The organism is Paraburkholderia caffeinilytica, from assembly GCF_051027425.1.
Lineage (GTDB): Bacteria > Pseudomonadota > Gammaproteobacteria > Burkholderiales > Burkholderiaceae > Paraburkholderia > Paraburkholderia caffeinilytica_A.
The window spans coordinates 2,347,957-2,405,627 of the sequence record NZ_CP186552.1; the positions used below are offsets into that span (position 1 = coordinate 2,347,957).

The following is a 57,671-nucleotide window of genomic DNA, read 5'->3' on the forward strand; positions in this document are numbered from 1 at the left end:
AAGACTGCGAGGGATATCAGCCGGTGAGGAGACCGTTGTGCCGATTTCCGACCAAATCGTTTGCTGCATCTTGAAGATGACACCTGAACTACCCTGATGAGACGTAAGGTAATAAGGATCGGTCACCTTCGTGTTCGCATAGTAATAATCGATGTGATAGTCCGACGGATGGGCAGACGTCGTGAAGTCGGTGTGGTAACCGGCCCCGCCAACCATGAACGCGCCCTGACCACCATCAGTCGAAAAGATATCCCAGCCATTTGCCTTTATCTGATCGGTATAGTTGCGAAGCTGTTGAACCCCGCCCTCGAACCAGATTTGTGGCGTTACGTTATATTTAACTCGCCCCCCCAACGTCCCAAGGCTCGCGTCCGGAACGCCGCTATCCCATTTGACCAGCGAATCGGTGCACTCGAAATCCAGCCCGCAATTTGGAGCGAAAAAGTACCGCAGCAGATTGGTTTTCCCGAATTCGAAATTAAGGCGATCGTTGAAAACCGTCTGTTCGTAGGTAAGCAATGAGAGCCAGGGTGCTCCGGTCGAATGCGACGGAAATTGATCCGATCCCAAATAGCTGCTGGAAAACGTACCAAAGTTGACCATGTTCTTCGTTGGGTACGTGAAGGGGAAAATCACACCCTCGATGTGGATTTTCGCCTCCTTCACGCTTGCAATCTTGTCGAGATCCAGATCCACTCCATTGATGAAGATCCCTTGGGCGCCGAAGTGGCCAGGCGCCACGCCAGTACTCAGGTTATTAAATGTAGCAGCCAGGAAAATCCCCTGGTAATTGATTCCATGCTCAGCCAGGGAGTCTCCAAGGGTTGCAAAGGGACCGCTCGGGGCAGACGCCGGCCTCGGTCCCTTTACGGTCGGGACACCCTCACTGTTGTATGGCGCCGGGTTGTTGACGCCGCCATCTTCGGACAGAACCAAGGGTGTTTCACGGCTTCCGGCTGTTGAGGATGCAACCACCAGACGGGCAGTAGTGGCCTCTCTGTTGGCGTCCGTATCTCGACCGTGCGTTCCAGATACCGATGTACCGGTCCTGTTGCGTGCCAGCTTCTCTTTCGTTGAATCCCGGGCGACCCGGCCTGACTTGCGCACGCCATTGTCAGGCACGCCTTTCTCGGCCCCGTCTTTAGGCCCAGCGACCTCGACCGTGCTCGCCGAATCCGTAGCGGTCTGCGCGACGGCTGCGCTGCTCGCCAGCATGGTCACCAATGCGATGGCCGAAATGTGCCACGAAACCGGTGTCCCGCTGGGCCAAATTCCAAACCTGTTCGATCTCATTTTCATCTCCTTGATTTTTTTATGGCAGCACGCGGCCACCCACGCCGTTGAAGGCGCGGTCTGGCTCTTAAAATGGAAAGCTTTGCGGGGGAGCGCTACCAGGCCGTAGCGCCACCGTCGACAGAAAAGTCAGCGGCTGTTATCCAGCTCGCTTCGTCCGATGCGAGGAACACCGCGCACCATGCGATGTCTTCCGGTTGACCAATCCGCCCGGTCATCGACTTGGCAAGTGCACGCTCAAGAAATTCCGGCTGACGCAGCATGTGCGCGCGAGTTGCGGCGGTCTCTACCAGCCCGGGCGAGATGCTGTTGACACGAATACCGTGTGGACCGCCCTCCATCGCGAGCTGGCGGGTCATTGCGAGCACGCCGCCTTTACCCGCGCAATGCGCAAGCGCAGGCGATCCCGCAAGAGCGACAGTCGCGTTGGCCGAAGCGAAGTTAATGACCGCCCCGCCGCCGCGCGCAATCAGCGCTGGCCATGCCGCCTTGCACAGCAGGAATACGATGTCGAGTTCGCCGGTGAGCGTTCTGCGCCATTGCGTCTCGTAGTCCATGTCCTGCAGCCACGCGAACGCGCCAAACGCTGCCGCGTTGACGACCACGTCGAAACCATCGTGCCGCGCCAGCGCAAACTCGACCAGGTGCGCTGCCCCGATCGGATCGGTCAGATCGCAGGGATGCAGGCTGTCGAGCGAAAGGCCACGCGCAGCGGCTTCCTTGACCGTTTGTTCTGCCGCAGATACATCGATATCGCAGCCGACGACGTGTGCGCCCTGTGCAGCGAACAGCAACGCGCACGTTTTGCCGATGCCGCTGCCGATACCGGTGACGAGTGCTACCTTGCCGAGCAGGCGCTCGCCGTCCTGCACAGGGCGTGCATGTTTGAAAACAGATTTCATGCGGAGCCTCGAGACGGATCAGTTGAGCTTCAACCGGTGTGTGCTGAGCGCCCCGGCGAATGCGAGGGCAGCGATGAGAAGGAGCCCGATGCCGCCGCCTTCGACGACCTCGAAGCGCGAGCCCCAGTGCCCAACCAGCGGCATCACGATCAGTGGACTGCAGAAGTAGCCAATGAACTGGCCCGCGGTGAACGCACCCGTGCCAAATCCGCGGCGCTCAAAGGGCAGCGAACGCAGCCCCCAACTGACCAGTGCGGGGAGGACCACACCGCAGCCAATGCCGTTGATCGCGCCGCCAAGCGTCAGCAATGTAAAGTCGTGCGCCACGCCCAGGATCAGGAAGCCAAGACCACAGACTAGCGTGCCAATCGCGAACTGTTGCGGTACCGCGAACCGGCTCGCGAGGAACCATCCGAACGCCAGCGTGCCGGCGATGATGCCCACGCTGTTCAGTGCGTAGGCGAAACCGATCTCACCGGTCGAACGAATCCCGAGGTCGACCAGCATGAACGACAGGTGCACCGGCACCACCATGAAGACAAGGCCGACTGCAAACGCGATCGCGCAGATCAGCGCAAGCAGCCACGGATTGAATATCGGTTCGCCGGAAGTAACGTGACCGCCCGCTGTCAGCGTGCCTGCCGTGCTGCGTGTATCCCAGATGAAGACCTGTACTAGAGGCGCGAGCAGCAGCGGCAACGCATATGCCGCGAACGGCACGCGCCAGCCATATGCGCCGAGTGCGCCGCCCATCAGGTTGAAGATGAACGCCGATGTCGAAGCGACCGTAATCTGCAGCGACGCGTAGCGATCGCGCTGCGTCCCGCTGAAATAGTCGCCGATGAATGAGGTGCTGATGGTCATCACCGCCGCCTCGGCGAGTCCGACGAGTGCGCGGCTCACGAGAATCGTATAGATCGAATCGAGGTAAAGCGGCGCGGTGCCTGCTGCTGCGTACAGAACGAGCGCGCTGACCAGGACCCGCTTACGGCCCACCCGGTCGCTGACCGCGCCGATCGCCATCGCCAGCGCGCCGAGTATGAGCATTGGCATCGTGACGACTACTGGCACCAGCGTTTCGATTCCCGGTACGCTCGCGAAATGCCGCTGCATCGCGGGAAGGACGGGCCCGATCACAGTCGGCGCGAGTGTTCCGCAGATGACGGTGCTCAGCAGAATGAATGCATGAAAGAAGCTTGCTTCGCGCGCCACCGGCGCCGCGCCGCGCCGATCGATATGAACATGCATGACTGTCTCCATTGGTGGGGTTTCCTTGTACGGGGAAGCCCTATAGGACTTCGACACCGTTCAGACGACAAGGCTCTCCGCTTTGTGTGAGACGAATCATTCCGTCAGACAGCGTACGACACAATCAGATTGTGTTGACAACACCGTTTGATGCGATCGGATCGACCTGTGCGTAACATCGGTTACGCCTATCCGACGATCAGTACCGTATGCGACGGGCGGTATTGCGCAAATTCGGTTTCCCGAGGGCGGGGTATTCGCACTTCTCGCGCAATTTCTGGCGGTTGCTTCGCGAAATTTCATTTTATCAAAGGCTTGCAGAATAATGGGGTGCCGACCCGTGCTGTGCCCTCGATTCCGCGGCTTCGAACCTCTACTCAGGAGCCGACTGCTGCATTGTGGGCAGTCGTGCCGAGCCTCGTAGTCCGCCATAGCCACGACGGCTGGCAGTCTGTGCGTCATCCTTCCCCATTGCACTTGGTTGCGCGAAAAAGAATCAACGTCCTGGTGGCGCCGAGATTCCCAACAGGTCGCCTAGGGAGACGATCAACGTCAAACCTACGACGACCCCGCGATGAGGCACGCTTGCCGAAACAGGATTATTAAAGGTATCAGGATGGATGACGTATTGTACGAATGGCTCTACCGCAGTGCCCTTCGCCACCGCGAAATGGCCGTCGATTTCAAGCCGAAACTGGTTCGGCGATGTGTAGGCGTCCGGCCCCCCAGCCAATAGCCTCCCCTCGTGCTGAAAATCGAGCTCATCGCGGCCGACGCGGACATAGCTTACCTTGGCACTGATGCGGTCATACGGACGATTTTTGAACGGGGAAAATAGAGTCGTCCCCAATTCAGCGTATGCGCGATAGGGTTGCATCGGATCTGGTGTGCCAGACAATGTACCAAATAATGCGATGCTTCGCGGCGCCGGGTCGGGGCTCGCCTCGCCGTCCGCACGCCAGACAAATTTCTGCCACCGCAGCATAGCTCCGCCGGTACCGCGGCGAGTAGACGTCGTTACAAGTGCCGGCTTTGATTGCACCGCCGTGTTGTAAAAACCAATGAATTCGTAAGTCAGGGGAAGCCGCTGCTGCGCGAAGCTGCTCTTACTTCCATATTCGCCCATGAGCAATGTGCCGGTCGCATTGTTCAGCTTCCAGTCAAAGCCGTTCGTCGTTGTCGCGCTAAAGTTATTTTCAAACACGCCTAACTGCGCGAACTGTGTATCGGTAACTGCGTAACGTACGCGCCCCCCCCAGGTCGCGAACGCCGGGGGGTTGATGTGAGCGGTGAACTGTGCGATCGGATCCATACATGTCGCAGCATTCTCACAGTTTTGCAACGCAAAATATCTAGATGGATTCATGCGTCCGCCCTCGATCTGAAGGCGCCCGTCAATGAACCGTTGCTCGTAGCTCAACAATGATAGGTAGTTTGACGGAAGATTGTTCGGCAACTGCGCACCCATATAGCTGCCGACGTCGCCATTGAAAGAGCTCGTAGTACCCACGTTGTGCTTGAATATAAAGAACGACTCCTCGACGTGTAATAGCCCACCATGCAATCCGGCGAGCTTGCCCAGATCAAAGTCGGCGCCCAGTATCAGCATACCGCTATTGCCAGATCGCCCCGTGTTCACCCCGGTTGTCGGATTTGCCATAAAAAAGTCGAGAAACAGAGCATGCGTGTCGATGCCTAATCCATGCAAGGATGCGGCAAATGGTAAAAGATCACGGTCCGTAGGTCGGGCGGCGATCTCCGGAGCTGACGGTTCCCCGCTTTGCTGGCCAAACCCTTGCACTCCCGTTGCGCCCTTGGCCAGTCGCGAGGATGTAGTATCTGCCACGGTGGCCTGCTGAGCGTGAGCAAGCGATGACGTGAGCGCCAGCGACCATAACAAAACCAAGGTTGATATAGCGTTTTTCATACGTCTCCTCCTTTAACCTTCACTTTTATATATATTCGTTGTACGAATTATTATTTTGATTTCAGTGACGAATCACTCAATGCCTCATAGTTCGATAGGCTCCATCCTGAACGTCGCTAAGCGGCAGGTATCGAATGCGATGCGTCAACGATGATCCTGCTACCGTTGATTCGTTAGCGACAAGGGATAAAAATATCACTGAGAAAGTTGTCAAGCGCCGGTCTATTGCCCTATTAACCGTATATCGATTTAATGCGCATAAAGCAGAGAGTGCTGACACGGCGGTCAGTAGCCAACCGTAAACCGTTGTCGTACGTGCTTCGGTCTTTCGAGTTCGTCAATTAACGCGATCGCGTAGTCTTCCATCGAGATAGCGCTTCGACCTGTCTCGCTGATCAACAGATTGTCCTTACCTAGGCGGAACTTCCCGGTTCTTTCTCCTGGCTCGAAGAACCGGGATGGACATAGGAAACTCCAGTCAAGCTCGCTTCGGCGAAGTTGCTCGAGGAAACGGCAGCCAGCCTCCGCTTCTGGCGTCACGGACGTCGGAAAGCGCGGGTCGTCCATCTCTCGTAGACCTGGGGACGTTTCAAGTGAGCCCGCACCCCCGACGACGATATAACGCATCACGTCGGCTGCCGTGATCCCGTCAATGAGGTTGCGCGGATTGGTCTGTGTGAAGGTTGTCGCGCTTATCACCGCATCCTGGCCACGCACTGCCTCACTGACGGCCAACACGTCGTTTGCGTTTAGTTGGCGCACCAACGCCCCGTAACATGCGTCAACCTTTGACGGAGTTCGTGCGAGCGCCAGCACGCAATGCTCACGTCGGATTAACTCCTTTAATATGCGCGATCCTGCGGTGCCGCCTGCCCCGATCAATGCTACTTTCATTCTGCCCACTCCAAAACCGTAATCAACATTTCCCCTTCGACATATGCCTTGAGGGATTGAGAGCGCAAACCTACACGAGAAGACCCTAGCAACGTTGTAGAAAGTAGCCGCTCACCTCACTTCTGGAAACTTCATCGATACTCCACGCCGCACAAATGCTGCGACCGCAGTCGCTTCGCGCGCAAGTGCGGCCCGCGTCGTCGAACGTTCGGCAAAACGTTCAGTGTGCGCGGCTAGCGCAGGAAAGGACGCACCGTCAAATCCTCCAGCCACGGCTTCCGTCCATAGCCAGAAGAGATATGCATCGGCTACAGATCGGTCACCTAGAACCCACTCCTGCCGGCCGAGCCGGGTCGCGGCTATCTGAAAATAGCCGGCAAGCACAGGTGCCGCGTGCGCGGCGATTTTCCCATAGGCAGCCGGGTCGTCAATGATCGCCGGCGCTGCTCGGAAGCGCGTAAAGACAGGATGTACGGTTGATGCAAACCAATAAATCATTGAAAGATCATGCGCTCTCTTCATTGGCTCGCGGCTCTTCGGAAGGAGACCGGCCGGGGGGCAGATATCATCGAGCCAGTGTACGATCGCAAGCGTTTCTGTAAGTGGATAGCCATCAACGACCAGGGTCGGCACCTTGCCTGATGGATTGAGGGCAACATATTCCAGAGTCCTATGCTCACCGACCACTAAGGCAAGTGCGTGAGGGACGAATTCCACGCCTGTCTCTTCCAGCGCGATATGTGACACCAACGAACAGGCACCCGGCGCATAATAGAAATCTACTGAACTCATAAAACCTCCTTACATAAGACCTTGCTTTCGAGCGGCGACGAACCCTACTCAATCGCGTACCTGTCACCCTCTGCACGCTCACAAGGGTTCGAAAGTCGCGAAATCAGCTGGAATATTTAGCCGAATTTCGTATCAAATACCCTTTCCGATATAAAATAGCACTACTTAGTAATCAGAATATTTTGATGGCTATCGTTCTATTCTCTGCATCTAAATTTACGGTTACGTTTTCTTAGTGTCGTTTGTTATGCATTTTATTCGCATGAAAATCTTTTATCAGATCTCGGACGCGCCTCCGTCGACGGCCAATTCCACACCGTTGATAAAACTCGAGTCATCAGAGGCGAGAAAAAGTGTAGCCTTGGCGATTTCGTCGGCGCGACCAAGTCGTCCGAGCGGAATGGTGTTCGCGAGACGCACCTTGATCTCGCGAGCATGATCTTCGTCCATCGCCAACGCGGTAAGACCTGGAGTATCGGTTGGCCCCGGACTCACAACGTTTACGCGAATACCCCGGGTCTTCAGGTCGAGCATCCAGCTGCGTGCGAAAGCCCGCACCGCTGCTTTGCTTGCACCGTAAACGCTAAAGGCCGGTGTGCCCTTCGATCCGGTGATTGACGAAATGAGCACTATCGAACCGCCGTCCCGTAGCAAGGGTAGAGCCTTCTGGATCGTGAACAGGACGCCCTTCACGTTCAGGTCGAAGGTAGTATCGACGTGTTCCTCGGTAATCCGGCCCAGAGGCACGAACCGCCCGCTACCGGCGTTTGCGACCACGATGTCCAAACACCCGGCTTCTGCGCCAATGCGCGCATAAACACGATCGAGATCTTCGGGGTCCGCCGCATTACCTTCGATGCCAGTTACCCTATCACCACATTCGGCTACCGCGGAAGCAAGCGCACCGGGATTTCTTCCCATAACGAATACATGTGCGCCTTCCATCGCAAACAGTTTTGCGATGGAAAGCCCGATTCCCTTCGTGCCCCCGGTCACCAGCGCTACCCTTCCTTCCAACTTGTTCGACATCACAACATCTCCTTGAAATTTGCGCCACTTGACAGAGAACGACCGTGAATCTCTTGTGCGCCAGCTGTAGTCGACGCGATAGGACCGTCGCGGTCCGCGCCGTTTCTGGGCAGCAGCATCGCGACGAAGAAACCCATGACAGAAGCCGTACCGACGATCGCCAGCGATAACCAGTAATTACCGGATGTTTTCAGCGCGAAAGAGCCGACCACCACGCCAAACGCACCCGCAAAGAATGAAATGGACATCCACAGGCCACAAACCCGACCGACCAGATCGACGGCGAGCGTTTTTGCAGCAATGCTCATTAGCGTCACGTTGACGAATGGAATTGCCAGACCTCCAAGCAGGAGCGTTGCTGCCAACACGCCTTTTTGGTTGTGGATTGCAGGGGAGAGAATCGCCGTGTAGGCTGCTGCGCTGAGTAGGAAGCCAAGAAGAATGACCACCCGATTCTGGCGCCGGAAGACCTTGTCCATGAGGAACCCCGCGAGCGGGGCGCCAGCGACGCTGCTAAGCGCGACAAGGGACATCAGCCCTCCCGCTTGCTGGGGCCCGTAGCCCACTCCGACCGGTGGCTTGACCGACAGAAAACCCGGCGTCAGATCGGAGAAGGACATGTTGGCCCAACATGCCAGTGCCGCCACCGCGAGGCCGGACCAGAAGATCGGGAAGCGTGCAAAATTCACTGCCCGCGTCGGTTTCTCACCGGGACGCACAAGGACTGAAGAATCGAGCCTTCCCGTCAATCTGGCAGCAAACGCAGCGATCGTCAGTGCCACTGCAGCGACAGCGGCGAGCATTACCGATCCGAGTTGCCAACTCCCGAAGTTCTGGATAAACAGCGGTGCGGCATTGAGTCCGACGATCATGCCGATTCCCGCGCCAATCGAAGGGAGCGCCATGGCACGACCGATCTTGTCCTGTGGAAACCAACGGGCAATCGCTGGCGTGATTGAAACCATCAGGCCTGCGCTGCAAAGACCTTGCACCAAACGGATAATCAACATCGCCACGTAATCGTGGCCGAAAACCGGGACAACGGCGTTCGAGACGATGAGCGCCACGAGACTACCGACGACGATACAGATCACTCCAAGCCGATCAATAACGAAGCCGAAAATAGCCATGCCCAACGCCATGGCGAACGTCGGAGCGCCGATGAACGCGAACGAAGCACTGCCAAGATCGACTCTCTGCTCCTGGGCAACGACGCCAATGATGGGAGAAAACGAGACGGTACTCATCACGGCGCATACCGCCGACGCGGCGGCCATTAGCAGGATCAAACAACGTGCTGCGTATTCACGCCGTTCTTGTGTCAAGTCCTTAAGTCCACTGGTTGGTTTATTAGCCATTGGGACACCCCGCCGGATCATAGTCTTCAAAGCTGTCGTAGGGCTCGGGTGGTGCCGGCACCATGTCACGCACGCCGTCGCTCCTGTAAAGGTTCACGTATGGCATCGGCCGGGACGGTGGATATTTGGCACGATGCTTTGCCAATTCCGGCGACGGATCTTCCGGCCCCTCGGTCCAGTCGCGGCCATAGCGGGTGCGGAAGGTCGGGTAATACCACAGGTGCCAGATTTTCCACTCGCCATCTTCCTTGACGAAGTCGACCGCATAACGGCCCCATACCCAGTGACCGCCTGGCAAAAGGCCGGGTACCGTTTCGTGTCCCGGAGACATCCAGACGGCCTTCGCCGTTTGACCATCCTCGGCAACTTCGATCAAGGGGGTAGTCAACTGATGTTCGAGCATCACCCCTTCGATCGGAATCGAGGAGGACTTGGTCCAAAACGCCTTGATCCGATCGAGCCCTTCCTCGACGCCTCCAGAAATGGCCACCGACACACCCGGCGTCTTCTGGGCGAATAGATCGAAACTCCTCGCCATCGTTTTCGGTTGGTGGAAATATTGATAGCGGCTCGCGAGATTCTGAATCGCTATGTAGTCTTTCGCCCGAGAAACGTCGATCTGCAGGCGTCGATTGCTTTCCTCGAGCATTGAGATTCGCTGTTCCAGATCAGGATTCGACATCTTTGCCTCCCTGTTCCGGTGCGTGAACACCATCGCTTGCCGACTGTTCTGGCGGCACGAGACCCTCCTCCATCGACATCACAAGGCTCGGGCCGAATCGCGTGCCCATGACAAGCAAAACGCCGTCTTCCTCTATGACCGGAACGCCACCCACCGTCAGTGGATAGGTTGGATGACCTCCGCGCGTTTCAGGGGCAATCCACCGGTCGCCGATCTTCTTATACGGGGAAAAAGAATGGCACCAGCTGGTGAATGTCCCGAATATCTCTCGGGTCTGGAAGATCGTGGAATTGTCCTGCGCATCATTGATCAACCATTGACCTTCGACCCACATGCCGTCGCGCCAGGAGCGCATGGTGTGATCCGGGCGGTAATAGATCACCTCGATGACCTTGCCGGCGTCATCCTTGAACATCATCGTGTTACCGAAATACCCCTCCATTCCCTCGTCAGTTTTGTCACCAAGCGCGGCTAGTCTCGATCTAACGCGAGTTTGTCCGGATGGCGGAACGTCCAGCGCTTGTACCACCCCGTCTTCGAGTGACATTACCTGCCCCGGCCCGAAACCCACACCCTCGACGACCGTTTTTCCCTCCGCGTCCACCACCGGAACCCCGCCTATACTCAGGGGGTAGGTCGGATGTCCACCAGCAGTTTCCGGAGAAATCCAACGATCTCCCACAGTCTTATAGGGCGCAAATGAATGGCACCAGCTTGCCAGCCGGCCATCGATCTCCAGAGTGTGGCAAATGGTCGAATTGTCCTGGCCCGCGTTCAACAGCCAACGACCATTCACCCATTCGCCGTCCTCCCAGACGCTAAGGCTATGATCGGCCCGGTAACAGATGAGCTTTAGGATGCCGCCATCCGCACCACGGTGAACCATCGTATTGCCCCAGTATCCTGCGATCGCTGCATGGGTATGCTCTCCCAGTCGGTCCAGATGGTCCACGCGCTCTTGCGCCATGGCCGCGAGGCGACCCAATTCTGACCAGTCTCCGGCAACGTCTTGTCGCTTCACCTTCGTCTCCTTTATCAACGTTTCAAATATCGTTCAGACGCTCGTTCGCAGCGCCCCGTGTAATATCCGAATCGCGCGCTGCGTCTTGGTGAGAGAAGTATGACGAGCGCTTCCGAAAGCGCAATAAGTCACAAATTTGTGACCGTGCGTTTGAGGGGCATTGCAGGGAAAGTACTGATGCGGTCAGCCTGAGCGCAGGCGAATCGCCTCCGATAGAGGCGCGGACTTACCGGAGGTGAGATACCTAAGAGATGAGAGGAGCGAAGTTCAGATCCATCTCAATGCGACGCGGATTGAAAGTTCAGATAAAGTGTTGCCGGCTTTCAGAAGTGCAATCATAGTGGGCGCGGGCAGCCCGCATTGCCGGAATCTGCAAGCGAGACCACGCAATCAACTCCTTGATCCGAGCGGCGAATTCCATGCCCATCGGAGTCAACGAATACTCCACCGCTGGCCGTGCACCACCGAGGTCGGTGCGATTGACGAAACCATCTCGCTCAAGACAATGGAGCTTCGCAGACAGGACCTGTTTTGAAATGTCTTCGTTTAGGATGCTAATCACGAGCCTGCGCAGTACGGTAAAGCGAATCGGTGCAGGCTCCAGAAGCTGCACGAGCAGTGGTGACCAACGATCGCCGAGCCGGATCAGGATCGTTCGCACTGGGTCAGCCCTATCTGCCCCGTCTTCGTGCATTTCGCGCACGACACGCTCGGCAGCACGCGCACGCGGATGAGATTCGATCTCTTCCGGGGTGAACCCGAGCACCGCAGCAATTGCCGATAGAACCGCGGCCAAATCTCGATCAGGCACCATATTTCCTCGGTCATGCAGCGTCAACGGTTTCAACCCACGTAATAGCTTCGATGTCATGAAATCAACAAGCATAGAACGATTGTCGCGCCCGGCTCATCGGCAAAAACCCCAACGAAAACACAACACTTTTAACGTCTGAAGTCGCAAAGGTTATTGCCAAATCGACTCCCGAAAGCGTAGTTGGGTAGGCGTAAGGACACGTGCGAAAATGCGTATCATCGCCTGCCGATCCTTGCCAGACTTGGAACCGACGGCACGCTCCGCTCGACGCTCAATGGCGGATGACGCCGGCTGGCGCGTCGCCGATCACGGATGCAATGCCTTCATTGTCGGTCATGTTCAATGCCTCTGCGAGAGCAGCACTGTCGGTAGGAAACGCATCGTCCCATACGGTTGACTTGCCGAGCTCGTCGACAATTTCGAGCAGCCAGCCGCCTTCTCCATCGTCGTAGATTTCGACCTCGACGGCCGTTCCATCACTTGTCAGCCGCTGCCTCTTGCACTTATGCCCTCCCGGCGCGAACGACGCGGCGAGTGGATCGCGGTCAAAGCAGGCACAGACATCGACCTAAGTCTGCAGGACCTCGAGTGGGTGCCGGAGAAATCGTGGAAGCTGATCAGCGGCAAAAGCCACCGGGCACGTCGCACTGGACCGTAACTGGGACCGGCATTTCAGTCCGCTTAGCGGACACGACAGCAAAATCCGTGAGCAGGCACGACGCAAGATTCTGAAGATGTTCGCGTACGGCACAGGCCTCGGGTCGACCCAGACAGCGCGCAACATCGCGGACATCAGCGCGCGCCGGATTTCCGTTCGTTGACCAACGCGAGGTCAGTACGGAGAAACTCGAGCCGTCGCTCTGCGACATCATCAACGCCTACAACCGGTTCCAGTTACCACGATACCGGGGCGATCCGATGCACCCGGCAGCCGACAGCACACAATGGAATCTCTACGAAAATAACCTGCTGTCAGAGAACGGCACATCCGCTACGGCGGTTACAGTGGCATCGCCTATTACCACGTGAGCGATGTCTACATTGCGTTGTTTTCGCATTTCATTTCATGCGGGGTATGGGACGCAATCCATATTCTCGACGGCCTGACAACAAACAACTCCGACATTCGACCTGATATCCTGCATGAAGACACGCAGGCGCAGAACGCTCCGGTTTATGGGCTGGCCTTTCTGCATGGCACCAAACTGACGCCATGCATCCGCAAGTGGAAAGATCTGAAGTGGTTTCGCCCCATGCCCGGTGGAGCGTATCAGCACATCGACGGCCTGTTCACGAGAGAGGCAGTTAACTGGGATCTGACTTTGCATTCCGGGAACCGGGTCGGGTGGTGCGGACGATATTTCTGCTCGAATACATCAGCGACGAAGATCTGTGTCATGTCACTCTGGCGGCCCAGTACAAATGCGAACGCTTCAATAAGTTTGCGCAGTGGGCGTATTTCGGCTCCGACATCATCGCGGATAAACGTGCGCGACGATCAACTGAAGATCATCAAGTACTACCATCTGATCGCCAATCTCGTGATCTGCCACAATTGCCATACGATCACGCTTGCATTGAAGGCACTGGAAAGCGAGGAGATGCAGTTAAAGCCAGAAGTTCTGGTGGCATTCAGTCCATGCCGGAGTCACCATCTCAATCACGTTGGTCTGTTCGAGCTGAAGGATCGTGAACCCGCGCCGGTAGATTACGGAATCAGGTTTTGAACCCGCTCCTGCAAAGGCACACCGGACCAACTGGTCTGCAACCTGGACATTAGCGAATCAGCTGGGCTCGCTTTCGTTACCGTTAGCCCTATCAGTGACCGACCTGACGAGATGGCAGGCAAAGTGGAGACTATTCCCTGGAGTTCGGATGCTGCTTGAGCGGAAGCGGAGAATGGGTGCGCCGCGCCCCCGCACGATCGGAGCACGGCCCGGCTCGTGCTCCGCACGAATGCCCTGACCATTGCGAAGCCGCCCTGGCAGAAGACTGGGATCGCATGCCGACCCGACCGAATCGGCATGGAGAAGTTAGAACTGGCCTCGCGTCGCCTCGGCGACGGTGTATGCCTGCGCCTGCTCCTGTAGTACCTGGCGCAACCACGCATGCGCCGGATCGCCGTTGTTGATCGCATGCCACTGCATCACCTCGATGAGCGGCGGAAGATCCATCGGTAGCGGCAACAGCCGTAACGGAAGGTAATGCGCATAGATGCGCGCAAGGCGCGTGTGCACCGTCGCGATCCGCGTCGTACCGATGACAAGTTGCGGCAAGGTATTGAAATTCGTCGTGGTGACCTCGATTGAACGCGACAGACCCAGATTGCTCATCATCAGGCTTTCAAAGCTCACGCTGCGGCTGTCGCCGAAAGTGGCCGCCACGTGGCCAAGTGCCAGATATTGGTCAAAACTGAGCGTGTCGCCGACAAGACCGTTTCCGGCCCATACCACGCAGCTGAAACTGTCTTCGAATAACGCCTGCGACGGATGCGCAGGGTTGACCGATGCGCTGGGATAGATGACGAAGTCCACTTCGCCGCGGTCCAGTTGCTCCGGGACGTCGTCTGTCATGTTGGCGATGTGGAGCGTGATGCGTGGCGCTTCCCGCTGCAGGCGCTGGACCACGTCGATCAGCAATACCGTTGTCAGATAGTCGGATGCGCGGATGACAAAGTTGCGCTTAGCCTGGGCGGGGTCGAACTGCGGACGCGACACCACCGTCGACTGCACGTTCAACAGAATCTCGCGCACCGGTTGCGCGAGGCTGCGGCCAAGCGGCGTCAGCTCCATCCTCCGGCCGACCTGCATCAGCAACTCGTCGCCAAAGTATTCGCGCAAGCGTCCGAGCGCGCTGCTCGTTGCCGACGCGCCGATATGCAGGCGTTCGCTCGCACGCGTGACGCTGCGCGTGTCGAGCAGCGCGTCGAGAGCGACGAGCAGATTCATGTCGAAGTGACCCAGTCTCATGGCCGCGACTATCTCGCAATCATCCGATGCGATCAATGCGTGTTTCCACTAGGAATTGATGTTCTCGACAAATAAACCGCATTACAGTACGGCCATGCAAACGAGAGTCCGCCTGGCATCGCGCCGGACGCGAGCAATATGGAGACACGAACCATGACAACAGCGCCCATGACGCTGCCTGAGAGAGCGCCAACCCACGACAGTGGATACACCCCCGCACCGGATCAAACGCAGGCCGACGCGCCGCTGTTGCCCGTTCTGCGCCCCCACCATTTCGGCATCAGCGTGCCCGACCTTGACGCCGCGATCGACTGGTACGGGCGCATGCTCGGCTTCGCACTCGAATCGCGGATGACGATCGACAAGATTCCCGCGCGGATCGCTTTTGTGCGCCGGGACAGCTATCGGATCGAGATCTTCGAGGTGCCGGGCGCGGCCCCGTTGCCAGAAACGCGCCGGGTGCCGAATCTGGATCTGCGCACGCACGGCAACAAGCACATGTGCTTCGAAGTGCCGGATGTGCCGCAAGCGGTCGCCGCGTTGCGCGCACAGGGTGCAGATATCGCGTTCGAGCTGGTGGTCGACGGCAATCCGACCGCGTTCATTCGCGACGTATGCGGCAACCTGATCGAACTGCTCGAACCCTTTGCCGCTGACTGCGGCGTTTCATAGTGGGCCTGGCCCCGATCACACAGCATGCCGCAGCGCACCCAACGTATCGCGCTGCGCCGCAACCGGACCCACTCATCACGCGCCATTCTTCAATGACTTCATCATCCAATCCCTTGAGCGGCTGGCAGGTGAACCGCGACTCGATCCGCATGGTCGGCCACGATCTGTTGCGCCCCGAATGCATTCTCGCCGAACCCGACGGTACGCTGTGGACCGCGGATGCACGCGGCGGCGTCATGCGTATCGATGCCGACGGTACGCAGACACTGATCGCCCAGCAGAGCGATTCCGCTGGCGCACCTGCAGCGAACAACGCCGAACAACTCGTGAATGGCAAGACTTTGCCCAACGGACTCGCATTAGACCGCGAAGGCAACATCGTGATCGCCAACTTCGGCACCAACGCGATCGAACTGATGACGCGCGACGGCGCATCGCGCACGCTGTATGACAGCATCGACGGCGTGCCGCTCGGCAAGACCAACTTCGTTCTGACCGACTCCAGGGGACGCATCTGGTTCACGGTCACCACCCGCCAGGTGCCATGGACCCGCTCTATTAACGAAAAAACCGCTGACGGCTACGTCGGCTTGATCGACGCAAACGGCATTCGCATCGTCGCGGATGGCTTTGTCGGCACCAACGAAATCCGGCTCGACGCGAACGAGGAATGGCTCTATGTGGTGGAGACGAACGCACGCCGCATCTCGCGGCTGCGCGTCTGCGAGAATGGCTCGCTCACTGCGCGCGAAATCTACGGCCCGCGCGATCTCGGCGGCTTTCCCGACGGTTTCGCTTTCGATGCGCACGGCAATCTCTGGATCACGCTGATCCTCAACGAAAAGCTGATCGCGCTCACACCTGAAGGTGAAGTGCTGACTCTGCTCGACGACGGCAATCCGGAAGCGTTCGCCCATTACGAAATGCACTACTCACAAGGCACGACGACGCCCGAACTGATGGGCGCATGCCGCGGCACGCTCGCGCCGATGATGGCGAGCATCACGTTCGGCGGCCCCGATCTGAGCACCGTCTATCTCGGCAGCCTCGCCGGCACGACGCTCGCCAGCTTCCGCTCGCCGGTGGCCGGTCTGCCGCTTTCGCACTGGAAGACCGCATGATTCTCGAACTCGCCCATTTCCGCATCGCGCCCGGAGGCAACGCCGGATTCGAAGCCGCGTTCGCGACTGCGCAATCCATTCTCTCCAGCATGCCCGGCTACATCTACCATCAGTTGTATCGTTGCATCGAGGACGGCTACGAGTACCGTCTGCTGGTCCACTGGAACACCGTTGAAGATCACATGCGGGGCTTTCGCGAATCGCCGCGCTTCGGTGAATGGCGCGCGCTGCTACAACCGTTTTTTGCCGTACCGCCCAGCGCCGAGCACTGCCGGCTCGTGCTCGCGAACGGCACGTCACGCTAAATCTCGCGGCAAACACCGCTGCCCCTTCTACCTCCTAACCAATCGGTAAATCGACATGATCGAGTACATCAAGGCCGGCCAGAGCGCCCAGGTGAAAGCAGACAATCAGGCGCAAGTACGCGCAACCGTCGAAAAGATCATCGCTGACATCGAACAGCGCGGCGAAGCCGCCGTGCGCGAATACTCGGAACGCTTCGACAAATGGAATCCGCCGTCGCTGCGCCTGACCGACGCGGAAATCCGGGCCTGCATCGATTCGCTCAGCCCGCAGGCGATCGAAGACATCAAGTTTGCGCAGGCGCAGATCCGCCGCTTCGCGCAGATCCAGCTGCTGTCGTTGCGCGACGTCGAAGTGGAAACGCTGCCAGGCGTCGTGCTGGGTCACAAGAACATTCCGGTCAATTCGGTCGGTTGCTACATTCCCGGCGGCAAGTATCCACTGCTCGCATCGGCGCACATGAGCGTGCTGACCGCGAAGGTCGCGGGCGTGAAGCGCGTGATCGCCTGCGCGCCGCCGTTCGACGGCAAGCCTTCGCCGGAAATCATCGCCGCGATGGCGCTCGCGGGCGCCGATGAAATCTATGTGATGGGCGGTGTTCAGGGCGTCGCGGCGATGGCCATCGGCACGGAAAACATCGCACCGGTCGACATGATCGTCGGCCCGGGCAACGCGTTTGTCGCGGAGGCCAAGCGCCAGTTGTACGGCCGCGTCGGCATCGATCTGTTCGCCGGCCCGACGGAAACACTCGTGATCTGCGACGATTCGGTCGACGCGGAACTGGTCGCCGTCGATCTGCTCGGGCAGGCCGAACACGGTCCGACCTCCCCGGCCTACTGCATCACCACCAGCGGGAAGATCGCCGCGGAACTGCCCGCTGCGATCGAAACCGTGCTCGCCCGCCTCGACACGGCGCCGGTTGCCAGCGTCGCATGGCGCGACTATGGCGAAATCATCCTGTGCGAGACGGACGAAGAAATGCTGCAGGAAGCCGAACGCCTGTGCTCCGAGCACGTGCAGGTGATGACACGCGACCCCGACTGGTTCCTGCACCGCATGACCAACTACGGCGCCCTGTTCCTCGGCCACCGCACGAACGTCTCGTACGGCGACAAGGTGATCGGCACGAACCATACGTTGCCGACGATGGGCGCGGGCCGCTACACGGGCGGCCTGTGGGTCGGCAAGTTCATCAAGACGCACAGCTACCAGCGCATCCTGACCGATGCAGCCTCGGTGAAGATCGGCGAAGTCTGCTCGCGGCTCTGCGCGCTCGAGCACTTCTCCGGCCACAAGGAGCAGGCCGACATCCGCGTACGACGTCTCGGCAAAGAGGCCTGACATGATCTCAACGGCCACGAGCCAGGAGAGTCGCCCGGTCGCCGTCGTCACCGGCGCGACTGGCGGCCTCGGCGCGCAGATCTGCCACACGCTTGCACAGGCGGGCTTTCTCGTCGCCGCCGGTTATCGCGGCTCGGCCGGCGCGGCCCACGCGCTCGCCGGACAACTGGTCGGAACCGGGCACTGCGCGCTGGCCGCGTCCGTCACCGACAGCGCGGCGCTCGCCCGGCTCGCCGACGACATCGAATCGCGCTACGGACGCTGCGACGTGCTGGTCAACTGCGCCGGCACCACCCGCTTCGTCGCGCACGACGACCTCGACGGTCTCGACGACGCGCTGATCGATGACGTGCTCACCACCAACGTGCGCGGCCCGTTCGCAATGGTGCGCGCGTTGGCGCGTCTGCTCAAACGCAGCGACCTGCCTGGCGGCGGCGTGGTGGTCAACATCTCGTCGATCGCCGCGCAAACCGCGATGGGCAGCAATGTGATGTATTGCGCCTCGAAAGCCGCGCTCGACAATCTGACGAAGTCGCTAGCACGTGCGCTCTCGCCTGCGATACGCGTATTGTCGGTCTCGCCGGGTCTCGTCGATACCGAATTCGTCAAGTCGATGGATGTCGCCTGGCGCGACGAACAGGCGAGCCGCACACCACTCGGCCGGCTCGCGCAACCCGAAGAAATCGCGCTCGCAGTGCTCACCGCCGTGCGTGACCTGCGCTTTACCACCGGATGCGTGCTGCCCGTCGACGGCGGCCGCCCACTCAGATAACACACGAGACCGTAGTAAGCGCTAAAGCGCTAACTCCAGTCGACAAAGGAGACAGGCACAATGAAACTCGCGTCGCTCAGAAGCAGACATCCTGACGGAACGCTGATCGTCGTGTCACGCGACCTTCACCACGCGGTCAGCGCGAGCGGCATCGCGCCGACTCTGCGTGTCGCTCTGGACGACTGGCCGCACGCCCAGCCTGCGTTGCAAGCGCTGTATGACGCGCTGAACGCCGGACACGCGCGTGAAACATTCAGCTTCGATCCTCACGCATGTACGGCCCCGCTGCCCCGCACCCATCAGTTCGTCGATGCTTCAGCGTTCCTGAACCACGGCCGGATCATGACCCAGGCCTACCACCCCGAGAAAAAGTCCGACGCATCGATACCGATCCTGATCCAGCGCCAGGGCGACGACTTCACCGGGCCGCACGACGATTACCCGTTCCCTGACGAAGCCGACAACTGCGACTTCGAAGGCGAAGTCGGTGTCGTGCTAGGCGACACGCCGATCGGCACTCGCTCCGAAGAGGCTCTCGCGCACGTGCGGCTGCTCGTGCTCTTCAACGACGTCAGCATGCGCAAGCACCTGTTCCGCGAACTCGGGATGGGTTTCGGTTTCATTCTCGCGAAACCGGCCACCGCCTTCGCGCCCGTTGCAGTCACCCCGGACGAACTCGGGGATGCGTGGCAGGACGGCCGCGTGCATCTCGACATGAACGTCCATCGCAACGGCGAACCCTTCGGTCATCCGAATGGCCGCGAAATGAGTTTTGGCTTTCACGAACTGATCGAATACATGACTTACAACCGTAACCTGCGCGCGGGCACGATCCTTGGCTCGGGGACCTTTTCGAATGTCGACTACCGGAACACTGGATCCGCGTGCCTTGCCGAACAGCGCGCGATCGAAGCGATCGAAACAGGTTCGTCTTCCACCCCGTGGCTGCGCTTCGGCGAGCGTCTGCGTTTCGAGATGCTAGACCGTGACGGACGGTCCGTGTTCGGCGCGGTCGATCATCGTTTCGTCCAGGCAGGAGCACTCGCATGAGCCAGACCTATGACATCGTGGCGATGGGCGCGGGCCACAACGGTCTCGTCGCCGCAGCCTATCTCGCGAAGGCGGGTAAGAAAGTGCTAGTGCTCGAACGTAAGCCCTGGGCCGGCGGAGGCGTCAGCACGCGTGAACTGAACACGCCGGGCTACTGGCATGACGAGCACTCAAGCGTACACATCATGATTCAGGGCAATCCGATGTTGCGTCAGGACGAGCTGGGACTGCTCTCGAAGCACGGCCTGAACTACCACTACTCGCCCGTGCCGCACGCGACGATCTTCCCCGACCAGTCGGTGCTGTTCACATACAAGGACATCGACAAGACCTGCGAATCCTTCGCAACGGTCTCGCCCAAGGATGCGCAGACCTACCGCAACTTTGTGAAGATGAGCCAGCAGATCCTGCAGGTCTTCATGCCGGGGCTGTACGCGCCCCCGCCGCCGCTTGGCGAACTTGTCGCAATGCTCGACCGCAGCGACGAAGGGCGGCTGATGCTGGACTACATGAACCGGGACTGCCTGGACCTCGTCAACCAGCTGTATGAGAACGACAAGATCAAGATCCACCTGCTACGGCTCGTGAGCGAGAACCTGCAGGCACCCAATGAGCTCGGCACCGGCATGGGCGTGCTGCTAATGCCAGGCATCATCCACACCTATGGAGTGTCGCAGCCTGTCGGGGGCAGCGGCAAGCTGACCGAGTCGCTCGTGCGCTGCATCGAATCGTATGGTGGCGAAGTGCGCTGCAATGCCGAAGTCGCGAAGATCCTGACCAGTGCGGGCCGCGCCACAGGTGTGCAATTGGCAAGCGGCGAGCAGATCATCGCAAAAGACGCGGTGATCGGCGCGATCCACCCGCACGTGATCCGCAAGTTCGTAGAAGGTGTGCCCGAACCTGTTTTGCAGCGGGCCGAACGCGCGACGCTGGCGCCCTTCTCGATCATGGTCAGCCACTACGACCTCAAGGAAAACGCGCGCTACTACGCGGGCGACGAAGTAGGTTACGCGACGATGCTCGAATTCATGGCTACCGACAGCCTCGACGAAATGCTCGCCGACTTCGACGATCTGAAACGCGGCCTGATCACCGAACGGCGCCTGTGCGCCGGCGGCGACGAAAGCATTGGTGACAAGACCCGCGTGCCGACGGGTGCCGGGATGTTTCATGGCATCACTTTCGCGCCGTACCACGTCAAAGACAAACGCTGGACAGGTCAGCACTGGGACGAATTCAAGGAAGAAATCGGCGATCTGTCGCTCGCGCACTATCGCAAGTTCGTGTCGAACCTGACGAGCGAGAACATCGTCGCCCGCAGCATCGTCAGTCCGGTGGATCTCGAACGTTCAAGCCCGAACAGCATGATGCGCGGCGATCTGCATGGCGTAGCACCGTATTTTTATCAGAGCGCGGGACACCGTCCGACGCCCGATCTAGGCCAGTTCACCGTGCCCAGCGTCGAACGGCTGTACCTCGCCGGCCCGTTCCAGCATCCGGGCGGCGGGGTCTACGGCGCGGGCCGTGCAACGGCGATCCGAATGTTCGAACAGCTCGGCATGGACTTCAGCAGCGTTGCGGCAGGCGCACGGCAAGACACGGGCGTGCCCGCTACGGCAGCGGCCGCGAAGAAGACCGGCATGGTACTGCGCGGCCCCGCCGATGAAGAGCTGATGCACGTGGAATCGCTTGAACGGGTCGGCGACGAACTCGTGATCAAGGGCAAGAGCTTCGGCACGATGCCGATGGAAGCACGCCTCGATGCCTCTTCGGCGCGCGCGGGACTGAAGATGCTCGGCGCTTCGCGGCTCGCGTTCCTCGCCACGCTGCCGTTCCGCAAAGGAGGTGCGCGATGATACATGTCGTCGTGACCGGGGCAGAGGGCTTCGTCGGCCGGGCGCTCGTCAAGCGCCTGCTGGCCGGCGGCCTCGGCGGCCAGCGTGTCTCGAAGCTGACGCTGATGGACGTCGCCTTCGACGCCCCGCCCGCCGATTCACGCGTCATACAGCTGGCGGGCAGCATCGCCGACGACGCCGTTCGCGCGTGTGCCTACGCATCCCCTGTCGATGCCGTGTTCCACCTTGCGAGCATTCCCGGTGGTGCCGCGGAGAAGAACTATGCACTTGGTCGCTCAATCAACCTCAATGCGACGCTCGGCTTGCTGGAAGATCTACGCGGCCAACCGCGAGCGCCCCGTTTTGTTTTCGCCAGCACGGTCGCCGTGTATGGCGAACAGCTACCCGCGACGATCGACGAACGGACCTTGCCCGCGCCCGCGTTGAGCTACGGCGCGCACAAGCTGATGGGCGAGGCGCTCGTCACGGATGCGTCGCGCCTTGGCTGGGTGCAGGGCTGTTCGCTGCGGCTGCCAGGAGTCGTCGCGCGGCCGGGCGACGGCGCCGGCATGATGTCCGCGTTCATGAGCCTGCTGTTCTGGAGACTGGCCACGGGTGTTCCGCTCACCGTGCCGGTTTCGCCTGAAGGCGTCGCGTGGTGGATTTCGGTGGCTACCTGCGTCGACAACCTGCTGCACGCCGCCACCGTCGATGCCGATCGGTTCAACGCGCGCCGCAGTTACCAGATGCCGGTGCTGCGCCTGACGGTCGGCGAAGTCGTCGATGCACTCGCCGTGCGCTTCGGCACCGATCGCAAGGCACTCGTGACCTATGTGCCCGACCCATTCATCGAGCGGCTCTTCGCGACCTATCCGCCCCTGCTGACACCCGAAGCGGAACGCTTCGGATTGCGCCACGACGGCAGCGTCGACCAACTCATCACGCGAGCGATGGCCGACTGACTTGTCTGCCTGACGCTGACATATCGCAAGGAATCACAAGGAACCCACTCATGAACATCGTAGGACTCGAATTTCTCGTCTTCGGCATCGACGACATGGTCGGCGCGCGCCAGTATCTGCTCGACTACGGCCTCGACGAAGTCGACTACGATCCGGTACGGGGTGGCATTTTCACCGCGCTCGACGGCACCGGTCTCATCATGCGCCCAGCCTGCGACCCGAGCCTGCCGCCACTGCCGCCGGGAGCCGCCACGCCCAGCCTGCGCGAGACCGTGTACGGCGTGGACAACACCGCCACACTCGCATCGATCAAGGCGAATCTCGAACGCGACCGCGAAGTCAGCGTCGACACCGACGGCACACTGCACTGCATCGACGACGCAGGCTTCGGCATCGCCTTCATGGTCACGCGCCGCCGGCAGTACGAGGCGCGCTATCTCGGCTTCAACGTTCCGGGCCAGCCGCCGGGCCGCGCGCCCAATGACTGCGCTGTCGATCCCGGCGCCGTGATCAGGCCGCGCACGCTGTCGCACGTGGTCTATTTCGTCGAAGACGCGCAGAAGGCCGAAGCGTTCTACCGCCGCCTCGGCTTCGTCGTCACCGACCGCTTCAATCGTCTGGGCCCGTTCATGCGTCCGGCCGGCACGCAGGACCACCATACGCTCTTCATGATCGAGAGCCAGAACGATCACATGATCGGCTGCAACCACTTCACTTTTCACCTCGGCTCGGCAAGCGAAGTGCTGCAACACGGCTGGAACTTCGTGAGAAAGGGTTACAAGAGCTTCTGGGGACCTGGCCGTCACATTCTCGGCAGCAACTACTTCTGGTACTTCAACAGCCCGTTCGGCGCGACGATCGAGTTCGATGCCGACATGGACCTGCACGACGACAGCTGGACCCCGCGTGCCTGCGACCCTGGCTCCGACAACTCGCAAATCTTCCTGTTCGACGCCCGCGGCAAATGGGCGCCGGGCGAGTGACGCGAGATGACGATGCCCGCTGAACGCATGCTGTGCGAACTCTCAGACCTGCCGGACGGCGGCTCACGCGGCTTGCTGCGGCGCGGGCTCGACGACCAGTTGTGCGTCGTGCGGCAAGGCGACGAAGTCTTCGTCTGGCTCAACGACTGTCCGCACGAGCACCGGCCAATGGAGTACCGGCAGGACCGGTTCCTCTCCTGCGACGGCGACCACATCGTCTGCTACGCGCATTCGGCGCATTTCGACATCCGTACGGGCCACTGCTTCACCGGTCCGTGCGCCGGCCGGCATCTGACGAAGGTGCCGGCACGCATTGAGAACGGCAAGGTCTGGATTCCCACCGAGCTGCCTTCGATCTTCGACTGATACCTGACACGACTACACCATGTTCCAGTACTTCCCTACCAACTACGTCTGGAGCCTCTCGACGATGATCGCCCTCACACACGGCGGCAACATCGGAGAGGTGGATGCAATGTGCGCGCCGATACTCGAGACAGCCCGCGCCGGCGACGACCCCGGCACACTGGCCTTCTACGAAGCATGGAAAGGTGGCGCGGAGAAACTGGTCGCGCTGGCAGACGATGATCTGGCCCGCGGCCGCACCCTGTCTGCTGGCGAAAAGCTTGGGCGCGCCGGCTTGTATTACGGCATTGCCGAGCGCATGCAGGCACATGGTTTCGAAGCCCGCCTCGCGATCTACAAACGCTCGCTGGCGCTTTTCGAGCAGGGCCGCAAACTGGGTCGCGAAAACTGCGTGCGCGTGGAAGTTCCTTATCGGGACACGCACCTGTCTGCGCTATACGTACGCGCCGAAGGTCTCCAGCCTGGACAACGCGCGCCGATCGTCGTCGTGATGAACGGGCTGGATTCGACCAAGGAGATGCTGCAGAAGAGCGTGATGGGCACGATGTTCGCGCGCCGCGGGCTGTCGGCGCTCTTCGTCGACCAGCCCGGCACCGGCGAGGCACTGCGCCTTGCCAACCTGCCCGCTGTGCACAACACCGAAGTCTGGGCTGGCCCAATCGTCGACTGGCTGGAACGGCACGCCGAAGTCGACCCGACGCGTATCGGCGCGCTGGGCGTGTCGCTGGGTGGCTACTACTGCCCGCGCGCGGTGGCGTTCGAGCCGCGCTTCGCGTGCGGTGCCGTCTGGGGCGCGAACCACGACTGGCGCGAAGTGCAGCAGGCGCGCCTGAAGCGTGAAGGCGAAAACCCGGTACCGCACTACTGGAAACATGTGCAGTGGGTATTCGGCGCCAGGGACATGGACGACTTCTTCGAGAAGGCGGCGCACATGCACCTGAACGGCGTGCTTGACCGCATTCGCGTGCCGTTTCTCGTCACCCACGGCGAGAACGACCGTCAGATTCCGTTGAAGTACGCCCATCAGACCTATGAACAGCTCATCAACTGTCCGAACAGGGATCTGTTCATTTTCACGGCCCGCGAAGGCGGCGTCGAACACAGTTCACTCGACAACCCATTGAACGCAGGCAACCAGATTGCCGACTGGCTTGCCGAGCAGCTCGGCGGTTCGCTCGCCTGACCGGACGATTCCACTTCGCATACAGAGAAATACTATGGCATTGGTCAAGAAAGTCCTGATCGTCGGCGGCGGCATCGGCGGCATGTGTGCCGCGATCATGCTGCGCAGGCAAGGCATCACCGTCGATTTCGTCGAAGTCAATCCGCAATGGGCGCCAGACGGTGCCGGTATCACGATCAGCGGCCCCTCCCTGCGTAGCCTGCGCGAGGTCGGCGTGGTCGATGAGGTGCTGCGCCGGGGTGGCTCCTGGAAAGCCGTCGATATCTGCGACGCGCGCGGTCAGCTGAACGTCACCGTACCCATCGCGCCAGCGGTCGGCGCGGAAGACCTGCCGGGCGCCGCAGGCATCATGCGCACGGTGCTCGCCGACATCCTCGGCAACGCCACCCGCGATGCCGGTGCGAACGTTCGCCTCGGCCAGAGCTTCGAAACCATCACACAGGATGAAGACGGCGTCGATGTCCTCTTCACTGACGGCAACTACGGCCGCTACGATCTGGTGATCGGCGCCGACGGCGTCAACTCGACCGTGCGCAAGCTCGTGGTCCCGGACTTCCCGGGCCCGAAGTTCACTGGACAGGGATCGTGGCGCGCGGTGGTGCCGCGCCTGCGGGAGAACTCGACCATTTACATGGGCAAGACCACCAAGGCGGGAATGAACCCCATCAGCGCGACGGAGTGTTATCTATTCGTACTCGACAAGCGCGAGGGAATTGACTTCGTCGCACCGGAACAATGGCCGCGCATGCTCGCCGAGTTGCTTGAGGAATTCGGTGGACCGATCGGCGAATTCCGCGCGGGCTTACTCGACGGTTCGCTGAGAAATCACGGGCTGCTGTACCGGCCGCTCGCCGGTCACATGATCACAGCCCCGTGGCATAAAGGCCGTATCGTGTTGCTGGGCGACGCGGTGCACGCGACCACGCCACATCTGGCGTCGGGCGCGGGCATCGCCGTCGAAGGTGCGATCGTACTGGCCGAAGAACTCCAGCGCCGCCATTCACTGGAAGGAGCGTTGATCGCCTACGCTGGCCGCCACTACGACCGCGCGCGGCTAGTGGTTACCGCTTCGGGCCGTATGGGCCAGATCGAGCAGGAAGGTGGCTCGCGTGAAGAACACACGCGTGTGATGGTCGAGGCTCAGCAGGCTTTACGTGCACCGCTTTGACAAGCAACACTTTCAGATATGACAAGAGACACACTGACATGACTACTCCCATCAACTCCAACGGCCGCGTGGCCATTGTCACTGGCGCCGCCGGTGGACTGGGCGAGAGGTTCGCGCTGCGCCTCGCGGCAAGCGGCCACGAACTGGTTCTGACCGACCGTGAACCGTGCGACGCGCTGGCCGCGCAGATCAGCGCCGTCGGAGGGCGCGCTACGACGCTCGCCTGCGATCTCGCCGATCCAGCCCGCGTCGAGCGCTTCGCGGCGCAGGTGCTCGAAAAGGTCGGCAAGGTCGATGTGCTCGTCAATAACGCTGCCTTCATGCCGATGGCACAACTGGCGTCGATCACCGCCGCCCTGTGGCGACAGATCATGACCGTCAACGTCGACGCACCGTTCCTGCTCGCACAGGCGTTCTCCATCGGCATGGCTGAGCGGCGCTGGGGGCGCATTGTCAATCTGGCGTCCAGCACCGTCTGGGGGCCGCCGCCCGGGATGTCTGCCTATGTCAGCAGCAAGATGGCGGTGATTGGACTGACGCGTGCGCTTGCGGCCGAACTCGGTGCGCATGGCATCACAGTCAATGCGATCTCCCCTGGGCTGACACGCCACGCGGGCAGCGCGACGAATCTACCGGCTGAGGCCTTCGATACCGTGCGCGCACGGCAGTTTATTCCACGCACCGAGCTGCCTGACGACCTGACCGGCGCGCTGGCGTTCCTCGCATCGGACGATGCACGGTTTGTCACCGGGCAAGTGCTGAACATCGACGGCGGCGGGTTCGGTTTCTAACGCTTGATCTCCGGATCACTGCGCGGGATACCATCGCATCCGCATCGCGGTCCATCGCGTGACGGGTGTTGGCAATGACCTCTTGTCCGTTCATCAGCAGATGAGATGACCAACCAGCTCTCTGGGTGAACCCAGTCCCCTAGCGCCCTTCCGTAGTCGTTGAGGGTTGTTCGATAACCGGTGGTCGGCTGCAAGTCTGTGAGCATACTGCGTCGTGCGGAACTTAACCAACTTCTGCCGCAGCCGGTGCAGCAACGGCGGCTCCATCAGACCGCCGCGTCCGGCAACCCGAGCAGATCAAGGAAGGCTCGCGCGATCGGTGCGACCGGTTCGCTGGCGCTGCCTTTGAAGACTGCCGCAAGCTCCCAGCAAGGTTCCTCCGTTTCGCGAAATGTTGCCGTCGCGATCGGCGTGCCCCGCGTGTCGCGAACGCGTTCTGCGGCGACAGATTCTGGCACCATCGCGATCGCCAGGCCCTCCGCTACCAGTTCGAGCAACATCGGTATATCGTTGACCTCGAAGGCGATTGAGCGCTGCAGCCCCGCCGCCGCAAAACTGCGATCGACAAGCCGCCGCACGCTCCAGTCCGGACGCAGATCGGCGAACGTTTCTTCGCCGAGATCAGACAGCGTGAGTTCACTCGCGCCTGCAAGTCGATGACGCGTCGCGCAAGCGACGACCATCCCTTCGCACGCGAACATCCGCAAGGCGAGATCGTCGGACAGCGCATCTGGCGGCTGCGTGAACGCGAGATCGAGGCGCCCTTCGCGTACCTGATCAAGCAGCGCGCGCGAGCCGTCGAGCGTCAGTTGGATATCGATCCCGCTGAATGCGGCCCGGAATAGCGCCAATGAAGCCGGCAGATCGACGAACGGCGCGAGACTGTGGATCGCACCGATGCTGAGCCGGCCCCGCGCAAGCCCATGAACCTGCGTCACGGCATGGCGCGCGTCGCGCGCGGCTGCGAGCACACGTCGCGCTTCGCCGAACAGCACTTCGCCGGCCGGAGTCAGGTCGACACGCCGCGTGCTGCGAATGAACAACGGCCCGCCAAGGTCCTCCTCCAGCGAACGAATCGACGCCGACAGCCCCGACTGAACGAGATTGAGGCGTCGCGACGCGCGCGTGAAATGCCGTTCTTCGGCGACCGCCACGAAATGCTCAAGTTGTTTCAGGTCCACTTGTCCCTCGTTAAAGACACCATTATATTCATCACTAGTTACGCATAATTTAATCACATATTTCTGTTGGAACGATAAGTGAAACTACTTTATTGTCGAGGGCATTGATGCATTTGTTGCAAAAACCCACATGGCACGACCCACCCCGGTGGATCCGGCCTGGTGCCGTCCAAACGCTCAAGATACTGTCCCCATAACTGGAGGGTTTCACCTTGGAATATCGTCAACTCGGCCGCTCCGGCCTCAAAGTATCGACCATCACGCTGGGCACCATGACAATGGGCGGTAAGGGGAAATTCGCGAAGGTCGGCGAGGTCGGCCTTGACGAGGCACGTCGGCAGATCGACATGTGCATCGACGCGGGCGTCAATCTGATCGATACAGCGGACGTCTATTCGGACGGCGCGTCCGAAGAAATCGTCGGCGAGGCACTTGGCGGCAAACGCAAGGGCGGTGTGCTGATCGCAACGAAGGCCCGCTTCCCTATGGGCAACGGTCCGAACGATCGCGGCCTGTCGCGGCACCATTTGATCCAGGCCTGCGAGGCGAGCCTGCGGCGGCTCAAAACCGACGTAATTGATCTATATCAGGTCCATCAGTGGGACGGGCTGACGCCGCTCGAGGAAACGCTCGAAGCACTCGACCTGCTCGTGCGGCACGGAAAAATCCGGTATGTCGGCTGTTCGAACTACTCGGGCTGGCACTTGATGAAGGCGCTGCATGTAAGCGAACGTGACCGTCTGCCGCGTTTCATCAGCCAGCAGATCCACTACACGCTCGAAGCGCGCGAAGCCGAATACGAACTCGCGCCAATCGCGCTCGACCAGGGGCTCGGCATTCTGGTCTGGAGTCCGCTTGCAGGCGGCCTGCTGTCCGGCAAGCATCGCCGCAATGCCTCACCGGAAGGCACGCGCCAGTTAGCCGGCTGGACTGAGCCGCCGATTCGCGACGAAGGACGTCTGTGGTCGATCGTCGACACGCTTGTTGAGATTGCCGAGGAGCACAAGGTGTCCGCTGCACAGGTCACGCTGGCGTGGACACTGGCGCGACCCGCCGTCACCTCGATCATCATCGGCGGACGCAACGAGGCGCAGTTGCAGGACAACCTCGGCGCGGCGAACCTCACCCTGAGCGCAGATCAGCGCGCAAGGCTGGACACGGTCAGCGCACCTCCTCTGCTTTACCCATACTGGCATCAGTTGCAGACCGCGAGCGACCGCCTCGGCGGTGCCGACCTGTCGCTGCTTGGGCCACATCTGACGGCATGAGCTGGTCCGGTGGGCGCCGTTCCGTTTGGCGCGCGTCCGCCAGATTCGCACTGGTTCCCCGGCAACCGCGCATGGCGGAGACATCATGACGTTATCGGTTTGTGCCGCCGTTAATTTGCATTCGTCGTCACGCGATCTTACTTTCTCGACCGAACACCATCAGGCCATCGGGAATCCACAAGACTCGTATTGCGCAAGTAATCGAGAATGCCCGATACGCATTCGTCCACGGTCGATGTCCCAGTGTCCACTCGCAGATCGGGATTTCGCGGCGATTCATAGGGTGCCGACACGCCCGTAAACGAAGCAATTTCCCCGGAACGCGCCTTGGCATACAGACCTTTTGGATCGCGACGCTCGCACGTGTCGACGGATGCACAAACATAGGTCTCGACAAATTTGTCCTGCTCAATGATCTTGCGCGCCGCTTCTCGATCTTCGCGCAAGGGCGAAATCAACGCCGCAATGACGATCAGGCCGGCGTCGTTCATCAATTGGGCTACGTGTGCGACCCTGCGGATATTCTCGCGCCGGTCAACGTGGCCGAAGCCGAGATCACATGTCAATCCATGGCGGATGTTGTCACCGTCGAGGACATAGCACGCGTGGCCTGACGACACCAGTTGCCGTTCGAGTTCGAAAGCGATGGTCGATTTTCCCGCCCCGGATAAACCTGTCAACCAGATTGTGACTGGTTTTTGACGAAACATTATCGCCCTGTCACGACTCGTGATTGTCCCGCTGAATCGCTGCAGGAAGTCCTGGGAATGTCCCATTACGAAAAATCCTTGATTGTCAGGAACGATGCCCAAATTGTTACCAGCTTCCGCGGCCTCGCGTTATGCGTGGACCCGCAATCGCAATATGAAAATCAATTCTGTATGTGTTCGGGAATGGTGCGCGGATGCCGACACGTTCAGAGGGCGTCGACATCCGGCCGGTCTGTAGCTATGCTGAAATCAATGCCGCAATCTGTTCCGCACTGAGCGCGTTACGGTAGATGCGGAACTCGTCGATCAATCCGTTGAAGTGCGGATCGCCTGAGAACTGCGATCGGCCAATCCAGTTCTGACTCGTGCTTTCCAGACGGAACGGCGCAAACGACATCGCCGTGTTCGAGCCGATCTCCCCGCCATTCAGGTACAGCGTACCGACGCTGCCCGACAACGTCACCGCGAAGTGCACCCACTGCCCGGTCGGCAGGGCGACAGTGCCGTTGATGTCCTGCTCGCCCGCGCCACCGTTGAGCGTGATGGCAAAGCGTGCGACCCCGCTATTGGCGCGCGGGGTCAGCATCATGTAGCGACCGGTGCCGGAACCGAAGTCAAATACACGCTCCCAGGTCTTCGCCGCGTTCCAATACACCCACACCGCGATCGTAAAGTCCGACACGTCGGCCACGATGTTGTCCGGCAGGCTGACATAACCCGTGCTGCCGTCGAGCGACACGGCATTGCCCTTCTTGCCAACCGCCCTGCTCGCACCGCCAACCAGCGTGCCGGAATGTCCGTTTCCGCTCGAATCCGCCGCACTGGTGCCACTGCTTTCGTCGAATGTCAGGTAAGTCTGCAGTTGCACCGTAGTGGTCACAACGGCCTCGTTTGACGCAGCCGTTTCACCGGACGGTGTCACCGCGGTCACGACGTAGTAATAGGTCCCGGCCGCAAGACCGCTGTCCGTATAGCTGAGCAGATCGGTAACACCATTCGCGATGACCGTGTAGGGTCCGCCAGACGCCGCGCCGCGCTTGACGTTATAGCTCGTCGCGTACGCCGTGCCCCACCACGACAGGATGACCTGCCCCGCGCTCGCAATCGCGCCGAGCGCGCTCGGCGCCACACCGCTTCCGATCGCGTCCAGCGTGCAGGTCAACGTCCCGTAGCCCAGTTGGTCGTAGCCGCCGCTGTTCGGTCCATAGTTGCCTCCACCACCTTCGGGCTGAACCAGTGTCGCGAACTTCTGCGTATAAGGTGCGGCCAATCCCTTACGGTTGACGTAGTGGTTGTAAACCAGCGCCCAGCAAGGGCGCGCCGTACCTTGAGCCGAAGTCGAAAACACGGTCTGGTTCACGTTGTCTACATTGTTGTAGCGAATGTAGGGCACGGTGTAAAAGGTCGTACCCGACTCGATCAGGTTGCTTTTCGCAACGTATTCCGCCCCCATGAGGAACCGGTTGTTATCGTAACCGTACAGATCGACACCCTGATTCCAGGCCATTTCGCAGATCGCTCCCCCCAGTGCAATGCCGAGTGTGGCATGTCCCTGGTCACGTCCCGACTCCTGCCATTGACCCAGATAGCCCGGATGGACATAGTAGACGGCCTGCAGGATCGCGCCGTTGCCCGCGCCGCTCCTGAAGTATGTGACAGCCTCGTCGAACAGCGACTGGTCGTCGCACAACACACCGATAGCCATGATCGATGCCACGTTGCACAGATCCCAGTTGGCCCAATAGTGAGTCACTTCGGTGTTGTTGTGCCGATTGATGAAATCGTGGTTGATCGGATAGAAGTAGCTAAGCATCATGTTCTGGAAGCTGGCGAAGTCGGCGGCTGCCCAACCTGAATAGGTGCGCATGATTTCACCGGCATTAGCGAATTCATAGCCGTAGATGCCTGCCGCGAGATCGACGTTCGAATCGCCGCCCAACCCGGTCAACCTGGACGACCAGGCGTTCATGATCTGCACCGCTTTGTCGGCATAAGCTGTGTTGCCCGTGACTTTCCAGCGCAATGCGCACGCGTAAGCCGCAGCGATGTCATTGAACAGCGAGCCGTAGTTCTGCGTATGAACCCCGTCATCACCCCGATAGACAACCGCCTGCGGGTTAGGTGTCCACGACAGGCTTGCGTGACTGTTCAAGATCAGGATGTTCCAGCTATCGATCCAGGGAGACGCCTGCGCCGCAACCTTCTGGCTCATCCGATCGAAGTCGGCCTGGGTATGCAGCAAACCTGGATGCACAAACGCGCTTGACGACGAACTGCTCTGCACCGCAGCGCGCGATGTGGCCACCGATTGCGATGACTGGGACGCCTGAGCCGACGATGTTCCTCCTCCTCCGCCGCCGCAGGCGGATAGGGCCAATGCGCCGAGGCTGTATAGAAATGTGCGACGCGAAATGCCTTCAGCAATTTGCGCCTGCATCGCAAACGCGTCGGATTGTCCAGACTGTATTTCAGGAGCGCCCGAATTCACGTGTTCTCGTCGTGCATCGATCTTGTCTGATTTCGATCCCGTCATGCGCTTCTTCACTCCTGATGAGACGGTCCCGGCAGTTGATTCATGAAACCATTCCGGGTGCCGTCGATAGTTGGCAAACGTTTGCCTTCGCGGGCGCGATGTACGCCATCGATACCCACCGGCAAACAACATCATCGCGGCCTCTTTCCCCGCTGCACCTCAATGGATGCAATTGAAGACTTAACGCGCGTCGTGGCAGCCTGATTAATTTCGACCAACGATGACTAAAAATGCGGAACGAAATTTGTATCGGCGATACCACACATTCCTATGTCACCAATTACGCTGCATGACAACCCAGATGCCGTGGGGATCACGGTGCGCCTGTGCCACGCGTTTGGTTCAGCCGCGATCGTGAAACATGCTGATGGTCCCTGCTTCCTCAAGGTATACGGCCACTTTCGGGCAGGCTGAAGGGCAAAAAGTAGTTATTTTATTAGATGAAGATAATTTATTAAAAGAGATTAACATTCAAAATTATTCTTCAATAAAAATAAGGAAATCCCTATATGAAAATAAGGATTTAATTATAGTAAAACTGAAAATCTCATAGTGTGGGCATCGTTATGCGCGGCGACGCGTGCCAGGGCTGTTGTCAGGTCGGCTTGTCAGCAGCGTAAGGCGCCTGTTGAAGAGATCGAGATTGCTCCATTGCACCTGTCGGGCTCCGACAGCCGTCGTTAGTCACCCGACGGGCTGACATTGGCATTTCCGGCTGAGCGTATTGTTGTACTCGATAGGGTGACTGAGGGACGTCAAGAGATTCTGAATAGCGTCATGCTGTTTTTGACGCTATGAGCGGGCCGTCCGTCAAACATCGAACAACAATTCAGCGCGTTGTATTGACACAATCCGTATTAGACCGCGGCATGACGCTCACGAACCCAGCACAGTGGCTTCCCTGACAGCGGCCTTGCGCCGCGTCATGTGAATCGTACCAGCGGCCGCTGCGGCCCCGAGCATCGGCAGCGCGCCCATTGCGAAAAAACTTGCAGTAGACCAATCCATGCCAAGCGCGATGCCACCGATGGTGGGTCCCAGAATGGCGCCGATTCTCCCAACCCCAATCGCCCAGCCGAGTCCCGTCACCCGAATCCCCGTCGGATAGCAGGTCGCCACCAGCGCATCGCATGCCCCCGTACCGCCGATCACGCAAAAGCCGGCGGCGAAAACGAGTACACCGAGCAGCAAACTATTTCCGCTAACAAGTCCGACGAAAAAAATGCTCAGGAATGCGATCACATACGTCATGATCAGTACCAGAAACGGCGGAAAGCGATCGACAAAGCGGCCCAGCGTCAGCGTCCCGACGGTTCCTCCCACCTGGTATCCGATTGTGATCAACGCGGCCATCTCGATATGCAGCCCGCCATCCCGCAACATCGTCGGCAACCAGCTCGACAGCAAATTCAGATCGAGCAGATTCATGAACGTGATGGCCCACAACAGCAATGTAATCCTCTTCCGGCCGCCAGCGAATAACTCGCGTACAACCGATCCCTTCACGATTTTCTCGGCCACAACGTAGATAGCATCGCCGCGTGTCGAATCGGCATCCGGGGCAATACGGTTCACGTGCTTCGCGAGGCGTTTCGGATGCTTGCCGGTCACCGCCAGGTAGCGCAGTGATTCGGGCAGAAAAAATGTCAGCACGACTGCGAACGCCAGTGGAAGGATGCCGCCAATCAGGAAAACCACTTGCCAACCATGCACCGCTATCAACTTGGCCACGACTAGTCCACCCAGCGCGGCTCCTATCGAGAAACCGCAAAACATGACCATCGTCGCCGTGATACGGATCCGCGACGGCACATATTCGCTCGTGAGCGCCAACGCGTTTGGCATCGCACCTCCCAACCCTAGACCGGTCAGAAACCGGACAGCGACCAGTTCCGGGACGGACGATACAGACATTGTCAGTAACGAGAGCACACCGAACGTAACGCTGCAGAGAATCATGACTGGACGACGTCCAATCCGGTCCGCCAGCGGGCCGACGACCAGCGAGCCAATCATCAGGCCAATCTGGCCAGCTGCGAAAGCGGGCGTCATGGCCGCGCGGTTGATGCCCCATGCCTTGATGAGTGCCGGCGCGACATAACCGATCGCCATCGTATCGAAGCCGTCCACCAGGAGCGCACACGCACACAAGACAGCCACAAAAATCTGGAACGGACTGAGCTTGTGCTGGTCGATCAACTGTTCGACATCGACCGAATACTCTCCGGGCATTTGAATTGTCTCCTGTCTGTTTTTTGCAATTACGAATGGCGCATTGCCGGGGACGGTCACCGGGCTTTTCACACCCGGCCAACCTGCATGGCGCCGCCGTCTCGTCCACGCAGGTCGCACAGACGTCCCCCTAGTCGGTGTCGGGCAAGCCGAAGAGGTGCCGCGCGTTTCCGTAGAAGATCTTCTGCTGGTCTTCGCTGGACAGCCCCACTTGCTCGAATAACTCCAAAGCCGTCGCCGGACTCCAACACGGGTAGTCGCTGCCATACATCACATGGTCGGCGCCATAAAATTCAACCGCAAAACGCATGCCCAATTCGTGCGGCGAGACTGTATCGGTGTACATGCGCTTGATGTAGGTACTTGGCGGCAGCGGCAAGCCGGCAGCCTTGGCATTTTTATCCATGCGACCGGCCTGATAAGGCAATGCGCCTCCCGTATGCGACATGATGATCTTCAGACCGGGATGACGTTCCATGATCCCGGAGAGCACGAGTCTGCAAGCCGACACGGAGATATCAACTACACGCCCCAGACTCAGATACAGCGCTCCGTTGTATCCGTCGAGAATGTCAGGAAAGATCGAGTCGGTCGGATGCAGGAAAATCGGGACGCCAAGCTTTTCGACATGGGCATAGAACGGTTCGAGCCGCTCGGCGTCGATCCGGTCGAGCGAGCCGACAGTGCCCGGCAGATTAACGCCAATCAGACCAAGCGTGCCGATCGCATGATCGACCACTTCGATGGCAACATCGGTATCGCGCAAGGGTACTGCCGCACTGGCCCAAAGCCGTCCGGGATAGCGGCGCTGGGCGGCCGCCATTTCCTCGTTCCACGACATTGCTGCAGCACGCCCCTCGTCGACGGGCAGATCCGAAAAATGCAGCGAGAATGGTCCAATGGAGCAGATCACGTCGACGTCGTGTTCCAGGGTGTCCATGTACGCCAACTGCTTGTCCAGATCGAACCACTCGGCGCCGAGATTGAAGCGGGCCGCGCCTCCCTCCTGGCGCCAGTAGGTATAGCCGCCTTTGCCGTTACTTTCGGCTCTCGGATAGCCTTTCCGCTTGCAGAGCTCATCGAAGGTCGACCGCGGCCACCAGTGAAAATGGGAATCGAGAATGCGCATGATCAGTCTCCTTTATGTTTGTTCGTGTCGCGGGCTGCTTCAGAGCGGATGAATTTGCCACTAAACACAGCGCGTCTGTTTGCCCTCGCCCCGTGGCTACGCTTCGTGTATGTCGCCATGATCAGGATGTGTGAGGGCGCGAGGATTGGCGTTCAAGTCGACCATTTGAAATTTCCTGTATCCAGCCCGGCGTGCGCAATTGCACTGCTGGTGGTGGCAACGAAACGGTCTGGAACAACGCGGGTCAGCGCAATGTAGCGTGTCCTTTCGCGCCCCGACAATTGGCCAAGGCGCTATGGGTTCATAGCTGTTGCGCTATGTGTGGTGTTCGTATTCCGACGGTCGATGTGTTGGTCATAGCGTCGTGCCTATTACCCCATAGGTTCTGCGCCCATGGCTACAGTGCTCCGCCCAGAATACGATCGACGTCGACAAAGTCCGATCAATCGAAACGACAACTCATGGAGATGACAATGACAACCACGTGGACGACACTCAAAGAATGGCCGGAGCTTAAGCTTGAACGGATGCACGATGCCGGGGTAGCCCGAATTGTGCTGAATCGGCCGGAAAAGCGAAATTGCCTGAACCCCACTCTTGTTGATGCATTTTTTGAATCGCTCGAAATTATCAGGGCGGATCGCGATCTCAAGATTGTCATTACCAAAGGCGCCGGCTCTTCCTTCAGTTCGGGGCTGGACCTGCACTACCTCCGCGGTGTGGCGAATGGCCGGGTTGCCGACTGGGATCGCCCGGGACCCACGATCGCACTCACCAAGGCACTGCGCGACTTTCCTCGCATCATGATTGCGCAGGTGCACGGCTACTGTCTGGGCGGGGCATTCGCGCTCATGAACGTGCACGACCTCGTGATTGCTGCCGATACCGCACAAATCGGCATGCCCGAACTGGTTCGCGGCAGCTTCGGCCAGATCGCCACCAGCACGTTGTTGCACGCCCAGATCCCGGTCAAGAAAGCCGTGTTCATCCAGTTGCTGGGGCGCAACCTCTCAGGAACGGAAGCCGATACGTTGGGTCTCGTCTCGTTGTCGGTCGCTGAGTCTTCATTGGAAACAACGACCAACGACATTGCCGCCGAACTCTCATCGCGACACTCAGCCCCGCTGGAGAACGCGAAACTTGCCGTCCAATTGGGCCGCGAGTTGCCGCTCTCCCAGGCGCTCGATGTCGACCGCCTCATCGGCTGGCGTCAGCGTCTGTCCGTTGATCCGACCGCCAATCTGGAGGAGTATCTAAGCTCTCAGAAAGGAGGTACAAACACGAATTACCAAAGACCAGACGTCATCCAGGACGCCTAGTTCAAGAAGGGGTCGCATCCTGTGCAGGTCGAAACGTCCCCTTGCACGACACGTCGAGACATCCGATCGATGATTTTCGCCAGACCGGCCGCCTGAGGCGGCCGCGTCTCGAATCCCCTTGTGACACACCCAACACATTGAAGAGCAATTGGCATGACTAATTCCGCAGGTCCTCTCAAAGGGATCAAAGTCATCGAAATCGCCCGCTTCGTTACCGGACCATTTTGTGGACAATTGCTTGGCGATCTCGGGGCTGACGTTATCAAGATCGAGGATACCAACGGAGGCGATCCGTTTCGGGGCTGGAGCGTCGAATCGGATGGCTACGGTGCCCCGTTCGTTGCGTTCAACCGCAATAAACGCAGCCTGACGCTCGATCTGCGTGCGCCAGAAAGCCGGGACATCCTGTTCAGTCTCATCGACGGCGCGGACGTGCTGATAGAGAATTTCCGCCCTGGCGGCGCCGCCAAACTCGGCATCGACTACGACATGCTCAAGTCCCGCAATCCAAAACTGGTCTACTGTGCCATCACCGGCGTCGGCACCACAGGACGCTACGCGGGGCGAGCATGCTATGACGCCGTTGGCCAGGGATTAAGCGGACTTCTAAGCCTGCTCGTCGATCGCGAGGATCCGCAACCCGTCGGCCCCACGTTCTCCGATACGCTGACTGGCCTGTTCGCCGCCTATGGGGTTCTCGCGGCACTCAACGCACGCGCTACCACGCATCTCGGCCAACGCATCGATACCAGTTTACTGCAGGCGACGATGGGGTTCATGCACGAAGCTTATGCGGTGTTCTTCAAAACGGGGCACGTCCCCAATGCCTATTCACGACCGCAGGCGTCGCAGGTCTATGCCTTTGTTTGCCGCGACGGGTTACCGCTCGTGGTTCATCTGTCCTCCCCCGATAAGTTCTGGCAAGGTTTCGTGACGGCACTCGATCGGACCGATCTCGCCGCAGACGCGCGCTACAAGACGCATGGCGCGCGGCGTCAGCACTGGAAGACAATCCACGCTGAGCTCAAGCCGTTGCTCGCCGCGCAGGACCGTGCCTACTGGCTGGAACGATTCGCCGCCGCGGATGTGCCGGCTGCGCCGATCCATCAGGTTAACGAAGCGCTTGACGACCCTCAGGTACGGGAAGCCGGCATGCAGATCTTTGCGGACCACCCCAAACATGGGCGCATCGACATGGTCGGCTATCCCGTGACCTTGAGCGACACGCCGTCACCTCAGGTCATCGCGCCTCCCGTGCTCGGCGAACACACGGATACCATTCTCGCCGAACTCGGGTACGACGCCGAAAGCGTTCGCCGGTTTCACGAGCGCGGCATCGTTTAAGCTGGCGAGATCGATTGCGACACCCCCTCGCGTACAGCTTGTGAGAGTCGGCAGGCGGTGATTCAGCGACGCTCACCCCGTATTCAGACTACCCGATCGGTCGACGGCTTTTCCGGCAGTATGATGCCGCCTTCGGTTGCGTAGCGATCGATCTCCGCCAGCTCTTCCTTCGAGAACGCGAGATTCTTCAATGCACCGACGTTCTCACGCACCTGTTCCGCGCGGCTTGCGCCGATCAGCACCGACGTGACGCGCGGATCGCGCAGCGCCCAGGCGAGCGCCATCTGCGCGAGGCTTTGTCCGCGGCGTTGCGCGATTTCGCTGAGCTTGCGCACGTGCTCGATGTTTTGCGGGCTCAGATGCTCCTGCTTCAACGAACCGCCACCCGGCTTGTTGACGCGCGCGTCTTCCGGCACGCCGTTCAGATACTTGCCGGTGAGCAGGCCCTGCGCGAGCGGCGTGAACGCAATGGTGCCCGCGCCGACTTTCTCGAGCGTGTCCAGCAGTTCGTGTTCGATCCAGCGGTCGAGCATGTTGTACGCCGGCTGATGAATCAGCAGCGGCACCTTGTACTCGGCAAGCAGCCCGGCCATTTCGAGCGTCTTGGTTGGCGAGTATGACGAAATACCAATGTACAGCGCCTTGCCCTGCTGCACGGCGGTTGCCAATGCACCGGCGGTTTCCTCAAGCGGCGTATCGGCATCGAAGCGATGCGAATAGAAAATGTCGACGTAGTCGAGACCCATACGCTGCAGGCTCTGATCGAGACTCGCCAGCACGTACTTACGCGAACCGCCGCCCTGCCCGTACGGACCCGGCCACATGTCCCAACCCGCTTTCGACGAGATCAGCAGCTCGTCGCGATACGGCTTGAAATCGTCTTTGAAGAGCCGGCCGAAATTGGTTTCAGCGCTGCCGTACGGGGGGCCGTAGTTGTTGGCAAGGTCGAAGTGCGTGATGCCCAGGTCGAAGGCCGTGCGCAGGATATCGCGCTGCGTGGAAATCGGCGTGGTATCGCCGAAGTTGTGCCACAAGCCTAGCGACAGCGCCGGCAGTTTGAGACCCGACTTGCCGCAGACGCGGTATTGCATGTCCGAATAGCGTTCTGAAGCTGCTTCGTAAGTCATTGCTAGTTTCCTTGTATCGCGTGCCGCGAGGCGGCGTTAGATTCTATGTTTGATCGAAGGGGGTCATAACGAAAGCGATTTCAATGTGCTGGTTTCTACCGTCTTCCACGCGCAGACATCGCCGGTTTCAAGCTTCAGTTGTCCGAGCACGAAAGTCGCATTGGCCGGCGCAGGCGCCTGCACCTGCTCCGGACCGAAGTTGAATGCGAAGGTCAGATCGCCGCGCCGACGAATGCGCAAACCGTCAGCGAGCCGTTGCGTCTCGATGCCCGCATCCTTCGCCGCCTGCAGCAAAACCTCGCGATGCAATCCGTGCGACAACCAGGCCGCCACATAACGAACGCTTCCGTGAGTGAGAACCGCCGGCCATGAATCGTCGAATTGCGCATCGACTTTCGTCTCGCCATTCGCACGGACGTGCTCGCGCCAATGCATCGCAATACCTTGCGTGTCATTGACAGAAACGGCGGGTGCGAGCGTCGGACGCAGCGTTTCGACTTCGAGCACCTGCATCGGCAGAACGCGTTGCAATGCGCCGGGTGGCAGGCTCGAAGGAATGGCAAAGGTCGTGGTCTTCGAACCGCTCCGCGGACCGAAGACCCATTGCGCCGAACTCCTTTCGATCTGATCGACCAATGCGTCATCGATCACCGCAATGCTCGGCACCACAACCAGCCTATAAGCCGACAAATCCGCCTTACTCGACACGATGTCGACGTCAAGACCGAGTTCGCGCAACGCCTCGTAGTAGTCGAACACCAGCGTCTGATAATCGAAGGTCTTGCCATGGCGCTGAATCTCGAACATCCATTGCGTCTCGTAGTCGAATACGATCGCTACGGCCGCGCGCGACGGCGCACCAAGTCCTGACAACGCTCTCGACGAAGCAATCTCGCGCGCCGCCTGCTGCACTTCGAGGCCGCCTGGCGACAACTCGTTGTTCGGCAGATTCAGGCCGGAATGCATCTGCTCCTGCGCATACGGACATTGACGCCAGCGGAAGTACGACACCAGTTCCGCGCCATGCGCGAATGCCTCATAAGCCCACAGCCTCACCATGCCTTTCGCCGGCACCGGATTCCACGACGCCCAGTTCACCGGTCCCGCCTGTTGCTCCATCACCCAGAAACGTCCGCCGCCGATCGCGCGATAGCGGTCGTGATCGAACGCGGAGACGTCGGGATGCGCGGTGCGTGCGTAACGCGCCTTCTGCTCTTCCGGCAGCGCGATCGATTCAGTGCGCGCGATCGGGTAGCTGTCCCACGCCGCCACGTCGAGCGCATTGTCTTCGGCAAAGCGGTAGTGATCGAAGGTCGTGAAAAAGCCCATGAAGTTATGCAGCAAATCCGCCTTGGGCGCATGCTCACGCAGCACGTCGATCTGCTCACGATGGAAGCTCGCCACCTCGTCCGACATGAAGCGGCGGAAGTCGAGCAGATGGATCGGATTGGCGTCCGTGGGCGTCAGGTTCGGCAGGCCGATCGCCTCGAACGCGGGATACTCCATGCTCCAGAACACGTTGCCCCACGCCTCGTTCAACGCATCGACGCTCTCGTAGCGATACTGCAACCACGCCTGAAAACGCGTCAGCGCGGCGCTCGAATAGCTGGGCACGGTATCGTGACAACCGAGTTCGTTATCGGTCTGCCACGCGACGATAGACGGATGCGGCCCATAGCGCTCGGCCATTGCGGTGACGATACGCACGCACTCACGTCGATATATCTCGCTGGAAATATCGTAGTGGCGACGCGAGCCGAAATTCCAGCGCGTGCCATCTGCACGCACCGGCAACACATCTGGATACGCATCGATCAGCCATTTCGGCGGCGACGCGGTCGGTGTGCCCAGCACGAGTTTCAGTCCCGCAGCGGCTAGCGTCTCGACGGCTTCGTCGAGCCAGCCCCACTCGAATTCACCGGCGCGCGGCTCCATCCGGCTCCACGCAAATTCCGCGATCCGCACATGCGTAATGCCGAGCTCGGCCATACGCTTTGCATCGTCGGCCCACATTGCACGCGGCCATTGTTCGGGGTAGTAGCAAACACCAAGTTGCATGAGAAGTTCTCTTTAGTAAATGGCGGCAAGCAGGCGATCAACCCTTGCTTGCACCGAAAGTCAGGCCGGCGACGAAATGCTTCTGCATCAGGAAGAACATCAGCACGGAGGGCAAGGCGGCAAGCACCGAACCGGCGGCGACGAGATTCCACGCTGTCGTCCATTGGCCTTTAAGCGCGGCGACGCCCACGGTGATCGGCGCGGCATCATCGCCTTGCGTAAGACACAGCGCCCAGAAGTAGTCGTTCCAGACAAACGTGAATACGAGAATGCCGAGCGCGGCGAGCGCGGGCCGGATCAGCGGCAGCACGATGCGTAAGTAGATCGTCCATTCGCTCGCGCCTTCCACGCGTGCCGCCTCGATCATCTCGAACGGCAACTGCTTGATGAAATTGCGCAGAAACAGCGTGCAAAAGCCGGTCTGAAACGACACATGAAAAATCACCAGCGCCCATACGCTATTGAAGAGACCCACTTTCAGCGCCATGTCGCGCACCGGGATCATCAGAATCTGGATCGGTACGAAGTTGCCGGCTACAAACGCAAACAGCACAGCGGTATTGCCCGGGAACCGGTAGGTTGCCAACGCAAAGCCCGCCATCGACGCGAGCACGATCGCGCCGATCACGGATGGCACCGTAATCAGCACGCTATTGGCGAAGTAATGAAGCATCGGCGTTTGCGTGAGCGCCGTGCCATAGTTTTCGATTAACGCGAAATGCCTGGGCCAGCCCCAGTAATCGCCTCGCGACAATTCATCCGACGAGCGGATCGACGTGACGAGCACGGCCAGCATCGGCAGCAGCCAGATCAGCAGCGCGAGCGGCAAAGACGCCTTGTACAGCGCACGATTGAACGGTTTCCAGCGTTCGACGGGAAGCGGATACATGAGCGTGACTCCTGGAAATCAGCGTTCTTCGCGCAGCATGCGGCGCAGATGGAACACGATGTAGACGAGCATGATGGCAAACAGCACGACGGCGATCGCCGCGGAATAGCCTTCGCGGTAATACTTGATCGCCTGGTCGTACATGTAATAGGCCAGCACGGTGGAACTATCGAAGGGACCGCCGCCGCTCATCACCGCGATCAGGTCGAAGCTGCGCAACGCGCCGATCACGGTGAGCACCACGGCCATGAACGTGGCGGGCCGCAGTTGCGGAAGAATCACGTGCCAGAGCAGACGCACGCCCTTTGCGCCTTCCATGCGCGCCGCCTCGACTACTTCCGGATTGATGCCCGTCAGGCCGGTGAGATACAGCACCATGCAGAACGGTGTCTGTGGCCACAGCGCGGCGAAAATAATGCCGAAGGTGGCGGTCTGCGGATCGCCGAGCACGGGAATGCCGTGGCCGACTATCAGCCGCAACAAGCCGAAGCCAGGATCGTAAAACCAGCTGAACACGAGGCCGACCACCACGCCCGACAGCACGAACGGCGCGAAAAACAGCGACTTCACGACCCGCATGCCACGGATATGCTGGTTCAGATACAACGCGAACAGCAGCCCGAGCGGCGGCGCCAGCAGGAACAGCGCGAGCCAGATCAGGTTGTTCTTGAGCGCCGTATAGAAGGTGTCCGCATGAAACAGTTCGATGTAGTTATCGAAGCCCGCGAACGTCTTCGGTGTCATGCCGTCCCAGTTGTAAAAGCTGAGCGAAATGCTGCTGATGATCGGATAGATCACGCACAGGCAAAACAACGCACAACCCGGCAACAGGAAGAAAAGCGCCGCGCGATGCTGATGGCGGCGCGTCGTAGAGACGTGCCGGGACTTGGCCGCCGGGAGGCGGCGCGCTGCGGAATAAGACATGGTGGGCCTCTTCAGGGATCGAAGGCAAGCGTCGGTCGTCGAAATAAACATCGCCGACGCTCGCGGCTTACTTCTTATAGATGCGTTGGCGTGTCGCTTCGAGGCGCGCGAGCACCGCATCGACCTGCGATGGATCGTTATAAAATTGCTGCATCGCCTTCATCCCTTCGTCGGCCATTTCCTTCGTCATGTCGCGATCGTAGAACTGCGCGATACCGCCTTTGGTGTTCGCAAGCGTCTGGAATCCGATCTTCGCAATCGAATCATCAGGTTCGGCCGACTGGCTGTTGGAGGACAACTGGCCCCAGCCCTTCGCAAGATCCGCGTTGATCTGCGGCTGCTCCATAAACGCCAGCAGCCTGTGCGCGTCGCCTTTGTTCTTCGCTTTCGCCGGAATCAACAGCACATTCACCGGACCGTCTTCCGCCATCGGCACGTTGGCATCGATCACCGGGAAACGGAAGTAGCCAGTTTCAGGCCTGATGGAGGCCGGAATGATCGCCGAAAAGAATGTGCCCATCAGCATCATCGACGCCTTGCCATTCACAAGAATCGGTGTGATCGCATCAAGATCGTAGGACAGCGCGTTATCGATGAAATAATGATTGTCAATCAGCGTTTTCCACGCGGTGTAGACTTTTTTAACGCGTGCATCGGTGTAGGGAACTTCGCCAGACATCAACTGCTGGTGGAACGCGTAGCCGTTGATACGCAGGTCGAGATAGTCGAACCACGCGGCAAGCGTCCAGCTATCGCGTGCGCCGACGGCGATCGGCGCGACCCCACTTGCCTTCAGCTTCTTGCAGGCGTCGAGGAATTCATCCCACGTTTTCGGTTCGCCCTTGATGCCGGCCTTCTCGAACAGGTCCTTGCGATAGAAGAAGCCGTACGCGTCGTAACCGAGCGGCGCGGCGTACTGCTTACCCTTATACGTCGAGGCTTCTTTCACCGACGCATACTGCTGCGACCAGCCGTTCTTGCTCCAGTCGGACGACAGGTCTTCGAGCAGTCCGCGTTGCGCGTAATACGCCATGCGCTCGCCGGCGTTCCAGGAAACGACATCGGGCGGATCGGTGGCAAGCCAACCGCCGATCTGCACCTTATAAGCATCATCGGCGATGTAGGTCACCTTGAGGTCAACGTCAGGGTTGGCTTTCTTGAACTTGTCGAAAGCGTCCTGCCAGGTCGCACGCTGATTTCCGCGTGACGATACATTGACCGTGAGCGTGGCGGCATCGGCCGCAGCGCATGAAAGTGCGGCGGCAACCAAAACAGCGACGGTTGACATGTGGGTCAGACGGCGAAGGCGATAAGCAATCATCTTTTGTCTCCTTGACTACCTTGTTGGCTGACAGCGGGTTGCTGTCAGGCGATGAAAACCGCTCTATGGCGGAGTTTGAATTTTCTCAAGCGGCGATTCGCTCAGGCTCGGACATGTTGCGCCGCAGCGCGATACCGTCGGCATCGAACAGATGACACGCCGAGGGCGGAACGTGAATGCAGATGCGCTCGCCCGACCCGATCGGCGTATCGCCCGCGGCCTTGGCGATCAACGTGCCGGCCTCGTGATCCGCGTGGATGTAGCTGTGCTCGCCGAGCCGTTCCGATAGCACCGTGACGCACTGAATGAACTGGTCGTCTCCCGTGAGCCGCAGATGTTCCGGGCGCACGCCGAGCGTCACAGGCTGACCGCGTTGAAGACGCTGGCCGTCGACATTCGCCGTCAACCGCTCGCCGCTCCTGGTCAGCGTGACGACCACCTTGCCCACCTCAATCGAATCGACCACCGCGTCGATGAAATTCATGCGCGGCGAACCGATGAAACCCGCCACGAAGCGCGACTTCGGATGGTGATACAACTCCAGCGGCGCACCGGTCTGCGCGATGCTGCCGAAGCGCTCCGCGTCGGCGCCTGCGTGCAGCAGCACGATTCTGTCGGCAAGCGTCATCGCTTCGACCTGATCGTGGGTCACATAGACCACGCTAGCGTTCGCGAAGCGTTGATGCAGGCGGGCGATTTCGACGCGCGTCTGGCCGCGCAGCGCGGCGTCGAGATTCGACAGCGGTTCATCGAACAGGAACACACCGGGTTCGCGCACGATCGCACGGCCGATCGCCACGCGCTGCCGCTGCCCGCCCGAGAGCGCTTTCGGATAACGATCGAGGAAGGCGTCCAGTTGCAGAATGCGCGCGGCTTCGCGCACCTTCCGCTCGATGACGTCCCTAGGTTGCTTCGCGAGTTTCAGGCCGAACGCCATGTTGTCGAACACGGTCATGTGCGGGAATAGCGCGTAGCTCTGGAACACCATCGCCACGCCGCGCCCGGCGGCGGGCACATCGTTCACGAGACGGCCGCCGATATGCAGTTCGCCCTCACTCAGGTCCTCGAGACCGGCGATCATTCTCAGCAGGGTCGACTTGCCACAACCCGAAGGCCCCAGAAAAACGCAGAACTCGTGCTGCGCAATCTCGAGATTCACACGCCGGATCACCGGCGGATGATCACCGTACGACTTCTGTACATCCGTAAGACGAATCGTTGCCATGCTGCCGCCTCCTGGATTTAACCGCTTAAATTTCTATGAAAAATAAACGGCCAGCTCTTGTGCAGCAGGCATTTAATCGCTTAAATTCGAACTCGAAGGAAAAAGTCATGGTGGGTGTCTCCTGTGTGTTTTCCAGAAACTTATCAACGTCGCCGGTTGCTTGCAACATTTGAATTGCACTCCCTGAATATGGGATAAACACAAAATGGTCACCCTGTCCGAAGTAGCAAAGCGCGCGCACGTCACTGCCGCCACCGTTTCCAACGTCCTGCGCAACCGCGAGAAGGTCCGCCCGGAAACGGCCGAACGCGTGCTCAAGGCGATCGCCGATCTCGGCTACCGCCCCAATCTGAACGCCCGCGCGTTGGCGGAGGGCCGCTCGTCGACCTTGGCCCTGATGTTGTCGAACATCTCGAACCCGTTCTACCCCGAGTTCGTGCTGGCCGCCGAGCGGGCGGCACGCAAAGCGGGATACTTCCTGATGGTTTGCAATACTGACGACGATGCGGAGGTCGGCCGTGCGTATCTGAACCAGATCGCCGGCACACTCGCGGACGGTGTCCTCGTGATGAACACGGACACCAAGTTCAACGAATTGTGCGCGTCGGCTACGCACAGCGCGCCGATCTTGCTGGCGATGTGGGAACACCCTGAGGCGCCGCCCGCGCTGCCCTGCATCGCCGTGGATTTTGCGCATGCGGGCGCGCTTGCCGCACAGCATCTGCTCGAACTGGGTCACCGCGAGATCGGTCTTCTGATCGGCGACGGGTGCGGCGGCTTGCAGGATGCGCGCTCCAATGGATTTCGCGCGGTGGTGCACGAGGCCGGAATCGAAACAGACGCTGCCGCGGTGCTGCAGATCCGCGACTCGATCGACGCCGGCTACGCCGCCTGCATGCAGTTGATGGCGAGCCGCCCTCACCTCACGGCGATTTTCGCGACCAACGACCTGCTCGCGATCGGTGCGGCACAGGCGTTGATCACGCTTGGCCGCGCCGTGCCGAACGATGTGTCGGTCATCGGCATTACGGACATTCAACTGGCGCACCAGGTGCACCCGGCGCTGACGACGGTTGCGATCCAGACGGCAGCCGTTGCCGAATTGTCTGTCGACAGACTCATCCGCCTCATCCGAGCGCCTGCGCAACAGCCCTCGATGGTGATTGCTCCGCCGCCTGAGCTTATCGTGCGCGCTTCGACGGGTCCGCGGCGAACAGAATCGAGGTGAGCTCAGTCTTTTATCGCACCGACCACCAACCCCGCCACAGAATGCTTCCGCGTTGCAAAGAACATAGCCACGCAGAGACGCACAGCAAGAATCCCCCAACCGACACAGGAGGGCTGGCAACCGCGCGAAGGTGGGCTCGCGTCAAGTGTTTCTCACTGATTGAGTTCCGGCGCCGCAGGCACGCTTAGCCTGGATTGATTGAGCAGGTGATCCGGCCGTAGCTTCCTCCACCAGAGCAGGATGAATACTCAGCAGTTACCGTAGGCATCGTTCGGGTTGCCTGCATTCGGCTCGAGCGGCGTGTGCATCGCCCGCGTAAACATCGCGGTCCCAGCGTATGTGGTCGCCGTCATCGTCAATTCGACGATTTCCTGATCGGAAAACTGCTTCTTCAGTGCGGCAAACTGCGTGTCGGATGGGCCATTCTGGCGGAACAAGCCCTCCGACCAATCAAGGACGGCACGCTGCCGGGCGTTGAACAAGTTGCTCTTGCGCCAGTCAGCGATCGCGTCGACCTGATCACGGCGCAGCCCACAACTCATCGCCATTGGCCGGTGCTGCATCTCTTCGTAGTGCCCGCCATTCAGCTGGGCACTGCGAATGATCGCCAGCTCGCTATAGACCCGCGGCACGGTCACATCGAAGCGAATTGCGTGTGCCATCACGCCGGCAGCCAGCATCATTTTCGGTGCATTGGCCATGGTCCGGTGAAGATTGAGTGGTTGACTCCCCTTCGCCCTCACATCAGAAAAGGACTTCTGCACCATGAGGTCGCTAGTGTCGTCGCTGACGAGCGGAATCCGCGAAACCAGTTGATCTGTCGCGGTGACGAAATCCACGCCGACAGTGCCCCACAGAACGGCCATCAGTGCAGCCGCGAGAACCCGTTTAAACATGACCTCCTCCGCCCCTCATGTCTGCACGTGGTCAAGCATACGAGTGGCGGGAAACCGCAGCTTCCGCGCCGGTCTTCTACCTGTATTCATTCGACACGCTGAGCTTGTTGTTGACTGACGAGACGCCCGCAACGCTCCTTGCCACGTCACCGGCGCGAGTCACTTCTGTAGCCGACGCCACCTCGCCCAGCAAGGTCACTGCCCCGCTCTTCGCTATAACAGCCAGGTTGACAGGACTAATCTTTGCCTTATCAAGTGCAGAACGAATCTTGTTCTCCAATTGATGGTTCGCCTTTCTTATTTCCTTTGCAGTCGGAGCGAGACCCAGCGAAGGTGACGCTTGCGCCACCATGCCCGCGCTGCCCTGTGCAAAGACTGCGCAAGGCCCCATTACGATTGTCATGAAAATTGCAACTCCGAAATGGTGAATTCTTTTCATAGTGTTTCTCCTGAAATCTCAAATATGCCTTGATCCGGTTGGCGCTCTCCGCACCGAGTAAAGCGTTACACAGAAAGCGCGACCGAAACTTTTCGCTCGTGCAGCTATTGGCTACTGCGATTCGACGTTCATCAAACGCGCCACGTCTTTCATACAGATGTTGGCGATGGGCATAACGCCGCGGCAATCGACTGCCAGACTCGAATGCCCTTCTCAAGAACGCTGTTGATATTGCCTAGAACCTGTGACGCAAGCCGAGACGAACCAAGGCATCGTGATTGTTCGGCGATGCCGTCGCCGCATAGATCAGCGCGGTTGCCCTGGTGCCGGTTGAATCGACGCCGCTAGCGGTCTGGTAGACGGCCGCAATATAGACATCGGTTCGCACAGACAAGAAGTAGTCGGCTGCCAGCGAGACCTCGTTATAGTTCGCGCCGCCCGTATCGTGAGTTCTGGTGGGCGCAAGAACGCTGCCGAACCTGACGTTGCTCCCATGCATATACGAGTACGCGCCGCCCACTTGCAAGGCTGGCGTAAGCCGCCATATGAGGTTCAATTCAACCGAATTGAACACCGCTGTTCCTTGCGGACCGGTCGTCGAAGTCGGCAGTCCCGACAAGCCGCTTTGCAGGTTCTGGAACTTCACGTTCGAATAGACGACACCGATTTTCACTGGACCGATTGCGTACGAACCGCCGGCTGCAAGAGATTGATACGAGTTTGCATTGATGTAGCCGCCATACACCGGGTTGTTGCTGGCGCTGATGCTTTGCCCGCCTGCGGCGAGCGCGCCCGAGCTGAGCGCGCTATTGCTGAAGAACGAGGTGTTCGGCTGATTGGCATGATCGAGTGCAGCGGCCAGTCTGACCGGACCGTTTGCGTAGCTGACGCCCAACGAATAGACCTGGTTGCGGGCAAACGAACCCGGTACGCCACCAAAACTGTACATGGCGTTAGCGGTCAGGCCTTTAAAGTTCGGGCTTTTATACTTGATCGAATTGTTGATGCGTTGAGCGTTTTGGGTATTGTCGACGTCGCCCGGCAAGGTCGAAGCACCCGTACCGATCTGATCAGCGAAAATCAACGGTCCGATAAAATCAAACAAGGTGTCGTACTGACGGCCCAAGGTAACCGTACCGTAGTCGCTGCTCACACCGACATAGGCCTGTCGGCCGAACTCGAGACCGTTTTGCCCCAAAGCGCCATTGTTGACGTTGAACCCGTTTTCCAGCAGGAACACCGCTGCCAGACCGCCGCCGAGGTCTTCCGAGCCTTTCAGGCCCCAACGGCTGCCATAGAGGCCGGCGATCGAATCCAGATAGAACCGCTTTCCACCAGTATTCGGGTTGGCGGCGGTGTTGGCCCCCCCGGTCTTGGCATTGGACTGGTACACCAACCCCTCGTCAATTACGCCGTACAGCGTGACGCTGCTTTGCGCGTGGACAGCGCCTGAAAACGCACTCATGACTGCAAGAGCGAAAATCGACTTTTTCATATAACGGTCTCCTAACCAATGACTTCATTTAATTTTAAGGTACCAATCTAACCAGCGAACGGCTTCCTACACCTCCTTTGAAGCGGAATCGATTTTTGATTTCCAGCCGTCGGCCACTCCTGAGCCGCAGCTAGTCACATGACGAATTCCACCTGAACCCCACAACGTCCCCACTAATGCAGCCGGTCGCCATGGCACGCCTTGCAGCAGTCGAACCGAATTCCGTCCGAACGCATGTTCGGGAAAACAGTTTGCGGATGTCCTTGCTGGTCTGACTCTTTGCTCGGGTAACATACGATCAGCCGAGCGCAGCGAAGGTCGCGTCGATCAGCCGGTGACGCGTAGGAATCGCAGGATTGCTTTTGAACTGGTTAGGCGCATACGAGAAGCCGAGCTTCACGCCAGGATCGGCGAAGCCATGTGCACCGCCCGCGCCTTGATGGCCAAACGAAAGTGGATTGGGTCCCATGTAGGACACCGGCGGCGAATTCAGCACCACGCCAAGTGCCTGATGATAGTGGCGGCCAACCAGGCGCTCGGGCAAATGGTGCTGTTCCGCGGTCATACGCGCCAGCGCATCGTCACCGATCAACCGTACGCCGTCCACCTCGCCCCCGCAGGCGAGCGCCCCATAAAGCCGTGCAATCGCACGGGGATTCCCGTGGCCGTTGGCCGAGGGTATTTCAGCGCTACGCCATGCATGCGAATTGAAGTCTTCAGTGGCGGACAATTGGGCCCAGAAAATGCTCTCCGGTGTGTCAGGCGCGCGGATTGCGGCAAGCAACCGATTGTCCGAAGCCAGCAGGAAATTCGCGCAGCGCAGCTGATCGGTCTCAGACAGACCGATAGCGTAGTCGAGGCCGAGCGGCACCGCGATCTCCTCACGCAGAAAGCTTCCTAGTGTCTTGCCGGAGACCCGGCGAACGATCTCGCCCAGAATGTATCCTTGCGTCATTACGTGGTATTGCGGATCGGTTCCCGGCGGCGCCACAGGCGCCTGACGTGCCAGCGCATCGGCGATGGCATGAGCCTCATAGGCGGAGCCGCGCGGCAGCTTCCCGGTCAGATATGGCAGGCCTGCGCGATGATCCAGTACGAAGCGCAACGGCAATGCCTCTTTGCCGGCTGCAGCGAACTCTGGCCAGTACGTTGCGACTGGCGCAGCAACGTCCAGCAGATGGCGGTCAGCAAGCATGTGAATGCATAGTGCCGCCACGCCCTTGGCGACCGACATCATATTGACGATGGTGTCTTCCTGCCACGGATGGTCGAATGTCGCGTTTGTGTAGCCTCCCCACAAATCGACGACCGGGCGTCCTTCGACGGTGACAGCCACCGCGGCACCCACTTCTTCACCAGCAGCAAAGTTGGCCGCAAAGGCTTCCGCCACCGCTGCGAAGTGTGGATCGACGAAGCCCGTGATCGGATAGATCCGGCCATCGTGCGACACCTCTCTGCTGAACGGCTTCATCGGTATGTCTCCTCGGTGGCTCGGGTTGCGTTCACTGACGCTCAGATTGTCGCGGGTACGGGATGCGCCCTGCGCAGCATGAGGAGCCCCAACACCGCTGCTGCGGCGACAAATTCGAACCCCCCGGCGATCAGAAGTATCGGCGTGAGATCCCATTGCGCGGCGATCAAGCCGCCGCCGATAGCTGGGCCAATCATTCCGCCGACCTTGGCCGCGCCATGTGACCAGGCGACGCCGGTGGCCCGCATCTCTGGCGGCGAAATGACCGAGCACAGCGCGTTCAGTGCGCCCCACCCGCTGTTGTAGAGAAATCCGAGCGCCGCAAAGGCCAGCGGCGTCCAGACAGAATCCAGATCCATGGTTGCAATCACCGCGATCGCGGCAGCAGCTCCCGCCATATAGGCCGGCAGAACCCGGGCAGCGCCGAAGCGGTCCATGACGAAACCGCTGCTCGCCGTGCCGACTATGCCGGCGACCGCGCTCATAGCCATCAGGCCGGCGATCTGCGACATCGGCATCTGCCGCGCGACATGCAGCAGTGTCGTTGTCCAGGAGTTGTTGATGTAGGTGAAGATGCCCGTGGCGAGGTACGCCAGCCACAGCAGCAAGGTAGTGGCCGCGCGGCCGTCACGGAACAGCGCGCCGAGTGAGAGCCGGGCCTGCCGCTCGCGCTGCCGCACGATATAACGCTGGCCGGCAGCGAAAGCCTGCGACGGGTCGAGCCGACACAGCGTCTCCCCGATCGACGGGTCCGCCGGATTACGCAGCGCGCGATACTGCACCGACTCCGGCAGCCACCGCCACAGGCCGACCAGCAGCACCAGCGGCAACAGCCCGCCAACCCAGAACGCCGCCTGCCAGCCCAGCGGCAGGATCCAGGCCTGCACGCTCGCGCCGATCAGGTTGCCGCCCGTGTAGCCGCAAAACACCACCGAGACCGCAGCGGCGCGATACCGGCGCGGTGCAAACTCGGCCGCCAGCGTGAGGGTCGCGGGAATCACCGCGCTGAAGAAGAACGCGGCGGCAAAGCGCATCGCATCGAGTTGCACCAGCGTACGGATCTGCGAGGTGGCGATCGTCAGCACCGCGAACACGGACATCGCGATCAGCAGCACACGACGGCGTCCGAAGCGGTCGATCACCGGCCCCACCACCATCGTTCCGATCAGCAATGCCAATTGCTGGATGACGAGTACCTGGGTCAATGCGGCAGGATGGACCTTGAGTCCGTGCGCGAGCGCGGGGAGGATAAAGCCGACCATGAAGATGTCGTAGCCGTCGATCACCATCGTCGCGATCAGCAGGGCCACGATCAGTACGTGCAGCCAGCGCAGCGGCTGGCTGCCGATAAATTCGTCGACGTTCAGGTCCGTCGCTCCACTCATGTCATCCTCCATCATTTTTTTTGTGCTTCAGACGCCGGACTCAATCGGTCATCACTTTCGTCTCACGAAGATGCGTACCTGATCAAACCGAAAAACCACCGTCGCTCACCGACCATGAACTCAGACTGGCGGCTCGCGCGAAAAGCCGCTGTGCCAGTTCAATCGTAATCAAATCCGCTCCTCTTCTATATGGACAAGTTAGCGGAGCGCGCGACGTTGTAGCAATCGACCATTGACCTATGGGTTCATAACCTGATCACTATGGGTACTTCCGAAGTGACGCGAGGATAATGCTGTCAGAGACATGAAGTGAGGCAAAAACAATGCTACCGGTGACATTGCGCGGGCTACAGGTATTCGTGGCGGTAGTAGATTCGGGTGGGTTCGGTGCAGCGGCAGCTACGCTCGATATCACGCAGCCCTCGGTAAGCGTTCATATGCGCGAACTGGAAGCCAAGGTGGGTGGCCCCCTCTTTGAACGTCAGCCCGGCATGTCTGCACAACTGACTCCGGCAGGACGAGCATTTTATAGCTATGCGTTGGATACACTGGAACGCACCAACGCGATTTCCGCGAATCTCGGGCAAAACAGACGCAAGTTCCGTTTTGCCGCGCAACGCTTTGTCGCCAGTTTTCTGCTCTCCAAGCCGCTCGAATCATTCTCCGCTGCCTTTCCGCAGATTGAACTGGTCGCGCGTACCGGTACGTTCGAAGAGGTGCATTCGCTGATTTCGCACGGACGGGTGGATCTTGGGTTCATGCTTAGCGACGGCGACATCCCAAGTCTGCACAGCGAGCCCATTGGAAGCTACCGGCTCGCGTTCATCGTCGCGCCCGGTCACCCCTTGGCCAACAAGACGGATATTTCTATCGAGACACTGTCGCGCCATCCCTTCATCGTCGCCTACGAAGGTTCCTATTTCGGCCGCACCATCGCTAATATGCTGCGCGCAATTGGTCTGACGGAGCCGATCGTGGCCTCCCAGGCGCAGGAAATGAGCCTGATCCGCGATATGGTCATCGCCGGAATGGGCATCGCCTGTTCGTTTCGCCGCAGCGTCCAGAAAGACATCGCCGCCGGTACCGTCGTCGAACTCGACGTGAACGCGCCGCCCATGCATCTGGTACTCAGCTATGTGCGCAATCCGAAGACCGACATACTGGAAGTTGACCGCCTCATCGAAATGGTGCGACGCTCCGAAGGCTGGAACAGTTGATCTCGGCAAAAATGGAAAGGGGCGCTGTCATGTGGCTGGCAGCGTGACCTAAGATCGCAAGTAATGCGCTGCGTGATCTGCATTCGCACCACCGCTTTGCGACGCAGAGCCGGCGCACGCACGCAGCGGCCCCGACCCGGCGCTCACAATGCTGAGGCTTATAGCCTCCCTACGGGACTCCTCATCCCAGCGCGATATTGATACTCTTTTCCTCTGTGTAGCTGAAGACCTCTTCAAGGCCCTCTTCCCTGCCAACGCCGCTGGCTTTCTGTCCCCCGAACGGAACGCCTTGATAATGTCCACTCACCGTATTGACCCAGACATATCCGGCCTCCACGCGTTGGCTCATACGCAAGGCAGCATTGAGATCGCTGGTCCATATCGAAGCGGCAAGGCCGTACTGCGAATCATTGGCGATTCTTACTGCTTCTTCGGCATCGCGCCAGCGCATCAGCGACACGATCGGACCAAAAGTTTCTTCCCTGGCCAGCCGCATGTCCTGGGTCACCCCTCCAAAAACGGTTGGTTCCAGCCAGAACCCGCGTTCGAATGCGGCGCCCCGCGGCCGATATCCGCCGGCGAGCAGTTCGGCTCCCTCGCGTTGTGCCGCCTCGACGTAGTCGTTAAGCTTTGCAAGATGGCTCAACGAATTGATAGGTCCCATCACAGTCTTCGGGTCGAGTGGATCGCCCAGACGAATTCGAGACACATCTTCGAGCATGCGCTCCACCATCTCGTCGTAGATCGAATCGTGGACCATCACCCGGCTGGTCGAGCCGCAAGATTGCCCCTGCCAGTGAAAACTCGCGCCGCGAACCGCGGCAACCGCGGCCTTGGCCACATCGCAATCGGGAAACACGATCATGGGGTTTTTCCCCCCGAGTTCCAGTGTAACGTGCTTAACACCCGACTGCGCGGCAGACATCTGAATCCTGCGGCCTGTGGCAACGGAACCGATGAAAGCAATACGCTTGATCGACGGATGCCGAACTAGCGCGTCGCCCACCTCCGCACCCGTACCGGTCACGATGTTGAAGACGCCGGCAGGCACCACCTCGCGGATGATTTCACCGAGCAGCAGGACCGAAAGGGGGCAGGTCTCCGGCGGCTTAACGATCACTGCATTCCCCGCAGCAAGCGCACCGGCAGTGCGGGCAATGGAAAACATCAACGGGTGGTTGAACGCCACGATCCGGGCTACGATCCCGTACGGTTCGCGCAGCGTGTAGTGAAGCATCCCAGCTGCATCCGGAAGCGTCTGGCCCTTGAGTTCGAACGCCGCACCGGCAAAATAGTGAAGCGCATCAATCGACAGCCTGATATCGCCTCGCGTCGACGTGACGGTATTGCCGCTGTCCATCACCTCGGCCTTGATCAGATCGTCAGCCCTTTCAGCCAGTTTTGCGGCAAGCGCACGAAGCACCCCGGCGCGTGCACCCGGCCCCGCCGCCGCCCAGACCGGCCACGCCACCTGCGCCGCAGCTACAGCTCGCTCCACATCGCCAGCCGTTCCCGCCGGAGACTGGCCGATGACAATTTCGCTCGCGGGGTTAATGCTGTCATCCCATCGGCCACTTTCGCTCTCGACCAGTTCACCGCCGATTAGCATTCTTTTTTGTCCCAATGTAGTCATGTCCTCATGCCTTCGCTTCAAATCGTTTCGTGGTTAACGCAATCAGATATGTGCGCACGCAACGCGCCACCAGGCGCAGCTACTTTGCAGCCGTTTCAATCATCAACAGGAATGCCGCGTTCTGCCAGATGTTCACTCCATGCGACATGTCACGTTGATCAGCGCCTGCCGCCCCCCTGCGACTATTTGCATGCAGCGCCTCAGGGCCGGTTCCAACTCGTCCGGATGGTCGACTCGTTCGCCGTGACCGCCACAAGCTTCGACCACCTGTTCGAATGCCGGGGAGGGACTAAGGTCAGTCAACGGCGGCCGTTCCACCGCTGCCGCAGCCCCTTTCGGATACATGGCAACGGTAGCCCGGCGAACCGCAGACCACCCACTATTGTTAAGGATCACGAATAGAACTGGCACATTGTGAGCCCGCGAAGCCCAATGAGCAGGCGTAGGATTGCCGAACATATAGGAGCCGTCGCCGACGAGACAGATAACCATCCTCTCGGGGCACGCCAATTTGGCCCCCAAGGCCGCTCCCAATCCCCAACCAAGTCCTCCGGCCGGACTGCCGCCAAAGTAGGAACCTGGACGATCGAGAGTCAGGTCGGCGGGCGACCCGCCCATCTCGTTGACAATGATGGAATCGATCGGCCGCAACGCATCGATACGCTGGCCGACCCACGCCGGCGACAAGCCGCCCGGCTCGCCTCGCACCAGCGCTCTGGCTTTCCCCGCCGTCAGCATCTTCGAGCGCACTGCCGCTGTCTCGCTGCGCCGCCGAGCCAGGCGCTCGGCGGAGATTGGAGCGCAACCTTCGCCGCCGTCCAACAGCTCCGCGAGTTGGCGAAGCGCGGCCGCCGGATCTCCGGAGAGAGCAAGGTCAATCGGAAAACCGCGCAACGGATAGTTGACAAAGAGCGGGTCGAAGCCGAGCTGGACCACCCGTGCCGTAGCCGGCGGTCCCTCCAGCTCGAGAATCCACGGTACATCGCATTCGACCACCAGTACCAGATCGGCGTCGGCGAGAGCGCTGCGTGCTTCGTACCCTAAATGCATGGGGTGGTCATACGGCAAACAGACATAACGCGGCTGGGGCGTGACGACAGGAATCGCAGCCTGCTCCGCCAGCAGGGCAAGTGCCTCCACCTCGGCGAGCGTACGGCCGATGCCGGAAGCA

General features: G+C 59.8%; 51 protein-coding genes (2 of these 51 only partly in view). 21 read left to right on the forward strand and 30 right to left on the reverse strand.

Translation table 11 applies throughout. The annotated features are described in order from the left end of the window. The 11 genes from ACOSV0_RS10250 to ACOSV0_RS10300 form a co-directional block, all read right to left on the reverse strand. Positions 1 to 1,293, reverse strand: the 5' portion of a protein-coding gene (locus ACOSV0_RS10250; protein WP_434106052.1) for a carbohydrate porin. Its footprint begins 408 nt before the window's first position; only the first 1,293 of its 1,701 coding nucleotides appear in the window; its start codon is at positions 1,291 to 1,293; its stop codon lies beyond the left edge, outside the window. Between the two features lie 95 nt (positions 1,294 to 1,388). Then, positions 1,389 to 2,195, reverse strand: a complete 807-nt coding sequence (locus ACOSV0_RS10255) for an SDR family NAD(P)-dependent oxidoreductase (protein WP_434106053.1) — start codon at positions 2,193 to 2,195, stop codon at positions 1,389 to 1,391. An 18-nt stretch (positions 2,196 to 2,213) separates the two neighbouring features. Beyond that, the gene (locus tag ACOSV0_RS10260; RefSeq protein ID WP_434106054.1) at positions 2,214 to 3,443 is read right to left on the reverse strand and encodes an MFS transporter; all 1,230 of its coding nucleotides are present in this window, start codon (positions 3,441 to 3,443) and stop codon (positions 2,214 to 2,216) included. 496 nt (positions 3,444 to 3,939) lie between these two features. Next, positions 3,940 to 5,370, reverse strand: a complete 1,431-nt coding sequence (locus ACOSV0_RS10265; RefSeq protein WP_434106055.1) for a carbohydrate porin — start codon at positions 5,368 to 5,370, stop codon at positions 3,940 to 3,942. A 285-nt stretch (positions 5,371 to 5,655) separates the two neighbouring features. Continuing rightward, entirely contained in the window at positions 5,656 to 6,264 is a 609-nt protein-coding gene (locus ACOSV0_RS10270) for an NAD(P)-dependent oxidoreductase (RefSeq protein WP_434106056.1), read from the reverse strand. A gap of 111 nt (positions 6,265 to 6,375) precedes the next feature. Continuing rightward, positions 6,376 to 7,056 (reverse strand): glutathione S-transferase family protein, encoded by a 681-nt coding sequence (locus ACOSV0_RS10275; protein WP_434106057.1) that lies wholly within the window; start codon positions 7,054 to 7,056, stop codon positions 6,376 to 6,378. 276 nt (positions 7,057 to 7,332) lie between these two features. Beyond that, positions 7,333 to 8,085 (reverse strand): SDR family NAD(P)-dependent oxidoreductase, encoded by a 753-nt coding sequence (locus ACOSV0_RS10280; protein ID WP_434106058.1) that lies wholly within the window; start codon positions 8,083 to 8,085, stop codon positions 7,333 to 7,335. Continuing rightward, positions 8,085 to 9,443 (reverse strand): MFS transporter, encoded by a 1,359-nt coding sequence (locus tag ACOSV0_RS10285; protein ID WP_434106059.1) that lies wholly within the window; start codon positions 9,441 to 9,443, stop codon positions 8,085 to 8,087. Before ACOSV0_RS10285 ends, ACOSV0_RS10280 begins: the two co-directional genes overlap by 1 nt. Continuing rightward, the gene (locus ACOSV0_RS10290) at positions 9,436 to 10,125 is read right to left on the reverse strand and encodes a nuclear transport factor 2 family protein (RefSeq protein ID WP_434106060.1); all 690 of its coding nucleotides are present in this window, start codon (positions 10,123 to 10,125) and stop codon (positions 9,436 to 9,438) included. Before ACOSV0_RS10290 ends, ACOSV0_RS10285 begins: the two co-directional genes overlap by 8 nt. Beyond that, a complete protein-coding gene (locus ACOSV0_RS10295; RefSeq protein WP_434106061.1) occupies positions 10,112 to 11,146 on the reverse strand; it encodes a hypothetical protein in 1,035 nt (344 codons plus the stop codon). The genes ACOSV0_RS10290 and ACOSV0_RS10295 overlap by 14 nt, the downstream gene beginning before the upstream one ends. A gap of 301 nt (positions 11,147 to 11,447) precedes the next feature. Next, the gene (locus ACOSV0_RS10300; protein ID WP_434106062.1) at positions 11,448 to 12,032 is read right to left on the reverse strand and encodes a winged helix-turn-helix transcriptional regulator; all 585 of its coding nucleotides are present in this window, start codon (positions 12,030 to 12,032) and stop codon (positions 11,448 to 11,450) included. A 629-nt stretch (positions 12,033 to 12,661) separates the two neighbouring features. On the opposite strand from ACOSV0_RS10300, the gene ACOSV0_RS10305 reads away from it, so the two are divergent. The 3 genes from ACOSV0_RS10305 to ACOSV0_RS10315 are packed head-to-tail and all read left to right on the forward strand — an operon-like array spanning position 12,662 to position 13,687. Next, positions 12,662 to 12,781: a hypothetical protein gene (locus ACOSV0_RS10305; protein WP_434110238.1), complete on the forward strand. Its 120-nt coding sequence runs from the start codon at positions 12,662 to 12,664 to the stop codon at positions 12,779 to 12,781. 49 nt (positions 12,782 to 12,830) lie between these two features. Then, positions 12,831 to 12,989: a hypothetical protein gene (locus tag ACOSV0_RS10310; RefSeq protein ID WP_434110240.1), complete on the forward strand. Its 159-nt coding sequence runs from the start codon at positions 12,831 to 12,833 to the stop codon at positions 12,987 to 12,989. Further along, entirely contained in the window at positions 12,986 to 13,687 is a 702-nt protein-coding gene (locus ACOSV0_RS10315; RefSeq protein ID WP_434106063.1) for a Tn3 family transposase, read from the forward strand. Before ACOSV0_RS10310 ends, ACOSV0_RS10315 begins: the two co-directional genes overlap by 4 nt. Before the next feature lie 306 nt (positions 13,688 to 13,993). Here the strand turns inward: ACOSV0_RS10315 and ACOSV0_RS10320 are convergent, their stop codons facing one another. Beyond that, positions 13,994 to 14,929, reverse strand: coding sequence for a LysR substrate-binding domain-containing protein (locus ACOSV0_RS10320; RefSeq protein ID WP_434106064.1), 936 nt, complete (start codon positions 14,927 to 14,929; stop codon positions 13,994 to 13,996). 153 nt (positions 14,930 to 15,082) lie between these two features. Between ACOSV0_RS10320 and ACOSV0_RS10325 the strand changes: the two genes are divergently transcribed. The 13 genes from ACOSV0_RS10325 to ACOSV0_RS10385 all read left to right on the forward strand — a co-directional run bounded on the left by ACOSV0_RS10325 (position 15,083) and on the right by ACOSV0_RS10385 (position 27,476). Beyond that, complete coding sequence (locus tag ACOSV0_RS10325) at positions 15,083 to 15,601, forward strand: VOC family protein (RefSeq protein WP_434106065.1); 519 nt, start codon at positions 15,083 to 15,085, stop codon at positions 15,599 to 15,601. Positions 15,602 to 15,693: 92 nt separating this feature from the next. Beyond that, positions 15,694 to 16,722, forward strand: a complete 1,029-nt coding sequence (locus ACOSV0_RS10330; RefSeq protein ID WP_434106066.1) for an SMP-30/gluconolactonase/LRE family protein — start codon at positions 15,694 to 15,696, stop codon at positions 16,720 to 16,722. Beyond that, a complete protein-coding gene (locus tag ACOSV0_RS10335) occupies positions 16,719 to 17,027 on the forward strand; it encodes an antibiotic biosynthesis monooxygenase family protein (RefSeq protein ID WP_434106067.1) in 309 nt (102 codons plus the stop codon). Before ACOSV0_RS10330 ends, ACOSV0_RS10335 begins: the two co-directional genes overlap by 4 nt. A gap of 55 nt (positions 17,028 to 17,082) precedes the next feature. Beyond that, complete coding sequence (gene hisD / locus ACOSV0_RS10340) at positions 17,083 to 18,366, forward strand: histidinol dehydrogenase (protein ID WP_434106068.1); 1,284 nt, start codon at positions 17,083 to 17,085, stop codon at positions 18,364 to 18,366. A gap of 1 nt (position 18,367) precedes the next feature. Beyond that, complete coding sequence (locus tag ACOSV0_RS10345) at positions 18,368 to 19,138, forward strand: SDR family NAD(P)-dependent oxidoreductase (protein ID WP_434106069.1); 771 nt, start codon at positions 18,368 to 18,370, stop codon at positions 19,136 to 19,138. A gap of 60 nt (positions 19,139 to 19,198) precedes the next feature. After that, a complete protein-coding gene (locus ACOSV0_RS10350) occupies positions 19,199 to 20,188 on the forward strand; it encodes a fumarylacetoacetate hydrolase family protein (protein WP_434106070.1) in 990 nt (329 codons plus the stop codon). Then, the gene (locus ACOSV0_RS10355) at positions 20,185 to 22,044 is read left to right on the forward strand and encodes a phytoene desaturase family protein (RefSeq protein ID WP_434106071.1); all 1,860 of its coding nucleotides are present in this window, start codon (positions 20,185 to 20,187) and stop codon (positions 22,042 to 22,044) included. The genes ACOSV0_RS10350 and ACOSV0_RS10355 overlap by 4 nt, the downstream gene beginning before the upstream one ends. Then, entirely contained in the window at positions 22,041 to 22,985 is a 945-nt protein-coding gene (locus ACOSV0_RS10360) for an NAD-dependent epimerase/dehydratase family protein (RefSeq protein ID WP_434106072.1), read from the forward strand. The genes ACOSV0_RS10355 and ACOSV0_RS10360 overlap by 4 nt, the downstream gene beginning before the upstream one ends. Positions 22,986 to 23,035: 50 nt before the next feature. Further along, entirely contained in the window at positions 23,036 to 23,968 is a 933-nt protein-coding gene (locus tag ACOSV0_RS10365) for a VOC family protein (RefSeq protein WP_434106074.1), read from the forward strand. 12 nt (positions 23,969 to 23,980) lie between these two features. After that, positions 23,981 to 24,334, forward strand: a complete 354-nt coding sequence (locus ACOSV0_RS10370) for a Rieske (2Fe-2S) protein (protein WP_434106075.1) — start codon at positions 23,981 to 23,983, stop codon at positions 24,332 to 24,334. A gap of 19 nt (positions 24,335 to 24,353) precedes the next feature. After that, positions 24,354 to 25,517, forward strand: coding sequence for an alpha/beta hydrolase family protein (locus ACOSV0_RS10375; RefSeq protein ID WP_434106076.1), 1,164 nt, complete (start codon positions 24,354 to 24,356; stop codon positions 25,515 to 25,517). A gap of 34 nt (positions 25,518 to 25,551) precedes the next feature. Further along, positions 25,552 to 26,685 carry an FAD-dependent oxidoreductase gene (locus ACOSV0_RS10380; protein WP_434106077.1) on the forward strand — a complete coding sequence of 378 codons (1,134 nt, stop codon included), beginning with the start codon at positions 25,552 to 25,554 and terminating at the stop codon, positions 26,683 to 26,685. 38 nt (positions 26,686 to 26,723) lie between these two features. Further along, the gene (locus ACOSV0_RS10385; protein WP_434106078.1) at positions 26,724 to 27,476 is read left to right on the forward strand and encodes an SDR family NAD(P)-dependent oxidoreductase; all 753 of its coding nucleotides are present in this window, start codon (positions 26,724 to 26,726) and stop codon (positions 27,474 to 27,476) included. Between the two features lie 266 nt (positions 27,477 to 27,742). Here ACOSV0_RS10385 and ACOSV0_RS10390 read toward each other — a convergent pair whose 3' ends face one another. After that, positions 27,743 to 28,657: a LysR family transcriptional regulator gene (locus ACOSV0_RS10390; protein WP_434106080.1), complete on the reverse strand. Its 915-nt coding sequence runs from the start codon at positions 28,655 to 28,657 to the stop codon at positions 27,743 to 27,745. A gap of 212 nt (positions 28,658 to 28,869) precedes the next feature. On the opposite strand from ACOSV0_RS10390, the gene ACOSV0_RS10395 reads away from it, so the two are divergent. Further along, positions 28,870 to 29,925 (forward strand): aldo/keto reductase, encoded by a 1,056-nt coding sequence (locus tag ACOSV0_RS10395; protein ID WP_434106081.1) that lies wholly within the window; start codon positions 28,870 to 28,872, stop codon positions 29,923 to 29,925. 137 nt (positions 29,926 to 30,062) lie between these two features. On the opposite strand, the gene cysC is transcribed toward ACOSV0_RS10395, so the two are convergent. The 4 genes from cysC to ACOSV0_RS10415 all read right to left on the reverse strand — a co-directional run bounded on the left by cysC (position 30,063) and on the right by ACOSV0_RS10415 (position 36,529). Further along, complete coding sequence (gene cysC / locus ACOSV0_RS10400; protein ID WP_434106082.1) at positions 30,063 to 30,701, reverse strand: adenylyl-sulfate kinase; 639 nt, start codon at positions 30,699 to 30,701, stop codon at positions 30,063 to 30,065. 172 nt (positions 30,702 to 30,873) lie between these two features. Continuing rightward, complete coding sequence (locus tag ACOSV0_RS10405) at positions 30,874 to 33,072, reverse strand: LamG-like jellyroll fold domain-containing protein (protein ID WP_434110241.1); 2,199 nt, start codon at positions 33,070 to 33,072, stop codon at positions 30,874 to 30,876. 972 nt (positions 33,073 to 34,044) lie between these two features. Beyond that, positions 34,045 to 35,400 (reverse strand): MFS transporter, encoded by a 1,356-nt coding sequence (locus ACOSV0_RS10410; protein ID WP_434106084.1) that lies wholly within the window; start codon positions 35,398 to 35,400, stop codon positions 34,045 to 34,047. Between the two features lie 130 nt (positions 35,401 to 35,530). Next, on the reverse strand, positions 35,531 to 36,529 hold the full coding sequence (locus ACOSV0_RS10415) for an amidohydrolase family protein (protein ID WP_434106085.1): 999 nt from the start codon (positions 36,527 to 36,529) through the stop codon (positions 35,531 to 35,533). 473 nt (positions 36,530 to 37,002) lie between these two features. Between ACOSV0_RS10415 and ACOSV0_RS10420 the strand changes: the two genes are divergently transcribed. Together ACOSV0_RS10420 and ACOSV0_RS10425 are read left to right on the forward strand one after the other, a co-directional pair. Next, on the forward strand, positions 37,003 to 37,848 hold the full coding sequence (locus ACOSV0_RS10420; protein ID WP_434106086.1) for an enoyl-CoA hydratase/isomerase family protein: 846 nt from the start codon (positions 37,003 to 37,005) through the stop codon (positions 37,846 to 37,848). Positions 37,849 to 38,001: 153 nt separating this feature from the next. After that, positions 38,002 to 39,192 carry a CaiB/BaiF CoA transferase family protein gene (locus tag ACOSV0_RS10425; RefSeq protein ID WP_434106087.1) on the forward strand — a complete coding sequence of 397 codons (1,191 nt, stop codon included), beginning with the start codon at positions 38,002 to 38,004 and terminating at the stop codon, positions 39,190 to 39,192. An 83-nt stretch (positions 39,193 to 39,275) separates the two neighbouring features. Here ACOSV0_RS10425 and mgrA read toward each other — a convergent pair whose 3' ends face one another. The 6 genes from mgrA to ACOSV0_RS10455 all read right to left on the reverse strand — a co-directional run bounded on the left by mgrA (position 39,276) and on the right by ACOSV0_RS10455 (position 46,736). Next, the gene (mgrA, locus tag ACOSV0_RS10430; RefSeq protein ID WP_434106088.1) at positions 39,276 to 40,319 is read right to left on the reverse strand and encodes an L-glyceraldehyde 3-phosphate reductase; all 1,044 of its coding nucleotides are present in this window, start codon (positions 40,317 to 40,319) and stop codon (positions 39,276 to 39,278) included. A gap of 63 nt (positions 40,320 to 40,382) precedes the next feature. Beyond that, positions 40,383 to 42,377: a beta-galactosidase gene (locus tag ACOSV0_RS10435; RefSeq protein ID WP_434106089.1), complete on the reverse strand. Its 1,995-nt coding sequence runs from the start codon at positions 42,375 to 42,377 to the stop codon at positions 40,383 to 40,385. A gap of 37 nt (positions 42,378 to 42,414) precedes the next feature. After that, on the reverse strand, positions 42,415 to 43,266 hold the full coding sequence (locus ACOSV0_RS10440; protein WP_434106090.1) for a carbohydrate ABC transporter permease: 852 nt from the start codon (positions 43,264 to 43,266) through the stop codon (positions 42,415 to 42,417). Positions 43,267 to 43,284: 18 nt separating this feature from the next. Then, entirely contained in the window at positions 43,285 to 44,190 is a 906-nt protein-coding gene (locus ACOSV0_RS10445; protein WP_434106091.1) for a carbohydrate ABC transporter permease, read from the reverse strand. 67 nt (positions 44,191 to 44,257) lie between these two features. Beyond that, on the reverse strand, positions 44,258 to 45,511 hold the full coding sequence (locus ACOSV0_RS10450; RefSeq protein WP_434106092.1) for an ABC transporter substrate-binding protein: 1,254 nt from the start codon (positions 45,509 to 45,511) through the stop codon (positions 44,258 to 44,260). An 85-nt stretch (positions 45,512 to 45,596) separates the two neighbouring features. Further along, positions 45,597 to 46,736: an ABC transporter ATP-binding protein gene (locus ACOSV0_RS10455; protein ID WP_434106093.1), complete on the reverse strand. Its 1,140-nt coding sequence runs from the start codon at positions 46,734 to 46,736 to the stop codon at positions 45,597 to 45,599. Positions 46,737 to 46,941: 205 nt separating this feature from the next. Between ACOSV0_RS10455 and ACOSV0_RS10460 the strand changes: the two genes are divergently transcribed. Then, positions 46,942 to 47,964, forward strand: coding sequence for a LacI family DNA-binding transcriptional regulator (locus ACOSV0_RS10460; RefSeq protein WP_434106094.1), 1,023 nt, complete (start codon positions 46,942 to 46,944; stop codon positions 47,962 to 47,964). 248 nt (positions 47,965 to 48,212) lie between these two features. On the opposite strand, the gene ACOSV0_RS10465 is transcribed toward ACOSV0_RS10460, so the two are convergent. The 5 genes from ACOSV0_RS10465 to ACOSV0_RS10485 all read right to left on the reverse strand — a co-directional run bounded on the left by ACOSV0_RS10465 (position 48,213) and on the right by ACOSV0_RS10485 (position 53,650). Further along, positions 48,213 to 48,860: a carboxymuconolactone decarboxylase family protein gene (locus ACOSV0_RS10465; protein ID WP_434106095.1), complete on the reverse strand. Its 648-nt coding sequence runs from the start codon at positions 48,858 to 48,860 to the stop codon at positions 48,213 to 48,215. Positions 48,861 to 48,936: 76 nt separating this feature from the next. Next, on the reverse strand, positions 48,937 to 49,299 hold the full coding sequence (locus tag ACOSV0_RS10470) for a BON domain-containing protein (RefSeq protein WP_434106096.1): 363 nt from the start codon (positions 49,297 to 49,299) through the stop codon (positions 48,937 to 48,939). Positions 49,300 to 49,534: 235 nt separating this feature from the next. Continuing rightward, positions 49,535 to 50,794, reverse strand: a complete 1,260-nt coding sequence (locus ACOSV0_RS10475) for a porin (protein ID WP_434106098.1) — start codon at positions 50,792 to 50,794, stop codon at positions 49,535 to 49,537. Between the two features lie 298 nt (positions 50,795 to 51,092). Continuing rightward, positions 51,093 to 52,265 carry a serine hydrolase domain-containing protein gene (locus ACOSV0_RS10480; protein WP_434106099.1) on the reverse strand — a complete coding sequence of 391 codons (1,173 nt, stop codon included), beginning with the start codon at positions 52,263 to 52,265 and terminating at the stop codon, positions 51,093 to 51,095. Between the two features lie 41 nt (positions 52,266 to 52,306). Then, entirely contained in the window at positions 52,307 to 53,650 is a 1,344-nt protein-coding gene (locus tag ACOSV0_RS10485) for an MFS transporter (RefSeq protein WP_434106101.1), read from the reverse strand. A gap of 323 nt (positions 53,651 to 53,973) precedes the next feature. On the opposite strand from ACOSV0_RS10485, the gene ACOSV0_RS10490 reads away from it, so the two are divergent. After that, on the forward strand, positions 53,974 to 54,867 hold the full coding sequence (locus ACOSV0_RS10490; protein WP_434106103.1) for a LysR family transcriptional regulator: 894 nt from the start codon (positions 53,974 to 53,976) through the stop codon (positions 54,865 to 54,867). 181 nt (positions 54,868 to 55,048) lie between these two features. On the opposite strand, the gene ACOSV0_RS10495 is transcribed toward ACOSV0_RS10490, so the two are convergent. Further along, positions 55,049 to 56,500: an aldehyde dehydrogenase family protein gene (locus ACOSV0_RS10495; RefSeq protein ID WP_434106105.1), complete on the reverse strand. Its 1,452-nt coding sequence runs from the start codon at positions 56,498 to 56,500 to the stop codon at positions 55,049 to 55,051. Between the two features lie 132 nt (positions 56,501 to 56,632). Next, positions 56,633 to 57,671, reverse strand: the 3' portion of a protein-coding gene (locus ACOSV0_RS10500; RefSeq protein ID WP_434106106.1) for a thiamine pyrophosphate-requiring protein. 716 nt of this gene lie beyond the right edge of the window; only the last 1,039 of its 1,755 coding nucleotides appear in the window; its start codon lies beyond the right edge, outside the window — the gene reads right to left on this strand; it ends in the stop codon at positions 56,633 to 56,635.

Coding starts and splice junctions, on each gene's coding strand:
- ACOSV0_RS10380 (WP_434106077.1), top strand. CDS start 25,552: ATGGCATTGGTCAAGAAAGTCCTGATCGTCGGCGGCGGCATCGGCGGC.
- ACOSV0_RS10455 (WP_434106093.1), bottom strand. CDS start 46,736: ATGGCAACGATTCGTCTTACGGATGTACAGAAGTCGTACGGTGATCAT.
- ACOSV0_RS10335 (WP_434106067.1), top strand. CDS start 16,719: ATGATTCTCGAACTCGCCCATTTCCGCATCGCGCCCGGAGGCAACGCC.
- ACOSV0_RS10385 (WP_434106078.1), top strand. CDS start 26,724: ATGACTACTCCCATCAACTCCAACGGCCGCGTGGCCATTGTCACTGGC.
- ACOSV0_RS10300 (WP_434106062.1), bottom strand. CDS start 12,032: ATGCTTGTTGATTTCATGACATCGAAGCTATTACGTGGGTTGAAACCG.
- ACOSV0_RS10260 (WP_434106054.1), bottom strand. CDS start 3,443: ATGCATGTTCATATCGATCGGCGCGGCGCGGCGCCGGTGGCGCGCGAA.
- ACOSV0_RS10445 (WP_434106091.1), bottom strand. CDS start 44,190: ATGTCTTATTCCGCAGCGCGCCGCCTCCCGGCGGCCAAGTCCCGGCAC.
- ACOSV0_RS10460 (WP_434106094.1), top strand. CDS start 46,942: ATGGTCACCCTGTCCGAAGTAGCAAAGCGCGCGCACGTCACTGCCGCC.
- ACOSV0_RS10435 (WP_434106089.1), bottom strand. CDS start 42,377: ATGCAACTTGGTGTTTGCTACTACCCCGAACAATGGCCGCGTGCAATG.
- ACOSV0_RS10475 (WP_434106098.1), bottom strand. CDS start 50,794: ATGAAAAAGTCGATTTTCGCTCTTGCAGTCATGAGTGCGTTTTCAGGC.
- ACOSV0_RS10480 (WP_434106099.1), bottom strand. CDS start 52,265: ATGAAGCCGTTCAGCAGAGAGGTGTCGCACGATGGCCGGATCTATCCG.
- ACOSV0_RS10345 (WP_434106069.1), top strand. CDS start 18,368: ATGATCTCAACGGCCACGAGCCAGGAGAGTCGCCCGGTCGCCGTCGTC.
- ACOSV0_RS10255 (WP_434106053.1), bottom strand. CDS start 2,195: ATGAAATCTGTTTTCAAACATGCACGCCCTGTGCAGGACGGCGAGCGC.
- ACOSV0_RS10405 (WP_434110241.1), bottom strand. CDS start 33,072: ATGCAGGCGCAAATTGCTGAAGGCATTTCGCGTCGCACATTTCTATAC.
- ACOSV0_RS10375 (WP_434106076.1), top strand. CDS start 24,354: ATGTTCCAGTACTTCCCTACCAACTACGTCTGGAGCCTCTCGACGATG.
- ACOSV0_RS10265 (WP_434106055.1), bottom strand. CDS start 5,370: ATGAAAAACGCTATATCAACCTTGGTTTTGTTATGGTCGCTGGCGCTC.
- ACOSV0_RS10365 (WP_434106074.1), top strand. CDS start 23,036: ATGAACATCGTAGGACTCGAATTTCTCGTCTTCGGCATCGACGACATG.
- ACOSV0_RS10415 (WP_434106085.1), bottom strand. CDS start 36,529: ATGCGCATTCTCGATTCCCATTTTCACTGGTGGCCGCGGTCGACCTTC.
- ACOSV0_RS10490 (WP_434106103.1), top strand. CDS start 53,974: ATGCTACCGGTGACATTGCGCGGGCTACAGGTATTCGTGGCGGTAGTA.
- ACOSV0_RS10485 (WP_434106101.1), bottom strand. CDS start 53,650: ATGAGTGGAGCGACGGACCTGAACGTCGACGAATTTATCGGCAGCCAG.
- ACOSV0_RS10370 (WP_434106075.1), top strand. CDS start 23,981: ATGCCCGCTGAACGCATGCTGTGCGAACTCTCAGACCTGCCGGACGGC.
- ACOSV0_RS10330 (WP_434106066.1), top strand. CDS start 15,694: ATGACTTCATCATCCAATCCCTTGAGCGGCTGGCAGGTGAACCGCGAC.
- ACOSV0_RS10290 (WP_434106060.1), bottom strand. CDS start 10,125: ATGTCGAATCCTGATCTGGAACAGCGAATCTCAATGCTCGAGGAAAGC.
- ACOSV0_RS10470 (WP_434106096.1), bottom strand. CDS start 49,299: ATGAAAAGAATTCACCATTTCGGAGTTGCAATTTTCATGACAATCGTA.
- ACOSV0_RS10270 (WP_434106056.1), bottom strand. CDS start 6,264: ATGAAAGTAGCATTGATCGGGGCAGGCGGCACCGCAGGATCGCGCATA.
- ACOSV0_RS10440 (WP_434106090.1), bottom strand. CDS start 43,266: ATGTATCCGCTTCCCGTCGAACGCTGGAAACCGTTCAATCGTGCGCTG.
- ACOSV0_RS10280 (WP_434106058.1), bottom strand. CDS start 8,085: ATGTCGAACAAGTTGGAAGGAAGGGTAGCGCTGGTGACCGGGGGCACG.
- ACOSV0_RS10285 (WP_434106059.1), bottom strand. CDS start 9,443: ATGGCTAATAAACCAACCAGTGGACTTAAGGACTTGACACAAGAACGG.
- ACOSV0_RS10420 (WP_434106086.1), top strand. CDS start 37,003: ATGACAACCACGTGGACGACACTCAAAGAATGGCCGGAGCTTAAGCTT.
- hisD (WP_434106068.1), top strand. CDS start 17,083: ATGATCGAGTACATCAAGGCCGGCCAGAGCGCCCAGGTGAAAGCAGAC.
- ACOSV0_RS10325 (WP_434106065.1), top strand. CDS start 15,083: ATGACAACAGCGCCCATGACGCTGCCTGAGAGAGCGCCAACCCACGAC.
- ACOSV0_RS10465 (WP_434106095.1), bottom strand. CDS start 48,860: ATGTTTAAACGGGTTCTCGCGGCTGCACTGATGGCCGTTCTGTGGGGC.
- ACOSV0_RS10320 (WP_434106064.1), bottom strand. CDS start 14,929: ATGAGACTGGGTCACTTCGACATGAATCTGCTCGTCGCTCTCGACGCG.
- cysC (WP_434106082.1), bottom strand. CDS start 30,701: ATGGGACATTCCCAGGACTTCCTGCAGCGATTCAGCGGGACAATCACG.
- ACOSV0_RS10495 (WP_434106105.1), bottom strand. CDS start 56,500: ATGACTACATTGGGACAAAAAAGAATGCTAATCGGCGGTGAACTGGTC.
- ACOSV0_RS10360 (WP_434106072.1), top strand. CDS start 22,041: ATGATACATGTCGTCGTGACCGGGGCAGAGGGCTTCGTCGGCCGGGCG.
- ACOSV0_RS10350 (WP_434106070.1), top strand. CDS start 19,199: ATGAAACTCGCGTCGCTCAGAAGCAGACATCCTGACGGAACGCTGATC.
- ACOSV0_RS10355 (WP_434106071.1), top strand. CDS start 20,185: ATGAGCCAGACCTATGACATCGTGGCGATGGGCGCGGGCCACAACGGT.
- ACOSV0_RS10275 (WP_434106057.1), bottom strand. CDS start 7,056: ATGAGTTCAGTAGATTTCTATTATGCGCCGGGTGCCTGTTCGTTGGTG.
- ACOSV0_RS10425 (WP_434106087.1), top strand. CDS start 38,002: ATGACTAATTCCGCAGGTCCTCTCAAAGGGATCAAAGTCATCGAAATC.
- ACOSV0_RS10410 (WP_434106084.1), bottom strand. CDS start 35,400: ATGCCCGGAGAGTATTCGGTCGATGTCGAACAGTTGATCGACCAGCAC.
- ACOSV0_RS10450 (WP_434106092.1), bottom strand. CDS start 45,511: ATGATTGCTTATCGCCTTCGCCGTCTGACCCACATGTCAACCGTCGCT.
- mgrA (WP_434106088.1), bottom strand. CDS start 40,319: ATGACTTACGAAGCAGCTTCAGAACGCTATTCGGACATGCAATACCGC.